Raw genomic sequence first — 57,671 nt, forward strand, 5'->3', positions numbered from 1 at the left:
CCCCGCGCGGGGGGCCGCGGGGGGGGCGGGGCCGGGGGGGTGGGCCGCCGCCCCCCCCCCCCCCCCCCCCCCCCCCCGGGGGGCGGGCCCCCGGGCGCCCCCCCCCCCGCCGCCGTCGTTCCAGGCCCTGCTCCATGGCATCCAGCCCGCTGCAAGCGCTCTGTTCCAGCTGGCGATCTTGACCTCGTTCATGGGTCCCTAGGCAGCCACTAGGACCCCCTAGGAGCGGCTAAGGCAGTGCCCCGGTTGGGGATAGGGAGGAGTTCTGATGTGCGGGGCTACCTCAGACGAGCAGATTTACAGGTGTCAGCAAGGAGCTGGCATCCGAAGACGGAGGACGACATGTACTCGAACGAATCGGTCAAGGCAGAGGTTGCTTACCGCAGGGAGCGTCTCAGCCGTGACTTCCGGCAGCACCGGAGCACCGGGGCCCGCCGGACCATCAGCCACCTGTTCGGCCGGAAAGCCTGAAGGGAGGGAAACCATGTTCAACACTCCACTGAGTCAAGACACGATCAAGGCGGAGACGGCGTACCGGTTGGAGCGGACCAAGCGTGACTTCGGGTCCGTGAGCCGCAAGCAGCGCCCGGCGAAGGCCTCGCAGCCCGAGCCGCGGCACTCGCGCCGCGCCCTCCGACCCACCACGGCCCGATGACCGCCCCAGCCGCCGTCCCTGATCAGACGATCAGGGACGGCGTTCTTTTTCCCGCGAAGTCCTCGGCTGACAGCAGAACCGGGGCTCAGCGGACGGGATGCCGTCGATTTGTGTCGGCTCCAGGGGCGAAGATGGACGACGTGCCCTGGAATTCGACACCCCTCGTCGGCCGCTCGACCGAGATGGCCGCCCTGCTGAGCGCCGTCGACGACGCCAAAACGCGTCGCGCCGGCGCCGTACTGCTGTCCGGTGACGCCGGCGTCGGCAAGACCCGCATGCTCGACGAGGTGGCAACCGGCGCGCACGAGCGCGGTTTCGGCGTACTGGTCGGGCATTGCACCGACTTCGGCGATGCCGGCCTGCCGTACCAGCCGTTCTCCGAGATCTTCGGCCGCCTGGCGGGCGACCGCCCCGACCTCGTCGAGAGCGTGCTGACCAACTTCCCCGCGATCAGCCGCCTGCTCCCCGCTCACCGCCTGCTCAGCGCCCAGCCCGCGCCGCAGGAGGGCCAGCTCGACCGCGCCGCGCTGTTCGACGCCGTGCTCGGTGCGTTCACCGCGCTGTCGACCAGCGAGCCGATCCTGGTGATCATCGAGGACGCCCACTGGGCCGACGACTCGACCCGGGACCTGATCGGTTTCCTGATCACCCGGCTGACCTCGCAGCGCCTCGCCCTGGTCGTCTCGTACCGCAGCGACGACCTGCACCGCCGCCACCCGCTGCGCCGGCCGATCGCCGAGTGGTCCCGCAACCCTCGGGTACGCCGGGTCAACCTGCCCCCGCTCGACGCCGACGAGTCCCGCACCCTGCTCAACTCGCTGCTCGCCGAACCGCTGTCACCGATCGAGGAGCGTCGCATCCTCGAGCGGGCCGGCGGCAACGCGTTCTTCACCGAGGAGTTGGCCGCCGCAGCCTCGATGGGTGACGGCGATACTGTGCCGCCGGACCTCGCCGACCTGCTCCTGGTCCGCCTCGACCCGGTGTCGGACGACGCCCGGCAGGTCGCCCGCGTGATCGCCGTGGCCGGCCGCCGCGTCCCGCACGATCTCCTCACCGCGGTCGCCAAGCTGCCGGATCGCGAGCTCGACGACGCGCTGCGCGAGCTGATCGACGCGCACATCATCGACGTACCGACCAACGATCGGTACTACTTCCGCCATGCCCTGCTGGCCGAAGCGGTGTACGACGATCTCCTGCCAGGCGAGCGCGTCCGCGAGCACGCGGCATACGTGCAAGCCCTGGAAGACAAGACTGTCGCCGGTACGGCGGCCGAACTGGCCGGACACGCCACGAGGTCGCACGATCTGGCTACTGCGTTCGAGGCGCGCGTCCGAGCCGGCCAGGAGGCGCTGTCGGTCGCCGCGCCGCAGGAGGCGCTGAAGCACTACGAGATGGCCCTCGAGCTCTTCCCGAACGCAGCGCCGACGAGCAAGGTCGACAAGACCTGGCTGATCGTCGACACCGCGACGGCCGCAACGCTGTCCTCACAGCATCTGCGCGCGCTCAAACTCCTCCGGAAGGCGCTGGCCGAGCTGCCGCCCGACGCACCGAAGCTGCAGCGGGCCGAGCTGCTTCTGCCGCTGGCCGATATCGCGCTGATCATCGACCAGGACAAGGAGGCCAGCGAGGCGATCTCGCAGGCGCTCAAACTGGTTCACGACGAGCCGTCCAGTGTGTTCAAGGCTCAGGTCGCCTCGCTGTACGCGCGGGTGTCCGACGCGCTGGGCCGGCCGATGGAAGCCGAGCGCTGGGCGCACCGGGCGCTCGAGATCGCCCGCGAGGCGGGTCAGGAGTCCGCGGCGAGCGACGCCGGCATCACGCTCGCCCAGCTCCGGCGACGGGCCGGCGATCCGGAGACGGCCGCGAAGCAGCTGGAGGAGGCCGCCGTACGGGCGCAGCTCACCGGCGATCCCGCCGCCGAGGTACGGAGCCGGTTCCTGCTCGGGTCGACGCACTATGAGCAGGGCGACCTGCTGAACGCTAAGGCTGCCTTGTCGTTCGCGGCGAAACGGGCCGGTGAGCTCGGGCGGCAATGGGCGGCGTACGGCTTCGACGCGCGGCGGATGCTCGCGCTGACGCAGTTCATGCTCGGCGAGTGGGACGACGCGACCGCAACCGCCCGCACCGACTCGATGACGCCCGCGGCGGCCGCGGCGGCGCTGCGGGCGGTGGAGTTCTCGGTGCGGAGCGGGCGGGGCGACACCGCGGTCGCCGAGGAATTCGAGCTGTCCCGGAAGTGGTGGGATCTCGACATCATGCTGCCGCTCATCGGGCTGCAGCCGGCCGTCGAGGCGTACCTGCAGCTGGATCAGCCGGCCGAGGCGGAGAAGCTGATCGCCGACGTGTCCGCGCTGTGCGCCGACCTGTTCCAGACGGAGTGGTTCTTCGCCCGGATCCGGTTCTCGGCCCTGGGCCTGCAGCTGCTCTGCCACCGTGCGGTCGGCGAGCCGTCAGCGGCCGCGGAGTTGGTGTCGCGCGGTGCCGAGCTGGTTGCCCTCGGGCAGGCGACGGCCGAGAAGGGTCTGCCGCCCGGGCGATTGATGGGCGTTGAGGGACTCGCGTGGCTGGCGCGGCTGGAGTCGGAGTGGGACCGGCTGCGGTGGCTGGCCGGGGTCGACGCGCCGACGCCGCAGGAGCTCGTCTCTGCCTGGGAGCGGACCACGGACGCCTTCGGGTACGGGTACGTCCACGAGCAGGCGTGGTCGCGGGTCCGGTTGTCGGCTGCGCTGCGGGCCGCGGGCCGGGTCGCGGAGGCCAATGAGCAGACCGCGCTGGCTGCCGAGGTCGGTCGTGAGCTGCGGGCGAAGCCGCTGATCAACGAGACCGGTGGCGAGACCGCCGGCGCGAGTGCGTTGACGTCGCGGGAGACCGAAGTACTGCGGTTGCTGGCCGAGGGGCGCACCAACCGGCAGTTGGCGCGTGAGCTGTACATCAGCGAGAAGACCGTCAGCGTGCACGTGTCGAACATCCTGGCGAAGCTCGGTGTTCGCTCGCGGACCGAGGCCGCGGCGGTGGCCCGTCGCGACGGGCTGCTCGACGCCGATTAGGGTGCGTCTCCCGAGAGACACGCTCTAGCCGTGTTTGCGGTGGCGATCGGGCTCGGGGTGGGCATGGCGTGCGCGGGCCCGGGCCAGGTCGTCGGCTGTGACGGCCGGCGTCAGGCGGATCGGGCGGTTCAGATCGGTGATGTCGTCGAAGACTTTACGGGCGTGCCGCATTCGCGTTGCCGCCAACAGCACCAGCCCGGCAGCAGCGACTGCAAGCACTACCCACAGTTGCCACGACATAGCCTCACCACCAAGTGTTCGCCCCGTTCCCCCGGGTAATCACGATAGCCCTGAACTGACCACTTGGCGACAGTCTGTACGCATACCGTTAAGCCGTGTGATTGAAACTCGTGTTTGTTGCCCAGCGCAATCACAATTGGTGACCAGGCAACGAGCCTTGACGACTGGTCAGAGATTACCGTCAGTAGTCAGAATGCGGGTCAGATTCTCGCCGAGGATTTTGCGAATTGTTGCTTCCGGCAAGCCTCGGCGGAGCAGCGCGTCGGTGACCAGCGGCATGCCGGCGGGGCCCTCGAGGCCGGGAACGTAGAGCTCCGCGTCAAGACCCTGGATGATCACCGGGCGGTCGCAGGCGGGGATCTTCTCGCCGAAGACCTCGGCGACGAAGTCACTGCCCAGGCCCACGTGGTCCTCGCCGGCGATGTCGAGGATGTGCAGGATGTGGTCGGCGAGGTGGTCGACCGTCGGCTTCTCGGCGGTGGTGAGGAAGCCGGCGAAGAAGTTCACGCACACCACACCGCCGGTCGCGGCGATCCCGCGGAGCTGCTCGTCGGTCAGGTTGCGGTGGTGGTCGCGCAGCGCGAACGCGCTCGAATGCGACGCGACGACGGGCTTGGTCGCCAGTTCGAGGATGTGCTCGACCCCGGCGCGGCCGACGTGCGAGACATCGATGAGTACGCCGAGCTCCTCGAGCAACCCGACCGCCTCGACGCCGGCATGCGTCAAGCGGCCGCCGGTCGCGTCCTCGCCGGAGCCGTCACCCAGCGCGCTGCGACCGAAGTGGGTGAACGAGGCCATTCGTACGCCGAGCCGCTGCAGCGTCTGCAGGAGCTCGACGTCGGTGTCGATCTGCGGGCAGCCCTCGAGTGCGAGCACCAGCGCGATCTTGCCCGCGGCGGTCGCGGTCTCGATCTCGCCAGGCGCCGTACACAGCGCGACCTCGTCGGAGTTCGCCTCCGCGATCCGGTGTGCGGCCTCGATCATCCGCAGGGTCTCGCGGAGCGCGCCTTCGGGCAGGAACTCCGAATCGATGAACACCGGCAGCACCTGGACGTCGATCCCGCCCTCGCGCAGCTGCGGGATCCACCGCTCCCGGAAGTACGCCGCCCAGACGTCCTTGGGCCGCCGCGCCACGAGCATCAGCAGGTCGTTGTGCCCGTCCGCGACCAGAGCGTCCCGGTGTAGATCCATGCGGCCTCCTCGAAGTCCGGACCAGAATATGCTCGGGCCGGTGAAGGTGCTTTCTGCTGAGGATGTTCGCCGGCTGGTGCCGATGAGTACGGCGGTCGACGCGGTCCGGGACGCGTTCCGCGAGCTCGCGGCGGGGAACTTCGTGCTGCCGCCGCGGCAGATCTTCGGCGACGGGGCGGTGCTCGTGATGTCGGCGTACCACACGCCGACCGGGACCGCGGTGGTGAAGAAGATCGGGATCGCGCTCGACCAGGTCCCGGCGATCCGCGCGACCGTGATCTGGACCGGCAACGGCGAACAACTCGTCGCCGACGGCAGCTCGATCACCACCTTGCGCACCGGCGCCGTCGTCGGTGTCGCGACGGATCTGCTGGCTCAAGTCGACGCCACCCGCCTCACGCTGATCGGGACCGGCGCCCAAGCTGCAGACCAGGTCCGCGCCGTCCTCGCCGTACGGCCCATCACCCACGTCACCATCACCGGCCGATCGGCGGACCGGGCGACCGCCCTCGCAGACCAACTGGCGACCGAATTCCCCGAGGCTAAGTTCACCCCGAGCACCAGCATCGACGAGGCGATCGCCGACACCGACATCATCTGCTGCGCCACCTCCTCGGCGACCCCGCTCTTCGACGCCGACGCCCTCCCCGCCGCCGTCCACGTCAACGCCATCGGCGCCTTCCGCCCCACCATGCGAGAGCTCCCCCGCAACCTCCTCGCCACCGCCTCCACAGTCCTTGTCGACCAACGCGAAGCCGCCCTCGAGGAATCCGGCGAAGTAATCGACGCCATCAACTCAGGCACCCTCCAGGAGCCAGACCTGGTCGAACTGGGCCCCGCTCTCTCCACCCCACCACCCCGACAAGGCCGCACAGTCTTCAAGTCCGTCGGAGTAGGCGCCCAGGACTGGGCCATCGCCGCAGCCCTCGCCCGCGACTAGCGGACCCGCGCCACTGACCGACTGCGGGCTGCTGGTGCGGCGGACGCTGAGGTGTCGGCCGAAAGCGGCCGGCGGGGCGGTTTGGTCAGTGACGCAGGTCCGTCTGCCGCGCTCAGGTCCAGCGGAGGACGCCCTTGCGGTAGGCGTAGAGGAGGCCGACGGCCACGAAGGCCAGGAAGATGAACATCTCGATCAGGGTGGCGTAGCCGAGGGTGGTGAAGATGGTGGCCCAGGGGAAGAGGTAGATCGCGTCAACGGCGAAGATGACGTAGAGGTACGCGAACAGGTAGTACCTGATGTGGACCTGGGCCCAGCCTTCGCCGACCGGGTCGACGCCTGACTCGTAGGTCTTGAGCTTGCCCTCGGTCGGATACGTGACGGTGAGTGCCTTGTTCAGCGCGAACGCGCCGATCAGCCCGACCAGGCCGAGCGCGACCACCGCGGCGACGACGCCATAGCTGTCCGACACAGGAGCAGCTTAGTTCGTACAGAGCAGCAGTGAGTCGATCGAAACGTACGGCCCGTATCCGGACCGGATGTCCGCGACCTGCAGCCGGAGCCGGGTCACGCCGGAGATGTCGTAGTTCAGCCAGGTCTCGGTCTCCTGCTGCATCCGGATCGACGTCATCGCCGTCGTGCCGTTGTGCAGCGAGACCCGCACCAGCCCGTCGGTCAGGTTGCCGAGCCAGTTCCGCACGTAGCGGCAACCAGTCGAGTCCACCTCGCCCCAGACATACCCGCCCTGGTTGGCCAGCAGATCAGCCTCGGCCCGCCGCGGTCCTTCGTTCGGCGGTACGACGGTGAACTGCGGCTGGCCCGCCCCGCCCGCGGCGACCAGGCCCTTCTTGAACATCCCGCGCCACACGTAGTGCTTGAAGCTGATCACCGGCGAGACTGCCGCGGCGTACGGCGCTTGTGCGCCCACCGCGATCCGGTACGTCCGGACCGACCCGGGCTGCACCGTGGTGATCGTCACGCTGCTGCCGGACGAGTACCCGTGCGCGACCTCCTGCCACCGCTTCAACGACGGGATCCACTGATGCAGCGGGATCCGCGTGCCGGCTGCGGGCGCCGGGGTCAAGGTCCCGACCACGGTGATCACGCCCTTGGTCGCGTCCGTCGTCCGGATGCTCGCGATCCTCGCGGTCCGCGTCGGCGCCGCAACAGCCGCAACCGCCCCAACAGCCGCGGACGCCGCGGACGCAGTACTGCCGAGACTCAGCGCGCTGTCCGCCGGAGCGATCGGCGCCGCGCAACCGGCGACCAGCAACGTCAGCAGTCCGGCCAGCACACGACGCATGAAGCAACTCCTCGAAGTCACAGCTTGATGACGACACCCTGCCGGTTCTCACTTCGGATCGCAAGCGAGCCGCTGCGGAGTGTGACACTGGAAGATTTCGCCTCTACCTGACCCAACGACCCGTTAACACCGCGTCCCAGGCTGTGGACCACCGGGGCTTCCGCATGGTTCTGTTCTAAGGGCGAACTAATATTGGGGTTATCGCCCTGACGGGGGGATCGGCCTGTTGCCCACAAGGCGGCCGGACGACCCAAGCTTCGACTTGGAGATGAAAAGAACAGTGACCATCGAGGTCAAGCAGCTCGACCGCGTGGTGATCCGCTTCGCAGGCGATTCCGGTGACGGGATGCAGCTCACGGGGGACAGGTTCACAGCGGAGACGGCATCGTTCGGCAATGACCTGTCGACGTTGCCCAACTTCCCAGCCGAGATCCGCGCACCAGCCGGAACCCTGCCAGGAGTGTCGTCCTTCCAGCTCCACTTCGCCGACCACGACATCCTCACGCCGGGCGACGCGCCCGACGTGCTGATCGCGATGAACCCGGCGGCCCTGAAGGCGAACCTCAAGGACGTGCCCCGCGGCGCGACGCTGATCGTCGACACCGCGGACTTCACCGCCCGCAACCTGAAGCGGATCGGGTACGACGAGAACCCGCTGGAGACCGGCGAGCTCGACGCGTACCACCTGATCCCGCTCAACCTGACCGGTATGACGGTGGAGTCGGTCAAGGAGTTCGGGCTGACCCGCAAGGACGCGTCCCGGGCGAAGAACATGTACGCGCTCGGTCTGGTGTCCTGGCTGTTCCAGCGGCCGGTCGAGTCGACGATCACGTTCCTCGAGACGAAGTTCGCCGGCAAGCCGGACATCCGCGACGCGAACATCGCGGCCTTCCGCGCGGGCTACAACTTCGGCGAGACCGCCGAGGAGTTCTCAGTCCGGTACGAAGTGAAGCCGGCCAGCATGGCCGCCGGCACCTACCGGAACATCTCCGGCAACCTCGCGCTGGCGTACGGCCTGGTGGCAGGCGCCCAGCGGGCCGGGCTGCCGCTGGTCCTCGGTGCGTACCCGATCACCCCGGCGTCCGACGTACTGCACGAGTTGTCGAAGCTCAAGCGGTTCAACGTCACCACGGTCCAGGCCGAGGACGAGATCGCCGGCATCGGCGCGGCCCTCGGTGCGTCGTTCGGCGGCGCGCTCGGCGTGACCACATCCTCCGGGCCGGGTATCAGCCTGAAGTCCGAGACGATCGGCCTCGGCGTGATGCTCGAGCTGCCGCTGGTCATCTGCGACATCCAGCGCGCCGGTCCGTCGACCGGTATGCCGACCAAGACCGAGCAGGCCGACCTGCTGCAGGTGATGTTCGGCCGTAACGGCGAGGCGCCGCTGCCCGTCCTCGCGGCCCAGTCCCCCGCGGACTGCTTCGCGATCGCGGTCGAGGCGGCCCGGATCGCGATCACCTACCGCACGCCGGTGATCGTGCTGTCGGACGGCTACCTGGCCAACGGTTCCGAGCCGTGGCAGATCCCGGTGGTCGCGGACCTGCCGGCGATCGACCCGAACTTCACCCTCGAGCCGAACGCGACCAACGACAAGGGCGAGCCGACATACCTCCCCTACCTGCGCGATCCGGAGACCCTGGCCCGTGCCTGGGCCGTCCCGGGTACTGCGGGTCTGGACCACCGGATCGGTGGTCTGGAGAAGGAGGACAAGACCGGCAACATCTCGTACGACCCGGCCAACCACGACCTGATGATCCGCACCCGTCAGGCCAAGGTGGACGGCGTCGACGTCCCGCCGATCGAGGTCGACGACCCCGACGGTACGGCGAAGGTCCTGGTGCTCGGCTGGGGTTCGACGTACGGCCCGATCGGCGCCGGTGTCCGCCGGGTCCGCACGGTCGGCGGCAAGATCGCGCATGCGCACCTGCGGCACCTGAACCCGTTCCCGGAGAACCTCGGCGACGTCCTGCGCAGCTACGACAAGGTCCTGGTCCCGGAGATGAACCTGGGCCAGCTCGCGATGCTGCTGCGGGCGAAGTACCTGGTCGACGTCGTCTCCTACGCGCAGGTCCGCGGTATGCCGCTGGGCGCGGCGGAGCTGGCAGAGGTGATCGGCAACCTGGTCGAGGAGACCGAGGGCATCGACGACGACGCCCGGCACATGGGCGAGGCCGCGGCCAGCCTGACCCACGGCGAGGCGCTGCACACCCAGCCGAACGGCCGCACCAATGGCCACACGAATGGCCAACTGCACCACCCGGAGGGAGCACGATGAGCACGGTCGACCTCGGCCTGCCGAGTCTGCCCGGCGGCCTGCGCGGCGTACCGGCCGCGACCGAGCCGCAGAACCGCAAGGAATACGTGTCGGACCAGGAGGTCCGCTGGTGTCCCGGCTGCGGTGACTACGCCGTACTCGCGGCCTTCCAGGGGTTCCTGCCCGAGCTCGGGATCAAGCGCGAGAACGTCGCGATGGTCTCCGGGATCGGCTGCTCGTCGCGGTTCCCTTACTACCTGTCGACGTACGGCATGCACTCGATCCACGGGCGTGCGCCGGCGATCGCGACCGGGCTCGCGGTGGCGCGGCCCGACCTGAGCGTGTGGGTGGTGACCGGTGACGGCGACGCGCTGTCGATCGGCGGCAACCACCTGATCCACACGCTGCGGCGCAACGTGAACCTGAAGATCCTGCTGTTCAACAACCGGATCTACGGCCTGACCAAGGGTCAGTACTCGCCGACGTCAGAGCCTGGCAAAGTGACGAAGTCGACGCCGATGGGTTCGGTCGACAACCCGTTCAACCCGGTCTCGCTGGCGCTCGGCGCGGAGGCGACGTTCGTGGCCCGGACGGTCGACTCCGACCGCAAGCACCTGACCTCGGTCCTGCGGGCCGCCGCCGAGCACCGCGGTACGGCGTTCGTCGAGATCTACCAGAACTGCCCGATCTTCAACGACAACGCGTTCGAGGCGTTCAAGGACCCGGAGACCCGGGACGACGCGATCATCCCGCTCGTCCACGGCGAGCCGATCCGCTTCGGCACGGACGGACACCTCGGCGTGGTGCGCGACGGGTTCGCGTCCCTCGCCGTCCGGGAGGTCGCGGAGCTGCCCGGCGGCGAGGCCGACCTCGTCGTCCACGACGCGCACACGGAGGACCCGGCGTACGCGTTCGCGCTGTCGCGGCTGACCGACGCGGGCGTCCTGCACCGGGCCCCGATCGGCGTGTTCCGGTCGGTCGAGCGCCCGGCGTACGACGACCTGGTCCGTCAGCAGATCACCACCGCCCAGGAGACCCAGGGCACCGGCGACCTGCAGGCCCTCGTCACCGGCGCCGACACCTGGACGATCAACTAATCGAGGAATTCCCGGACGACTTTCCGGAAGCCGTCCGGGTCCTCCACCCACGGGTAGTGCCCGACACCGTCGAGCACTACCCGTTCTGCGTCGGGCAGCGCCGCGAGCAGGCTGTCGGTGACGTACGGCGGCCGCAGATCCTCCGCGCCCTGCACCAGCAACGTCGGTACGACGACCTTCACGCAAGCGCCCGCCCGATCCGGCAGCGCGGCCAACTCCGCTCGTAGCGCGTCCGCACAGACCGGGTTGGGCTCGAACGACGGCGTGTTCAGCTTCCGAGCCTGCTCCAGGGCCGTCGCCCGATCGGCAAGATTCACCGAGATCTGCGCGATCCACGGATCGGCTTCCGCAGTACCGGCGAGACGCTCGGCGACCCGCGCGCGGTAGTCAGCCGGCGGGCCGTCGAGCCCGACCGACGAAACCAGCACCAGCCGGGACACGGCGTCCGGATGTGCTTGGGCAAACTCCAATGCGAGCGAGGCTCCCCAGGAATGTCCGATGACGATGCACGGCTCGGGGCCGCAGATGGTGGCGAGGTCGGCGACGTAGCGAGCGAGGGTGTACGGGCCGCAGCGGTCCGAGCGGCCGCAGCCTCGTTGGTCCCACCTGTGCAGCGTGAACCCGGGCAGCGACAGGTCGTGGAAGACGTCCCACCAACCAGGACCGCCGTGGACCAGGACGATGCGCGGGCCGTGCCCGGTCACCTGGGTCCACAGACGGCAGCCGTCGTCGGTCATCACCTGCGTCATGAGTTCGTCACGCTCTCGTAGTGTTCACTTCAGAGAGTCAAGCCTCTGTCGCAGAGATTACACGAGCCGGAGCAGGTCCGGCAGAGTCTGGCCCGTGGTGCGATCCAGGTGCCTCGCGGACAGGCCGGCTGCCTGTGCGCCGAGCACATCCAGTTCGAGGTTGTCGCCGATCATCAGGACGTCCGACGGATCGGCTCCCAACGCCTCGCAGGTGCGCAGGTAGGCCTCCGGAGCTGGTTTGCTGAAACCGAGTGCCTCCGAGGTGCAGACCACGTCGACCAGGTCGGCGAGGCCGATCGCGGCCAGCTTGGCGTTCTGCTGCACCGTGTTCCCGTTGGTCAGCACGCCGATCCGCAAACCGTTGCCCCGAGCAACTTCTAGCGCGGGACGCGCGTCCGGGAAAGCGATCCAGTTGTTCCGGTACTGCGTCAGGTAGCCCTCGAACACCTTGTCCAACCCGGCCTCCGTCGCCGGGACCGGGCGGTCGAGCAGGGGGAGGAAGGCACGGAGCCGAGCGCGGCGCTGGCCCTGATGGGTGAGCTCCCCGGACAGCCAGCGCGGGTACTGCTCGTCCTCGATCACGAACCATTGCGCAACCAGCTCGTCCGTCGGCGTGAGCCCGAGAGCGGTCACCCAGCTGCGCAGCGACCGTTCGGCGGAGCCGGTGTGGTCGAACAGGGTGTTGTCAAGGTCGAAGATGACTGCCTTCACGCGCGGACCACCGAGTCGCGGTTGAGCTCGCGGTGATTCGCGTGCCCGGACAACGCCAGCGTCAGGTCGAGCTCGGCCAGGAAGCACCGCAGTACATGCTCGACGCCGGCCTGCCCAGCCAGGGCGAGGCCGTACAGCAATGGGCGACCCAGCAGGACGGCCTTGGCGCCCAGGGCAAGCGCCTTCGCCGCGTCCGAGCCGGTGCGTACGCCGGAGTCGAACAGGACTGTCAGTTGCTCGCCGACCGCGTCCGCAATCGCGGGCAGCGCATCCAGCGACGCGACCGCGCCGTCGACCTGGCGGCCGCCGTGGTTCGAGACGACGATGCCGTCGACGCCGTGCTCGGCTGCGAGTTTGGCGTCCTCGACCGCGGTGATGCCCTTCAGGACGATCGGGCCGTCCCAGTTATCGCGCAGGAACGACAGGTCGTCCCAGGCCAGCCCCACGTTCGGGAAGATCTGTGCCCAGAGCATCACCGCCGCGCCGGGATCCTCCTCGATCGGCTTGGCCAGCTTGGACTGGAAGACCGGGTCGCTGAAGTAGTTCGCGAGCCCCTCCCCCTTCAGGAACGGGAGGAACCCGCGATCCAGATCGGCCGGCCGCCACCCGATCGTCCCGGTGTCCAGCGTGACGACGAGTACGCCGTACCCGGCGGCCTTGGCGCGCTGCAGGAAGCTGAGGCAGACGTCGCGGTCGGTCGGGTAGTACAGCTGGAACCACTTGTTGCTCGCCTCGATCTGCTCGATCGCGTGGCTCGCCTGGGTCGAGTGTGTGTAGGTCAGACCGAGGGTGTCGGCGGCTCGTGCCGTGGCCAGTTCGCCGTCGGGGTGTGCGAGGGTCTGGACCCCGATCGGTGCGATCAGGACCGGCGCGGGCATCGCCGTACCGAGGATGGTGCAGGACAGGTCACGTTCGGTGCTGCCGCGGAGCATCCGGGGCGCCAGCCGCCAGCGGTCGAACGCCGCTTGGTTGGCCCGCGCGGTCGCTCCGCCGCCCGCGCTCGGCACGATGTACCCCATCGCCTCCAGCGGGAGCTTCCCGGCCGCCTGCGACTCCAGCCGGGCCAGGTCGGTCGTGATCTCCGGCTTCGTCCCCTGCAACATCCCCTGCAGGTAGATCTGCAACTGGTAGTCCCCGAAGTTGGCCATGCCGGATGTTTTCACGCCCGCCGCGGGACCTCAACAACAGCAGCCCGGCCAGCGCCACCAGGGCGCACAACCAGGCGAACCAGTCACCCCAGGCGGTGTAGAGCGTGTGATCGCGACCCGGTCGGAGTTCGCCGATCAGGACGGCCGGTGCGTTGGCGGGGGCGGTGGTTTCGGCGACGATACGGCCGTTCGCGTCGGTCAGGGTGAGGCGGCCCTGGCTGCCGTCGCGGGCGATCGGGATGCCGTTCTCGATACCGCGCAGCAGCGCCATCCGGCTGTGCAGCCAGCCGTCGTTGATGAAGTCGAGCGCGGGGACGAGCAGGAGCGAGGTGTCGAGCTCGCCGTACTGCCGAGCCAGCGCCGGGAAGTCCAGGTCCTTGCAGATCATCAGTCCCCAGGTGTCGTACGTCGCGAGTCGGTCGCCCGGCGTATACGGCTCGATGCCCGGGATCAGGTGGTGCTTGTCGTACGACGTGGGCGCGGCGCCGTCGGGGTGGAACATCAGAGCGCGGTTGTGGTCCCCTTCGCCGAGCACCATGAGCCCGACGACAAGCTCGATCTTGTTGCTCGTGGCAAGCGTTTGGAATTGCTGGGAGAGCTGCGGCAGGTCCGTTGTCCGGACGTCGACGATCTTCTCCGGCAGCAGGACGATCTTCGCGCCGGGCCGGGCGGCGTCGGTGATCATCGGGCGGTAGCGGTCGATGATCTGCGGTCCGGCAGCGTTCGGCCATCCCGCGTTGTCTGCTCCTTGTGCGGAGAGTACGGCGATCTTCACGGGCTCGCTCTGTGGTGTGCCCTGTAGACGGACCACGCCGTACGCACAGGTGCCGGCGGCAACAATCGCGAGCAAACCGACCAGGGCGAGCCTGCGCGAGGCAATCACCGCAGCTGGGAACAACAGCAGAAAGCTGAGCCCCCACGGTCCGGTCAACGACACGATCTGGTTGATGGGGACAACTTCAACCTGGGTATACGCCAGACTCGTAAACGCACCGTGCGGCGAGAACGAAGCAATCAAGTAATCAAGCCCAGCCCACAACGCCGGCGCCGCAAACGCCGCCACCACCGGATGCCCCCGCACCACAAGTCCCCTGAAAACCAACACAGTCCCAGCAAACACACCCGCCAACGCCACCAGAAACCCCAAGGCCACCACCGGCAACCCGAGATCACTCAACAGATAACCCACAAGATTCGAAAGCCCCAGAACCCACCCCACAAAAGCAGCCACCCCCGCAACACCAGCCCGAACCCGAACCGCCACCAGAAACACCGGAATCGGCGCAAGCCAGGTAAGCGCCGGGACGGCATGCAGTCCAGACCCCAGGTACAACAACGCCCCAGTAGCAACAGCCGCCAGCGCACCAACCACCCCACCCCGCACTCCACCCCGCACTCCACCCAACCCACCCCGCACACCCGCCATCCCGGCGCTGCCCACGCCCCGCCCTCCCGTCGATCCGGCGCTGCCCGCGCCCTGCGCTCCCGCCGATTCGGCGCTGTCTATGCCTGCTAGCCGGCTCGAGCCGGCCGGGGGCCGGCGAGGGCCGGCGGGGTGTTCAGGTTCGTAGTTCATTGATCATCCTTTCGCCCAGGCGTAGGCAGAGGGCTCGGAAGGCTTGTTCCGGCATGCCGATGCGGTCGCCGTGGTGGAGTTGGATCAGGCCGTGGAGTAGGGCGGCGAACATCAGGCTGGTTTCCCAGATGTCTGTGTCGGCGCGGAAGAGCTCCTGGTCGACGCCAGCGATGATCGCGTCGGCGACGAGGTTGAGCGTGGGCGACTTGCGGGCGCGGAAGTCCGCGGGGAACTTGCGCGCCTGGTCGCGGCGCTCGGTGAACATGTAGTCGTAGAGCCGGGGATGCTCGAGCGCGAAGTCGACGTGGTCGATCAGCATCTCCCGCAGCAAGTCGTCCGCCTGCGAAGGACGCTCCGCCGACTCCCAGCGGCGTACCAGCTCGACGAACGCCGCGTCCGCGATCGCGTTCAGCAGCGTCTCCCGATCCGGGAAGTACTGGTAGATCGCCATCGGCGTGATCCCGACCGCGGCCGCCACCTTCCGCATCGAGACGCCGGCCGCGCCGTGCTTGGTCAGCAGGTAGGTCGCCGCGGCGGTGATGCGGTCCTTCGTCGTCACGTCGCTCATGACGACCATTAAATACACATTCCCTATACGCCGTATAGGCAGAATTACCCTGACTGAACCCTGAGCCATGACATCCGTCAGGCCAAGGGCCGGACGTCCGTCAGCACAGGATTCGGACGGATCGCATCCACCCGATCGCCTCGCGACCACGACAGTTGTGGACATGACGAACACGAACGTGGTGACCGCGCCCCAGCACAGCGGCGTGAGGCGAAGCCTGCCCGCCCTCGGCCTGTTCTTCTTGTCGCCCCTGGTCGCGGAGTTCCTGCTCGGGAACATCCCGATCAGCGCGTTCTACGCGATCCTGACCCTGGCTCCGCTGTACGGCGGCGGCGCGGTCCTGATCCGCGAGCTGGTCCGTCGGCAGGGCTGGGGCTACCCCAGCGTGATCGTCCTCGCCCTCGCGTACGGCGTGATCGAGGAAGGCATCACCACCCAGTCGCTGTTCAACCCGAACTACGCCGACCTGCGCCTGCTCGACCCCGGCCACATCTCCGCACTGGGCATGGGCGCGCCGTGGACCGTGTTCGTCCTCGGCCTGCACACGGTGTGGAGCATCACCGTCCCGATCGTCCTGATGGAGTCGGTCTCCCGCCGTCCCCGCGAGCCGTGGCTCGGCAAGATCGGCCTGTGGGTGTACGGCATGCTCTTCCTCGCCGGCATCGCCGCGACAACCGCGTTCGGCTACACCAAGGACTCGTTCCGTGCGTCGACCGGCCAGAACATCGGAGTCGGCATCGCGATCGTCGTCCTGGTCGCCCTGGCCGTGTGGATCGGCCGCCGGACACATGGCCGTACGGCGGGAAGCGTTCCGACGGCGGGAAGCGTTCCGTCCGCGTGGATCATCGGGGTGGTCACCCTGGTGCTCGGCTCCGGTTGGATGGTCGTCAACGACCAGATCAAGAACGGCTGGCTCGAGGCGATCCTGCTGCTGGCGATCGAGGTACTCACGGTCTTCGTCATCGTCACCGGGTCCCGACGGACCGGCTGGACCCGGCTGCACACGCTGGCCGCCGCGGGCGGCGCGCTGCTCACCTACGCGTGGCACGCGTTCCCGGAGACGCCGGTCTTCGACGCCCCGCGCAGCACCGACCTGATCGGGAACGCGGTCTTCGCCCTGTTGGCGGTGGCCCTGCTGATCTCTGCGACAATCACGTGTGACAAGTTCGGTGACTCCTGACACACGCCGTAGCACGCGGCACGTCAGCCTGGCGTTGTTCGCGCTGGCGACCGGTGGTTTCGCGATCGGGACCACCGAGTTCGTCACGATGGGGCTGCTGCCACAGATCGCGGACGGCGTACACATCTCGATCCCGACGGCCGGCCATGTCATCTCGGCGTACGCGCTGGGGGTCGTGGTCGGCGCTCCGCTGATCGCGGCGTTCGGCGCGCGGACCGGGCGGAAGCGGTTGCTGCTCGGGCTGGTCGCGGTGTTCGTGCTCGGCAACGTGCTGTCGGCCGTTGCCTCGAGCTACGAGTTCCTGATGGCGGCCCGGTTCCTGTCCGGCGTACCGCACGGAGCGTTCTTCGGGATCGGCGCGGTCGTCGGCGCATCGATGGTGGCGCCTGAGCGGCGTGCACGGGCGGTGTCGATGACGATGGTCGGGTTGCCGGTCGCGAACATCATCGGCGTACCGCTGACGACGTTGCTCGGTCAGCGGCTCGGATGGCAGGTGCCGTTCCTCGCGGTCGGCGTACTAGGGACGCTGACACTAGTTGCAGTGTGGCTATGGGTGCCGGCGCAACCGGTCGGCAGCGACGTGAACGTCCGGAGCGAGCTCAGCGCGCTGGCCCGACCGCAGGTGTGGATGGCCCTGCTGGTCGGCATGGTCGGCTTCGGCGGCATGTTCGCGACGTACTCGTACATCACCCCGACGATGACGGAACTGGCCGGCTTCTCGGAGTCCGCGGTGACGATCGTGCTGGCCGTGTACGGCGTGGGCATGACGGTCGGGACTGTCGTCGGCGGGCGGCTCGCGGACCGGTCACTGATGGGCAGTGTGTACGGCGGACTGGCCGCGGTGGCCGTCGTACTCGGAACGTTCGGCTGGCTAGCGCAGACGCGACCCGGCGCGCTGATCGCGGTGTTCGCGATGGGGTGCTCGGCGAGCATCCTCGTACCGGCACTGCAGACCCGCCTGATGGACGTCGCGCACGAGGGCCAGTCATTGGCCGCGTCGCTCAACCACTCCACGTTGAACATCGCCAAACGCACTCGGCGCCTGGCTCGGCGGCGTCGTCCTCGCGGCCGGCTACGGCTACGAATGGCCGAGCCGGCTGGGTGCCGCACTCGCTGTCGCGGGCCTGCTGCTCGCCTTGATTTCCGGTCTGATGGAACGTCGAGGGACAAATCAGGTGCTTGCCTGACCTGCTGATCACCGCCCACTTGGTTGAATCGGGGTATGGCGACGATGACCCTGAGCGCGGCCGATCAGGTACGGCGGCGTGGGCTGCGGCGGATGCGGTCCGTGGCGTTGGCGCTGCTGCTGCTCGCGGCGGTGATCTATGTGGCGACGCTTCACCTCAGCGGCGGCTGGGCGTACCTGAACGCGGCATCCGAGGCGGCGATGGTGGGTGCGCTGGCGGACTGGTTCGCGGTCACTGCGCTGTTCCGGCACCCGCTCGGCCTACCGATTCCGCACACCGCGATCGTGCCGACCCGGAAGAACAGCCTGGCCGAGAGCCTCGAGCAGTTCGTCACCGAGAACTTCCTGTCCGAGGAAGTCGTCGCGGAGAAGATGCGTACGGCGCAGGTGAGCCGCCGCGTCGGTGAATGGCTCGCGGACGGCACACACGCCGAGCGGATCGTGGCGGAAGGTGCGCGGACGATCGGGGCGGCGCTGCCGCAGATCGGCGACGAGGATGTGTCGGCGTTCGTGCGAGGGACGTTGCTGCCGCGGTTCGTGAAGGAACCGTTGAGCCCGATCGCGGGCCATTTCGTCCAGTCCGTGGTCGAGGACGGCGCGCATCACGCACTGTTCGACCTGCTGATGGTCGAGGCGTACGACTGGCTGGCGAGCAACCGGGAGCTGGTCGCGGACGTGGTCGGGCCGCGGGCGCCGCGCTGGTCGCCGCAGTGGGTGGACCGGCTGGTGATCGACCGGATCCACCGCGAGGCGCTGGCGTGGCTGGCCGACGTACGCGACAACCAGGCGCATCCGGCGCGACGGGCTGTCGACCGGCTGCTCGCGCAGTTGGCCGACGATCTGCAGCACGACCCCGACACGATGGAACGGTTCGAGACGTGGAAGACGCGGATGCTGACGCATCCCGACATGGCCTCGAGCCTGACTGCGGTCTGGGACGCGATGCGTACGGCGCTCATCGACTCGATCAACGACCCGGACAGCACGCTGCGGACGCGCGCGATCAAGGCAATCCGTGATCTGGGCAGCCGGCTCCAGGACGACGAAACGCTCCGCACCCGCGTCGACGCCCGCGCCGTCGAGGCCGTCGGGTACGTCGTACGCACGTACGGCGCCGAGATCGTGTCCGTCATCTCCGACACGATCGAACGCTGGGACGGCCGCGAGGCGTCCGCGCGGATCGAGCTCCACGTCGGGCGCGACCTCCAGTTCATCCGCATCAACGGCACCGTGGTCGGCGCGCTCGTCGGCCTCCTCATCCACACCCTGAGCCAGCTGCTGTGAAGCCGACGTACATCCGCAAACGCAAACGGCCTTCTGGGTCAGGGCTCTGGTCGGCGTACCCGCTGGCCACGGACGAGTTCGGCACGTGGTTCTACACCCCGGCACACTCGCACTACCGCGCCGACAACGGCGAGATCTGCGAGGTGGCCCAACTCGGTCCCGGTGGTCCGGGCGAGCATTGCGTCCAGCTCTCACCGCACGACGGCTGGTGGTTCGCCTACTTCCGACAGAGCGGACTACTGCACGTCGACGTGAGCACCCAACCGACCCTCATCGGATCGGAGTGGACCTTCGACGACCTCGAGCTGGATCCCTTCCGCAAGCCCGACGGCACCATCGGCACCGAGGACTGGGACGAACTGGCCGCCGCCCACGCAACCGGCCTGATCACCGACGCCGAACGCAAGGCAACCGAAAACGCTGCCCACACGCTGGAGCATCATTTCGAGGCAGCCGTAGAGCCCTTCGGCCGAGTCGGCTGGGATCGCTTGGCAGCGGCGATAGAACTAAAGCTACCGCCGCTCACCGACTTCGGAGATCGCCCCCTGGACTAGATGCCGCAGTTGGGCGCACTCCACGAGTTCGTCGTACGGATGTCTACGTGGGTGTGGTCGTTGTGGTCGGGGTAGCCGGGGCCGAAGATGCCGCCGAAGCCGTGGTTGCGGGCTTCCTTCGCCATCGTGCAGAAGGAGTGGACGCCGGTGAGATCGGCGGAGCGGCCGTACAGGTGCTGGCTGTTGCTCGCTCCGCCGACCGAGTTGTTGCACGGGATGCTGCGGAAGCCGCTCGAGATGTTGAGCGGCTGGTCGCCTAGCGCGTGCCGAAGCGCTTCCAGTTGCCACATCGTCTGCAGCGCGTTGGCCTTGGTCGCCGCCTCCGACAGCGGACCGCCGTCGTACCCGGATCCGCCACAGCCGTCGTCCAACTCGGCGTACGTGAAGTGGATCGGCGTGCAGTCATCGTCCTGCAGCGCATAGATCTTGCTGAACGTCGCCGGCCCGGCAACCCCATCGGCACCCAGCCCGTACGCCGACTGGAAGCGCTGCACCGCGGCCTTCGTGGCCGGCCCGAAATCGCCGTCGGTTGCGAGATGACCGCCGTACCCGGGATAGCCGGCGACGCGGATCTGCAACTGCCGCACATCCTCGCCGTTCATCCCCTGGCTGAGCGTGCGACCCCAGGTATAGCAACCGTCGGCGTGCGCGACCGTCGTGGCGACGACCTGCGACGCGGTGAGGGTTGCCGCAAACAGCATCAGTACGGCGAGCAGTCGCGGGAACGTGATGGACATCGGACACCTCCGGGGCGGTGAAGGAACCTGTCGCACCCCAGCATTCCGGCACAATCCACCGATTGGCCAGTGCTCAGCGAAACTTTCCGACCATTCGCCGGGGCAACCATTCGGGTGGGCCGACTGGTCCATCGACATGTGAGCATTGACGATGGCGTAGTCACAACGGGGGTGACGCGGGTGCGGGCCGACGACGGTGCCGGGGGCTTCGACGTCTTCGTGGCGGGGCGCTCGCAGAGCTTGTTGCGGACCGCCTACCTGTTGACTCGGGACCACGCGCTGGCCGAGGACCTCGTCCAGACCGCGCTGGCCAAGGCCTGGTTCCACTGGTCGCGGATCCGCGAGGACAACCCCGAGCCGTACGTCCGGCGGATCCTCGTCACGACGTACTCCTCCTGGTGGCGCCGCCGCTGGAACGGCGAGATCCCGACCGAGGAGCTGCCCGAATCCCCCACACCGCATGACGAGGACGGGCTCGACCTCTGGGACGCGATCGGCCGTCTCCCACGCCGCCAACGCGCCGTCGTGGTCCTGCGCTTCTACGAGGACCTCACCGAAGCCGAGACCGCCCGCCTGATGGGCAGCACGGTCGGCACCGTGAAGTCCCAGACCTCCAAAGCCCTCGCCAAACTCCGCGTCGACCCCGCGCTGACCGCCGGTACGACGGCAGACCGGGAGACCCCGCGATGAACCTCCAAGACCTGCGCGACGAGCTCGCGACCCGCGCCACCATCGCCGACGAGCACCCGGCCGACCTGCTCCCGGGCGTCAAGAACAAGATCCGTGCCACCCGTCGCCGCCGTACGTTCACCGCGCTCGGCGTCGCCGCCGTCGTCGCAGCGATCGGCGCCGGCCTCGTCCCCAGCCTGCGGTCCACGCCGCCCGACCCGGCTGACGACACCCCGCACGACTACTCCAGGAATGGCATGACGGTCCCCGGCACGGTCGGCGACGACAAGTTGCTCAAGGCATGGATCGGCGACCGCGGCCAGGACGAATTGTCGTTCACCTGGACCCCGCAGACGACGTCGGTCACGCTCCGCGCCGACTGCAGCGCCGTCGGCGGCATGTACGGGGTCCGCTTCAAGATCAACGGCTGGTACGTCGGCGATGCCGGCTGCGACGGCGGCCCGGGTACCTGGAACCTGGGCGCCAGCGCCGAGATCCGGCCGGACGACGCCCTCTGGTTGACCTCACCAGTCGGCAAACCGGCGCAGGTCACGGCCGAGGTGATCGACCTGCAGACCCGCCGGCCGGACGCGAAGAACGCCCAGCTGGCGGTGGGCATCTACTCCACCGGGACGAAGCCTTCCGAAGGTCCCCCGACCCGGACGGTCCCGGCCGACCCCGACGCCTATAGCAGGTACGGGGTGGTCTACCGGTCGAGGATCGGCGGCGACACCCTGGCCGCGGCGCAGGTCGCCGACCCGGGGCGGACCGAGGTGCGGTTCAGCTTCACCGCGACCGGCAACCGCCTGGTCCTGCACGACTTCTGTACGGCGAACGCGGGCTACGATTCCGCCGACCGGCCGTATTCGGTCTCGATCCGGGTCGGGCCGGGCGCGCCGTACAGCTCGACCTGCGAGGCGAGCTCGACCGATGCCGGGACCGGCAGCAGCATGACGATCGCTTCACCGGTGCCGGCCGGGCAGCGCGTCGACGTGGTCGCGCAGATCGTCCCGTCGCATCAAGGGGGTCCGGCAGCACCCCCGGATGCCCGGTTGGGGTTAGGCGTCTACTTCGAGGGCAACCAGCACCTGGTCGACGGGGTCTTCCTGCCCGAGCGGATCGAGAGCGGCGGGTACGACTATAAGCTCGCCGACGTCCGCACAGCCCCAGGGCCGAGCAAGACGATGTCGATGGTCACCCCCGCAGACACGCCGTACGTGATCGCCTACGGCAGTCCGCCGCTGGGCGTATCCGGTCAGATCGAGGGCATCCTGCGGGTCGGCAAGTCGGAGAGCGGGATCGGTGCCGCCGCGGGCTCGGGCGGGTCACTGGGAATCGCCCGTGATCCGCGCCCGGCCGGCCCGGCGGGCACCGCCAGCCTTACCGTCACCGGCGGCGTACCGACGAAGGGCAAGCTGATCCTCGCGATCTACCTGCCCGTCTAGACCCAGCTGTGGAGGTCGGCGGCGTCCTTGGAGAATTGTTCTGGGGAGTCGTCGGCGACGAACTCGAGGAGGGCGTTGATCTCGCGGGGTTCGGCGGCGAGGCGGTCGAGGACCGGGCGCCAGAGGGACTCGCGGGCCGCGAGGGGCAGCCGGTTGTTGGACGGCCACCAGGAGAAGACGTGGACCGTGCTCAGCCACGGCATCAGTGCCTCCAGTTGCTGGAGGCACTGGGCGTCGTCCAGATCGACCGGCGGCTGCCAGTACGTCTTGAGGTTCGGAGCGCCGACGTCGAGCAGCAGCGTGATCGTCGAGTCGACCTCGTCGGTGAGCGTGTTCCGGTGGAACTCCATCGCGATCTCGATGCCCGCACCGGCGGCCATGTCGGCCAGTTCGCCCAGTCCGCGGGTCACGGCCATCCGGTCGCCGACGCCCGCATCCGCCGTACCGACGTTGCCGGCCCAGACCCGGATCCGGGGTGCGCCGAGCGCCTCGGCGGTGGCGACCGCGGAGCGCATCTCCTCCCGGTCCACGTTGCCGGCCCGGAGATAGGAGCCGTACGCCGCGACCTGCAGGCCGTGGACCTCGGTCAGGTTCCGCACCCGCTTGGCGTTGACGAGGTTGCCGAGCGGGACATGCACGTCACCGCCCCACTCGATCGCCGCGAGCCCGGACTTCGCCGCTACCTCCACCACCTGGTCGACCGGCAACTGCCGGAACGTCACCGAGACCAGACCGGTCCTCACACCCACGCGCGCCTCCTGGTGTTCACCCCACCATCCAACCCCATCGCACCAGCCCGACCACGCCCCGCATCACCCGATGGACGGTCCACGCCGGTGCGGCTGACCTGATCTGGTCCCCGCCGCTCCCGCTTTGGCGACGGCAGCCGTGGCAGCGACCGGACCAGCAGCAGCACCAGCCGCGGCGGCAGCACCGGCGGCAGCACCGGCCGCGGCACCGACGCCGGCAGCCGGCACCTGGGACGGGCCGCCGGGCACCTTCTTCGCCGCCGCCTCCGCGGCAACAGTGACCTCGTGCGCGATGTAGTCCTCGGCACGCTGGGTCAGCAACGGATGGAAGCCGCTCGACCGGTCGTCGGACGCCACCAGGTCAGCAGCCAGCTTCCCGGCCGGCGTGTCCCGGAGGGCAGGATCAGGGCCGCCCTGTTCCCGGTGCCTAGAGTCCATGTGCGCGCCGAACCGATCCGCCTCGGGCCCATGACTGTCACCGTGCGTCATAGCCAGTACGTCGTGATGCGCGCGCACCGCCGTCTGCTCGATGGCCTGCTGAATCCGTTGCCGGGCCAGAACGCGATCCTCCGGACCCAGGCCCGCCGATCGGAGCGTGGTTCGCGTCACGTCGTCGACCAGCGCGTCGAGCAGTTCACGTCGGGACGGCATCGGTTACCTCCTGTGGTTGTGGCAGGTCGCCGGACAGACTAGCGGCCGGGCGTCTCACGTCATGAGCAAAGTAGTTGGATGCGGCTGTCGGACGGGCTTACGCTGACGCCGTGCCGGAACAGCGAAGAGGATTCACCTACGGGTTCACCGCCTACCTGATCTGGGGCCTCTTCCCGCTGTACTGGAAGCTTCTCGACCACTCCGGCGCGGTCGAGCTGCTCGCTCACCGCATCGTCTGGTCGCTGATCACGATCGCGATCCTGGTCGCCGTACTGCGGAAGTTCGGCCGGGTGAAGGCGCTACTCGCGGAACCACGCCGGCGCTGGCCGTTGATCGCCGCGGCGTTCCTGATCTCGGTGAACTGGGGCACCTACATCTGGGCCGTCGGCCACGGGCATGTCGTGGAGACCTCGCTCGGGTACTTCATCACCCCGCTGTTCACCGTCCTGCTCGGCGTCTTCGTCCTGAAGGAACGACTGCGGCCGATGCAGTGGACCGCGCTGGGGATCGCCTTCGTGGCCGTCCTCGGGCTTGCGATCGAGAACGGGAAGCCGCCGTGGGTGGCGATCATCCTGACCCTCTCGTTCGGGTGCTACGGCCTGGCGAAGAAGCAGGCCGACGCCGGCGCGATCGAGGGCATGGCCGTCGAGTCCGGCACAGTCGCACCCCTGGCGCTCGCGGCCATCGTCGTCCTCGGACTGCAAGGCCACGCGACGGTCACGCACCACGGCACGGCGTACCTCGTCCTCGTCCTGCTCACCGGCCCGATCACCGCCGTACCCCTGCTGCTCTTCGGCGCCGCGGCCACCCGCGTCTCGATGACGACCCTCGGGTTGCTGAACTACATCGCCCCGATCATGCAGTTCATCTGCGGCCTGCTGATCTTCCACGAACAGATGACACCGATGCGCTGGGCAGGCTTCGGCCTGGTCTGGGTAGCCCTGGCCCTGTTCACCTTCGACAGCATGCACACACGCCGCCGCACCCTCGCCCTCGAACGCGCCGCACTCACCGCCTCCGCCGTCTGACGGGCACCCCGAACCTGCTTGACGCCCTGTATTCAGGACATTTAGTATCCAGGTTATGAAGATGAACGAGGGGGTCGAATGGGCGATGCACAGCTGTGTGAATCTCAGCTGGGCGGCCGGTGAGGCGGTGACCGCCAAGCGGCTCGCGGCGTTCTACAACCTGCCCACGGCGTACCTGAACAAGCAGCTCCAGGCGCTCACCCGGGCCGGCATCCTCACCTCGGTCTCGGGTCCGAAGGGCGGCTTCCAGCTGGCCCGCGACCCGCGCAACATCAGCCTGCTCGACATCGTCGTCGCGATTGACGGACCAGACGACGCGTTCCGCTGCACGGAGATCCTCAAGGAGGGTCCAGGCGCCGATGCGCGAGCCGACTACACCAAGATCTGCGTGATCTCACAGGCCATGCGCGGCGCCGAGCTGACCTATCGCCGCGAGCTGGCGAGCAGGTCGATCGCGGACATCGCCGACGAGGTCGTCCGCCGCACCCCGGCCGCTCCCGACGACACCCGGAACCGGTTCGCGAACCTCAAATCCTGACGTCGTCCGCCGCACTTCCGCAGAAGCTAATTCTGGACGTCAAATGTCCTCAACCAAACGTGCCCTCAGCAACTAAAAGGAGAACCTGTCATGACTGTTCTGATCCGCGCCGAGGAAGCCGAAGTCCTGTCCGCGAGCGGTGTCACGCTGCTGGCCGACGTGCCCGACACCAGCGGCCACCTGACCAGCCACCGCTCGATCTTCCAGCCAGGCAAGGAAGGCGCTCCCCCGCACCTGCACCGCGAGGCCGCCGAGCTGTTCTTCGTACTGAAGGGCTCGCTCCGCGTTCTCACCGGCGACAACCTGGACGTCCTCGACCAGGGCGACTTCCTGCTCGTCCCGCCGAACACCCCGCACGCCTTCGAGGCCGCCGGCGACGAGCCGGCCGAGGTCCTCTTCGTCCTCACCCAGGCCAAGCCCCGCTTCGGCTACTACCGGCTGCTCGAAGGCGCCTACCGGGGAGAGACGAGTTGGACGGAGGTCGCGGAGACCAGCGACCTGTACGACAACCACTACGTGGAGAGCCCGGCCTGGCAGGCGCGTCAGTCCTGAGCTGATGGGCACAGGGAACCATGGCGCATGACTGGTTCCTGACGGCGGCCGAGCGTGGAAACCCGGGGACAGACATCGACTCCGACGGTGCCTGGTCCGAAGGGAACCTCGTCCGGCCGCTGGTCCACGGGGCGACGTACTTCCGACGCCTGTACGACGAGCTGTGCAAGCTGCAGCCCGGCGATCGCGTCTACTTCACCGACTGGCGCGGCGATCCCGACGAGAAGCTGTACGACGACGGTCCGACGATCGGCGAAGTACTGTGCGATCTCGCCAGCTCCGGAGTGGAGGTCCGTGCGCTGCTGTGGCGCTCGCACTCCGACCACCTCAGCTTCAACGCCCAGGAGAACCAGCACCTCGGCGCCGAGCTCAACGAGGCCGGCGGTGAGGTGCTGCTGGACCAACGGGTACGCCGGCTCGCGTCGCACCACCAGAAGCTCTTCGTGATCCGGCATCGCGACGATCCGGCCGCCGACATCGCATTCGTCGGCGGTATCGACTTGTGCCACGGCCGGCGCGATGACGAACGCCACCTGGGTGACCCGCAGACAGCGCCGATGGATCCGCGGTACGGCGACCGGGCACCCTGGCACGATCTGACCCTCGAGATCCGTGGGCCCGTGGTCGGGGATCTGCTGCGTACCTTCGTCGAGCGCTGGGACGATCCGCATCCGCTGGACCGGCGAACGCCGTACCGGATGGTGGTGCAGCGGCTGGCCCGGATGCCGCGCCACCCTGGCGACCTGCCCGAGGCGTTCCCGGATCCGCCGCCGGCCGGACCGCATGCCGTCCAGGTGCTGCGGACGTACGCACACAAGCACCCCGGGTTCCCGTTCGCTCCACACGGTGAATACAGCATCGCGCGCGCCTATCGGAAGGCGTTCAGCCGGGCACAGCGGCTGATCTACATCGAGGACCAGTACCTCTGGTCGGCGGCGGTGACCGAGAGCCTGCACGCAGCACTGGAACGCTCGCCGGACCTGCACATCATCGCGGTCGTCCCGCGGTACCCGGACCAGGACGGCCGCGTCAGCGGGCCACCCGCACGGCACGCCCAACTGGAGGCGCTCCGCCGGCTGGACTCCGACCGGGTCGCCGTCTACGACCTGGAGAACGAGAACGGCGTACCGATCTACGTCCACGCGAAGGTCTGCATCGTCGACGACGCCTGGATGACCTGCGGATCGGACAACTTCAACCGGCGGTCGTGGACCAACGACAGCGAACTGACGTGCGCGATCGACTCACCTGAACTCGCCGGCTCGCTGCGGCACCAGCTCTGGTCCGAGCACCTCGGCACCGCTTCGCCCGAGCTCGACCCACACTCCGGTTTCAAGCAGTGGCAGGCCACCGCCGCGGCCCTCGACGGATGGTACGCCGACGGTCGCCGTGGGCCACGGCCCGCCGGACGGATCCGCGCCCACCACCCGCAGCCCCTCGGCCGGTTCGAGTCGCTGTGGGCCGGCTGGCTCGCCGACCACCTCTACGATCCCGACGGCCGCCCGCGCGCGGCCCGCCGCCGGAACACCTTCTAGCGCCATGTGAGGTCTGACACTCGGCGTCACAATCTCGGTCGCTGCGGGGTCGTATGTATGACCGAGGAGGGCCGAATCGTGCCGGGTCCCGTGAACAATCTGCGCAATCTGCGCAACCTGCGAGCGAGAGTGTTCCCTGATCACTGGTCGCTGCTCTTCGCCCAGATCGCCTTCTACAGCTTCGTTGTGGTGACGCTGACCGGCCTTGTGCTGATGGTCCCGTACCAGCCGTCGGTCCAACACGTTGTGTACGACGGTCCCTACGCACCGCTCCACGGCGTACAGATGTCGCGGGCGCTGGACTCGACGATGGCGATCAGCTTCGAGATGCGTGGCGGCCTGCTGATCCGCCAGATGCACCATTGGGGCGCACTGATCATGGTGGCGGCGATCCTGCTGCACCTGTTGCGGCTGTTCTTCACCGCGGCGTTCCGCCGGCCGCGGCGGCTGAACTGGCTGGTCGTCTTCGGACTGCTGATCATCACGCTGGGCGCCTGCCTCACCGGTACGTCGCTCCCGGACGACATGGCGTCCGGCACGAGTCTCGCCGTACTGGACGGGGTGCTGCAGGCGACTCCGTTCGTGGGGACGCAACTGTCGGCGCTGCTGTTCGGAGGGGACTTCCCGGGCGATGTGATCGCACGGTTCTACCCGCTGCACATCATCGTGCTACCTGCACTTCTCGTTGTGCTCTTCGTCGTCAGCGGGATCCTCTCGCTGAAGAACAAGCCGGCGCAGTTCGCCGGCCCCGGGCGTACCGAGGACAACGTGGTCGGAAGTCCGGCGAAGGTCGCCGTGGTCAAGGGCGCGGGCCTGTTCTGCTTCGTGGTCGGAGTACTGACCCTGATGGCCTCGCTGGCCACCATCAACCCTGTCTGGCTGTTCGGTCCAGCCGATCCGGCGAACACCTCGGCCGGAGTCGGTCCGGCGTGGTACCTCGCCTTCCTCGACGGCGCGCTGCGGCTGGCGCCTGGGTGGGAGGCCGTCTGGTGGGGCAAGACCATCAGCTTCGCGATCCTGCTCCCGGTCGCGATCTGCACGCTGTTCCTCGCGCTCGTCGGCATCTACCCGTTCATCGAGGAGCGTGTGACCCGCGACCGGCGGGAGCACAACCTCCTCGAACGACCCCGCAGCAACCCGATCCGCACCGGTATCGGCGTGGCCGGAGTCGTCTTCTACGGCACCCTCTGGGCCGCGGCCGGCGCGGACACGATGGCCGTCCAGTTCCACCTCTCGGTGAATGCGCTGATCCACCTCTTCCAGGCACTACTGATCCTCGGCCCACCGATCGCCTTCAGCATCACCCGCCGCCTCTGCCTCGGCCTGCAGCTGCACGATGCCGAGGTCGCGGCGAACGGTATCGAGACCGGCCGGGTCCTCCGGCTTCCCAGCGGCGGGTACGTCGAAGAGCACGGTCCGGCCAAGCCTCAGCTCACGTCATCCGAGGGCAGCCGCGTGGATGCGACCGGTGGTCGTTGACAGCGGCCGGGCGCTGGCGGCGCTGCGCTTCGCGATGATCTCGGCAGCGATCGAGATCGCCGTCTCCTCGGGAGTGCGCGCGCCGAGATCGAGCCCGGTCGGCGACAACAACCGGGCCAACTCGTCCTCGGTCAGACCCGCGGCCCGCAACCGGGACAGGCGATCCTCGTGGGTACGCCGCGAGCCCATCGCGCCGACGTAGCCGGCGTCCGTGCGTAGAGCCAACTCCAGCAGCGGCACGTCGAACTTCGGATCATGCGTCAGCACGCAGATTGCCGTCCGGCTGTCGATGGCGTCGAGTTGACCGGCGAGGAACCGGTGCGGCCAATCGACCACGACCTCGTCCGCGTCGGGGAACCGCAGCCGCGTCGCGAACACGCCGCGGGCATCGCACACCGTCACGTGATAGCCGAGGAACTTGCCGACCCGGGCGACCGCGGCCGCGAAGTCGATCGCGCCGAACACGAACATCCGTGGCGGTGGCGCAAGAGCCTGCACGAACACCGCCACGTCCGTACGCCGGCATTGACCCTGAGCGCCGTACTCGCGGATCGCACTCGAGCCGGTGTCGAGCATGGCTACCGCATCCTCGGTCACGGCCGCGTCCAGGCCAGGATCGCCCAGGCTGCCGCTGACCGAGTCCGCCTCGACGACGATGCGCCGCCCCAGGCCTTCTCCCGGCGTGACGACGGTCGCGACCGCTACCGGTCGCCCCGAGCCGACCGCGTCGGCCACCGTCGCGAAGTCTGCGAACGTCACCGCGTCGACGGGCTCGACCAGAACCTCGACGACACCGCCACACGTCAGACCGATCGCGAAGACGTCGTCGTCGGACACGCCGTACCGGCGTACCTCGGGCCGGCCTGTCCGGATGACTTCCTGTGCCACCGCGTAGACGTCCGACTCGACACAGCCGCCGGAGACGCTGCCGACCGCCACGCCGCCGCTGGACACGGCCATCGCCGCGCCCGGCTGGCGAGGTGCCGATCGGAACGTGTCGATCACCGTCGCGAGTGCGAACCGCTCACCCTCGGCGTACCAGCGGCGCACCTGGGGCAGGACGTCACGCACCCATGTCCTCCGCGCCGGCCTTGACCGCCTCGCGAATCCGGGAGTACGTGCCGCAGCGGCAGATATTGCGCAGCTCGTCGAGATCGGCGTCGGTGATGTCGCGGCCCTCCTTCCGGGCCTGCTTGACCTTCGCGACCGCGGCCATGATCTGCCCGGGCTGGCAGTACCCGCACTGCGCCACGTCGTACTTCAGCCAGGCCTCCTGCATCGGGTGCAGATCCTTGCCGACGGTCGCCGGCAGCCCTTCGATCGTGGTGACTTCGTCGGTCGGCCCGATGTCCTTCACCTGGACCGAGCACGTGTTGAACGCCTTGCCGTTGATGTGCGAGGTGCACGACTTGCAGACCTCGAGCGCGCAGCCGTACTTCGGGCCGGTGACGCCGAGCAGGTCGCGCAGGACCCACAGCAGCCGGACGTTGTCCTCGGCGTCGACGCTGATCTGCTTGCCGTTGAGCTTGAACGTGTGCGTTGGCATGGATTCCTCAGAACGTGTGGTCGAGGCCGTCGGTCGGCGACTGCGGGGTGGACGGCTGCACCGGCAGCGGCTTGAAGCCGAGCGTGCCGTGGTTGATCGGGAAGTACGTCGGCATCGTGCCGGTCGCCCGCGCATAGGCACACGCGACGGCCGCGAAGGCCGGAGCCACCGCGAGCTCACCGGCACCGCTGGGACTGTCGCTCGTGTTCGGCATGATCACCACCTCGACGTCCAGCGGCGTGTTCCACTCGCGGGTGTAGAAGTAGTTGTCCCAGCTGCCCTCGAGCGGGATGCCGTCCTTGATGTGCAGGCTCGACGTCAGCGCCAGCGCGATCGCGTCCTGCAGCCCGCCGATCATCTGGGCCTCCAGACCCCGCGGGTTGATGCAGAACCCGGGATCGACGACGATCACCGCCTTGGTGACCCGCGGACCGGTCACGGCCTCGCCTTCGACCGGCCGGCCGACCGTCTCCGGCCGGCAGTCGATCTCGACCAGCGTCGCGACCGCGGCCCGGTACTCCGAGTGCACGCCGACGCCCTGCGCCGTACCCTTCGGCATCGCCTTGCCCCACTGGCCGACCTCGGCCGCCTTGTTCAGCACGGCGAGCAGCCGCTTGTCCTTGAGGAAGTTCCGCCGGAACCGGACCGGGTCCTGCCCCATCTTCGCGGCGAGCCGATCGACCACCAGTTCCTCGGCGCAGACCACGTTCGGCGAGTAGATGTTGCGCATGCTGCCGGTGTTGAACTTCAGCGGGACCTCGTTGAGCAGCTGGGTCGTGACGCCGAAGTTGTACGGCGACGACTGGGTCAGCTCGAAGATCGTCTCCGCGAACGACAGGTTGCCGCCCACCGGCAGATCCGCGGCGAAGGCCGTGATCATCTCGCCGAGGCCGTGCCCGAAGTCGGTCTGCACGCTGGTGTGCCGCTGCTCGTAGCTGAGCACGTTGCCGGCCAGGTAGTTCACCCGGACCCTGGACGTGCTCATCGGGTGCGTGCGGCCCTGGCGGAAGTTGTCCGTCCGCGACCAGGACAGCTTGACCGGCTTGCCCATCTTCTGCGAGATCTCCGCCGCCTCGGCCGCGACGTCGTGGAACAGGTGCCGGCCGAACGAGCCGCCGCCCTGGACCACGTGCACCTTCACCGCGTCGATCGGCAGACCGAGCTGTTTGGCGATGTCCTCCTGGGCCACGATCGGCACCTTGAGGCTGGACCAGATCTCGGCGCTGTCCGGCCGGACGTCCGCGATCGCGCAGTCCGGTTCGAGCGGGCTGTTGCTGGCGAACGCGAAGACGAACTCGGCGTCGATCGTCTGCGACAGCACCGGCGGCACGGCCATCGGCAACTGGGCCGCGCGCAGCTTCGCCAGCACGGTGGCGTCGGACTCGTCGTCCACCGTGCCCGGTCCCCAGGTCGCGTCGACCTTCTGGATGGCGTCGATGCACTGGCCGAACGTGTCGCCCCTGATCGCGACACCGTGGGTGATGCCAACGACATCGGAGATGCCCGGCATCGCCCGCAGCGCGGCGAGGTTGTTGATCGACTTCAGCGTCCCGTTGATCGTCGGCGGCCGGGCCACCATGGTCGGCTTCGCGCCGGGGACCTGCAGGTCCATCGCGAACTGCTTGCGACCGGTGACGATGTCGTGGCCGTCGACGCGGTTGCGCGGCCGGCCGAGAACGCTGAACTCCGACGGAGACTTCAGCTCCGCGGACACCGTGATCGTCGTGGCGCTCGCGGCCGCCTCGGCCAACGATCCGTACGTCGCCGTACGGCCGCCCGGACCGCTGAGCACGCCGGCCTTCGTCGTCACCTTGCCGGCAGCGACGCCCCAGTGCGCCGCGGCCGTGTCCACCAGGCGCTGCCGAGCGATCGCGGCGGCGGTCCGGACCGGGAGGTACATGCTGCGCATCGAGTTCGACCCGCCGGTCAGCTGGTTCATCAGCAGCTCCGGCCGCGCGTCCGCCAGGCCGATCTCGACCTTGTCCATCGGCAGGTCCAGCTCTTCGGCGACCATCATCGCGAACGCGGTGGTGATGCCCTGCCCGACCTCGGCCCGCGGCACCGCGAAGAACGCCGTGCCGTCGGTCTTCAGCTCGACCGTGATCAGGCCGGAGGTCGGCGCGGCCGCGAGGTTCTGCAGGTCACCGAGGTCGAAGATGTCGACCGGCTGCGGCAGCGACGGTACGGCGGCATCGGCCGGGCGCGGGTCGGATTCGTTGGCGATCCAGCTCACGCCGACCGCGAGCGTGGGCGCGGCGATCAGGTACCCGAGGACGCGACGGCGGCCCAGCAGTCCGCGTCCGCCGGTCGGCTGATCGGTTGGTCGGTCCAACGAACGACGATGTTCGGCCATGGGGGGTCCTCTGCGCTCGAGCAATGCTGGGAACGCAGTCTGGCACCGCCGATCACCCGGCGGCATGGCCGCGATGCCCATGTTTTACACGGTTTCACTGTGCACAACGCACAGGCCGCGGTTCGGTCACGGGGAGGGCGGAAACAGTCTGAAGGCACGCAGGGCGAGTCCGAGCTCCAACTGGAAGCCGTCGTCGGTGAGGTTACGCCCGGTGATCTGGTGGATCCGGTGCAGCCGGTTGATCACCGTGTTCCGGTGACAGTGCGCGAGCTCGGCGGTACGGCGGACCGAGCCGGCCGCCGCTACCCAATTGTCCAAGGTGCGGAGCAGCAGTTCACGTTCGGCCGCGGGCACCGTCATCAGCGGCACCAGCCAGGTCTGCACGAGTTGCTCGGCCAACTCCGGTGCGCTGAGCAACAACGCCTCAGGGAGCCGCTCGACCAGCGCCGCGACCTCGATCTGGCCGGCGGGCAGGGTCCGGCGGGCCATCATCGCCTGCCGATAGGCGACGTCGACCTCGGCCAGGCCGGAGACGATGCCGGACAAGCCGGCGGGCGCGTCCACGACCTCGCGCAGAATGCCGAGCACCTTGCCGGACGATTCTGTGCCCAGGGCAAGCAGGCCGACGACGGTCTGCGGCCGCACCTGCCAGGCGGAACAGACGCGGATACCGGCGAGGCGGCGCCCGAACGAGGTCGTCGTACAGTCGTCGTCGATCAGGTTGTCGATCGCGACCACCAGGTAGGGACCGTCGACCGGAAGGTCGAGGACCGCCGCTGCCTCCTGGACGAACGCCCGATTCGCCCGGCCCTCCAGCAGACCCTCCCAGAGCGTCGATCTGCGTTGCTCGTCGGCGCGGACGAGGTACCGCTCGGCGGCGTGGTACGCGGCCGCGACCTGCGACGACGTACGGTCGACGACCTCCCACACCTTGCCGGCGACGTCCAGCAGGACCTCGGACTCGGCCATTCCCTGGGCGCGCGCCTCGTCGATCAGCGCCTCCCAGACCAGCCGGCCACCGAGGCGGAAGGACTTGAGGACGTCGTCCAACGGCATCCGCTGCTCGGCCCGTCGTCGCCCGGTCGCGAGCGCGGCGTCGAAGTAGTGAACGCCCGGGTTGTCGCCCGCGGCAATCATCTGCACGACCCGGGCAACGTTGTCATGACACGAACGCCACAGATCCTGCCGCGGTACCGACCCCATCTCGAGGTACGCCGGATTCTGCTCGTGAATGGTCTCGACCAGCGCATCGGTCAACGCCGGCAGATGAAGCAGCACGCTCTCGGCGAGCGCCTCCACAGTCAGCGTCGCCACCGGCAGCACGACGTCCTGACCCGTAGTCCTACTCATAGTCGGCACAGCATTGCACAGAGTCGCCGTGCCGCACAGACCTCAGATCAGACGGAGCGGGTGGCTACCAGGTCGCAGAGGGTGTCGAGGGCTTCCCGGCCGGGGCCTTCGGGCAGGGTGCTGAGGAGCTTGCGGGCGTCGGCGGCGCGGCGGCGTACGTCGTCCTCGGCTTGCCGGAAGGACGGGTGGGAGCGGAGGAGGTCCAGCGTCTCGGACAACCGTGCGTCGTCGGAGAGGTCGGAGTCCAGCAGCTCCAGCAGACGGGCGTCCGTGGGATCGGTGGGATCTGCCTGGGCGCGGAAGATCAGCACCGGAAGCGTCGGCACGCCTTCGCGCAGATCCGTGCCAGGTGTCTTGCCGGACTGGTCGGACTCCGACGCGATGTCGAGCAGATCGTCGGCGAGCTGGAAGGCGACGCCGATCTCCTCACCGAACGCCCGTAGCGACTCCTGCACGTCCTCCGACGCGCCGGAGTACCGGGCGCCGAACAGGACGGAGGTCGCGATCAGCGAACCGGTCTTGTCAGCGACCACCGACAGGTAGTGCTTCAACGGGTCCTGGCCTTCGCCGACCCCCATCGTCTCGCGGATCTGGCCCTCGACCAGCCGGCCGAAGGTCCGGGCCTGGATCCGGACCGCTTCCGGCCCGAGGTCCGCGACCAGGTCCGACGCGCGCGCGAACAGCCAGTCCCCGGAAAGGATCGCGACCGAGTTGTCCCAGCGGGCGTTCGCAGTGGACGAGCCGCGCCGCAGCGCCGCCTCGTCCATCACGTCGTCGTGGTGCAGCGTCGCGACGTGCGTGAGCTCGACGACGACCGCCGCCTTCACCACCTCGTCCGACGCGACGTCAGCGCCGAACTCGGCCCCGAGCAGCACCAGCAGCGGGCGGAATCGCTTGCCGCCGGCAACCATCACGTGCTGCGCGGCCGCAGTGACGAACGGCGCCTCGGACTGGGTCGCATCGAGCAATGCCTGCTCGACCCGTTCCAGGCCGGCACGAACCCGGGACTCGAGGGCCGCGTCGGCGAACTCGAATCCCAGGCTCTCGGCCGGCAGCGGGGTCGGACTCAACGGATGAACTCACCAGCTCGGGCCGCCAGGTCGAGCACCGGTCCGGGAACCAGACCGAGCACCACCGTGGCAGCAAGACCCAGCGCGACCGCCGAGGTGGTCTGCCAACCGGGCAGCGCCACGTCCGGCGCGTCGGCCGGCAGGTCGGAGAAGAACATCAGCACGATCACGCGGACGTAGAAGAACGCCGCGACCAGGCTCGACAGTACGGCGACGACGACCAGCGGCCACGCGCCACCCGTCCACGCCGCGCTGAAGACCGCCCACTTGCCGGTGAAGCCCGCGGTCAGCGGGATACCGGCGAACGACAGCAGGAAGAAGGCGAAGATGCCCGCCAGCAGCGGCGACTTCTTCCCCAGCCCCGCCCAGCGGGACAGGTGGGTCGCCTCACCGCCGGCGTCGCGCACCAGCGTGACGACGGCGAACGCGCCGATGGTCGGGAAGCCGTACGCGACCAGGTAGAACAGCACCGCCTGGGTCGAGGTGATCCCGTTGTGTACGCCGCTGCCGACCTGCGCGAGGCCGACGAACGCGGTCAGCAGGAAGCCTGCGTGCGCGATCGACGAGTACGCGAGCATCCGCTTCACGTCGGTCTGCGTGATCGCGACGATCGAACCGACCACCATGGTGAGGATCGCGACGATCCACATCATCGGCGCCCAGTCCCAGCGCGTCCCGCCGAGGGCGACGTAGAAGACCCGCATCAGACCGACGAACGCGGCGATCTTGGTGCAGGCCGCCATGAAGCCGGTGACCGGCGTCGGGGCGCCCTGGTACACGTCCGGCGTCCACGAGTGGAACGGCACGGCGCCGACCTTGAACAGCAGACCGACCCCCAGCAGGCCGGTGCCGGCCAGCAGGATCGTGTCGCCACCGGTCTGGGTCGACAGCGAGTCCGAGATCCCGCCGAGCGACATCGTGCCGGCGTATCCGTACAGCAGAGCGATGCCGAACAGCAGGAACGCCGACGAGAACGCACCGAGCAGGAAGTACTTCATCGCCGCTTCCTGCGAGATCAGCCGGCGACGACGCGCCAGGCCGCAGAGCAGGTACAGCGGCAGCGAGAAGACCTCGAGCGCGACGAACAGCACCAGCAGGTCGTTCGACGCGGCGAACAGCATCATGCCGCCGACCGCGAACAGGGTCAGCGGGAAGATCTCGGTGTGCTCGATCCGGGCCGCCGTACCCTCCCGCTCGGCCTCGGAGCCCGGTACGGCGGCCGCCTGGCCGGCGAACGCGGACAGGCCGCCGTCGATCGACCGCTCGGCGAACAGCAGCACGCTGATCAGCGTCAGCGCCAGCAGGATGAGCCAGGTGAACAGCGCGGGGCCGTCGACCGAGATCGCACCCTGCGCCGCGATCAGTTCCTTGTTGTCGTTCATCAGGATGCCGGTCAGGACCCCGGACACGACCACGGCGACCACCGTGATCGCCAGCTGCACCAGGTGCCGCAAGGGCCGCGGCAGGAACGCCTCGACCAGGACGCCGACGCACGCCGCACCGAAGACGACGAGCAGCGGAGCCAGCTCGTTGTACTCGATCTTCGGCGCCGTGAAGTCCGCCAGCGGCAGCAACAACGCGCTCACTTCTGTCCCTCCGTCGCGGGGATCTCCGGGGCCGGGTCGGTCACGCCCACATGCTGCATGGTCGCCTCGACCGCAGGCTTGATGATGTCGACGATCGGCTTCGGGTAGATACCCAGGCCGATGATCAGGATCACGAGCGGCGCGATCGCGAGCAGCTCACGCGGGTTCAGGTCTTTCAGTTTCCCGATCCCGTCGCGGACCGGTCCGGTCATCGTGCGCTGGTACATCAGCAGGATGTACAGCGCGGCCAGCACGATACCGACCACCGCGATCACCGCGATCGCCCGGTGCCTGCTGAAGGTGCCGGCCAGCACCATGAACTCGGAGATGAACGGCGACAGGCCGGGCAGCGCCAGGCTGGACAGGCCGGCGAACAGGAACGTTCCGGCCAGCACCGGCGCGACCTTCTCCACCCCGCCGTAGTCGGCGATCCGGGCGGACCCGCGTCTGTGCACGAGGTACCCGGCGACCAGGAAGAGTGCCGCGGTCGAGAGACCGTGGTTGAACATGTACAGCGTCGACCCGGTCAGGCCCTGGGACGTCAGCGCGAAGATACCCATCACGATGAAGCCGAAGTGCGAGATCGAGGTGTACGCGATCAGCCGCTTGATGTCGGTCTGGCCGATCGCCAGCAGCGCGCCGTACAGGACCGAGATCAGCGCCAGCACCAGGACGACCGGGGTGGCCCACTGGGACGCGTTCGGGAACAGGCCCAGGCAGTACCGGATCATCCCGAAGGTGCCGATTTTGTCCAGGATGCCGACCAGCAGGACCGACGTACCCGGCGTCGCCTCACCGGCCGCGTCCGGAAGCCAGGTGTGGAACGGCACCATCGGCGCCTTCACCGCGAACGCGAACATGAAGCCGAGGAACAACCAGCGCTCGGTGTTCTGGCTCATGTCCAGCTTCATCATGTCGCTCAGCAGGTACGACGGGGTGCCCTGCTTGGCCGAGACGACGTACAGACCGACGACCGACGCCAGCATCAGCAGACCGCCGAGCAGCGAGTACAGCAGGAACTTCACCGCGGCGTACGAGCGCTGCGGACCGCCGAAGCCGCCGATCAGGAAGTACATCGGGATCAGCGTGGCCTCGAACAGCACATAGAAGAGGAACACGTCGGTGGCGGCGAACACGCCGATCGACAGTGCCTCCAGGCCCAGGATCCAGGCGAAGAACGACTTCTCCGACCAGCGGCCGTTCTGTGCGTCGTTCCAGGACGCGATGATCACGACCGGCGACAGCAGCGCGGTCAGCACCAGCAGTACGACGCTGACACCGTCGAGGCCGAGCGCGTAGTGCGCGCCGAAGGCCTTGATCCAGGTGTACGTCTCGGCGTAGTCCTCGGCGCCGTTGCGGTGGTAGCCGATCGCGACGATCGCGGTCAGCACCAGCGTGACGAGCGAGAACCCGAGCGCGATCTGCTTGGCCAGCAGGCCTTTCGCCTTGGGCACCAGCATCGTCGCGATGGCCCCGACGAACGGCAGCAGGAGTAACAGGGTCAGCCAACCGATGTTCACGACAACCTCACCGCGAGGAGGGCGACGACCACGAATGCGGCGCCGAAAACCATGCTGAGTGCGTACGAACGGACGAAGCCCGTCTGGACGCGGCGGAGCCGGCCGGACAGTCCGCCGAACAGTGCGGCCAGGCCGTTGACCAGGCCGTCGATGCCCCGGTTGTCGAACCAGACCAGGGTCCGGGTCAGGTACTGGCCCGGGCGCATGAACAGAGCCTCGTTCAGCGCGTCGCCGTACAGGTCACGCCGCGCGAACGTGGTGATCGGCGATCCGGCCGGCGCCTCGCGCGGGATGTCCCGGCGGTACATCAGCACCGCGATCGCGATGCCGGCGGCAACGACCGCGAGCGTGATCACGGTCATCACCGTGGCGCTCAGCGGAGTGTGCTCCTCCTCGCGACCGACGATCGGGCCGAGCCAGCCGACGATCCAGTGGCCGGCGAAGTACAGCGTGCCGCCGGCGAGGGAGAGCGCGGCCAGGATGATCAGCGGCCACGTCATCACCTTGGGCGACTCGTGCGGGTGCACGTCGTCGTCCCAGCGCTTCTGGCCGAAGAACGTCATCATCATCACCCGCGTCATGTAGAACGCGGTGATACCGGCGCCGAGCAGCGCGCACAGACCGATCACGACGTTGTGCCCGAACGCGGCCTCGATGATCTTGTCCTTGCTGAAGAAGCCGGCGAACGGCGGGACGCCGAGGATCGCGAGGTAACCGAAGCCGAACGTCACGAAGGTGATCTTCATCGCCGTCCGCAGGCCGCCGTAGTGGCGCATGTTCACGTCGTCGTTCATGCCGTGCATGACCGATCCAGCGCCGAGGAACATGTTGGCCTTGAAGAAGCCGTGCGTGAGCAGGTGGAAGATCGCGAACACGTACCCGACCGGGCCGAGGCCGGCGGCCAGCATCATGTAGCCGATCTGGCTCATCGTCGAACCGGCCAGCGCCTTCTTGATGTCGTCCTTGGCGCAACCGATGATCGCACCCGCGAGCGCCGTCACCGCACCGACGATCACCACGGCGGTGGACGCCGCGTCGGACTGCTCGAAGATCGCGTGCGAGCGGACCACCAGGTAGACGCCCGCGGTGACCATGGTCGCCGCGTGGATCAGCGCCGACACCGGGGTCGGGCCTTCCATCGCGTCCAGCAGCCAGGACTGCAGCGGCACCTGCGCGGACTTACCGCAGGCGGCCAGCAGCAGCATCAGGCCGAGCAGCGTGGCCCAGGTCTTCGACAGGTGCTCGGCGCCGGCGTTCACGGTGGCGAAGGCGGACGAGCCGAACAGCGCCCACATGCTCATCACCGCGAGCGAGAGGCCGATGTCACCGACCCGGTTCACCACGAAGGCCTTCTTCGCGGCGACCGCTGCCGACGTCTTGTACTGCCAGAAGCCGATCAGCAGGTACGACGCCAGACCGACGCCCTCCCAGCCGACGAAGAGCAGCAGGTAGTCGGCCGCCAGCACCAGCAGCAGCATCGCGGCGATGAACAGGTTCAGGTACCCGAAGAACCGCCGCCGGCGCTCGTCGTGCTCCATGTAGCCGATCGAGTAGATGTGGATCAGCGAACCCACACCGGTGATCAGCAGCACGAACAGGATCGACAGCGGGTCGATCAGCAGCGTGAAGTCGACCGTGATGTGGCCGACCGAGAACCACTCGAACAGCTGGACCGTTTCGGACCGCTCGCCGACGGCCCTGCCGCGCATCTGGAAGAACAGCACGACGCCGAAGGCGAAGGAGATCAGCGGCGCCAGGGTGCCCAGCAGGTGACCCCACGCGTTGGTGGCCTTGCCACCGAGCAGCAGGATCGCCGCGGACACCGCCGGTACCGCGATCAGCAGCCACGTCAGCTCATGACTCATCGGTGCTTACCTCAGTACTTGAGCAGGTTGGCGTCGTCGACCGAGGCCGAGCGACGGGTGCGGAAGATGGCCATGATGATCGCCAGTCCGATCACGACCTCGGCCGCGGCCACCACCATCACGAAGAAGGCGGCGATCTGACCGTCGAGGTTGCCGTGCAGGCGGGCGAAGCTGACGAACGCGAGGTTGGTCGCGTTCAGCATCAGTTCGACGCACATGAAGACGACGATCGCGTTCCGGCGTACCAGCACGCCGAGCGCGCCGATACTGAACAGGATCGCCGCGAGCACGATGTACGGCTCGGTGCTCATTTCTGGTCCTCCTGCCGGAAGGTCGTGTCGGTGCTCTCCGCCTCGGGCGGGTACAGCTCGCCCTGGTCGAGCTTGCGGACCTCGTCGATGTCCGCGCGCTCCTCGGTTTCGGGGAACACGGTGCCACGTGCCTGCAGCACGCGCGAAACCGAGGTCGGTGCGATCGACCCGTCCGGCAGCAGCGCCGGCGTGTCGACGGCGTTGTGCCGGGCCAGCACACCGGGGGTCGGCAGCGGACCCGGGTGGATGCCCTGCTCGGCGTACTTGCGGATCCGCTCCTCGGCGTGGTCGCGCTGGGTGCGCTTCTTGGTCAGCCGCTCGCGGTGGGCCAGCATCATCGCGCCCATCGCCGCGGTGATCAGCAGCGCGGAGGTGACCTCGAACGCCCAGACGTACTTGCCGAACAGCAGCGCGGCGATCGCCTTCGGGTTCCCGTCCGGCTGCGCGTCGGCCAGCCCGGTCGGGTGCCCGAACGTCGCGTTGCCGATCGCGGCGAGCAGCAGCACGCCGAACGCGATGAACGCGATCGAGGCCAGCAGCCGCTGGCCGCGGATCGTCTCCACCAGCGAGTCGGACGCGTCGACGCCGACCAGCATCAGCACGAACAGGAACAGCATCAGGATCGCGCCGGTGTAGACGATGATCTGTACTGCGAACAGGAACGGCGCGTCCTGGGCGGCGTACTGCACCGCGAGGCAGACCATCACGGTCGCCAGCAGCAGCGCGGAGTGCACCGCCTTGCGGACCAGCACCATGCCGATCGCGGCCAGGATCATCACCGGAGCCAGCAGCCAGAACGCGACCTGCGGTCCGGTAACCAGGGTGATCACTTCGCGTCACTCCCCTCGGCCGGTACGGCGGCACCGGTCAGACCGAGGTAGTAGTCCTTCTCGGTCGCGCCGAGCTGCATCTCGTGCGGCGGCTCCTGCATCCCCGGGAGCAGCGGCGCCAGCAGGTCCTTCTTCTCGTAGATGAGGGACTCGCGGCTGGTGTCGGCCAGCTCGTACTCGTTGGTCATCGTGAGCGCCCGGGTCGGGCAGGCCTCGATGCACAGACCGCAGAGGATGCAGCGCAGGTAGTTGATCTGGTAGACGCGCCCGTACCGCTCACCCGGCGACATCCGGCCGCCCTCGGTGTTGTCGGCGCCCTCGACGTAGATCGCGTCCGCGGGGCAGGCCCAGGCGCACAGCTCACAGCCGATGCACTTCTCCAGCCCGTCCGGCCAGCGGTTCAGCTGGTGCCGGCCGTGGAAGCGCGGTGCGGTCGGCTTCTTCTCGAACGGGTACTGCTCGGTGAACACCTTCCGGAACATCGTCCGGAAGGTGACCCCGAACCCGGCTACCGGGTCCCAGAGGGACTCTTTGACACTAGCCACGGCTGCCTTCCTTGCTCCGGGTATCAGTCTCGCTTCGGCCCGCCGTGCCGGCGAGCGGTGGGGGGACCGGGAAGCCACCGGCGAAGGCGTCGAACTCCTTGCCGTCGGCAACCTCAGGCGGGTTGTCGTCCTTCGGCTTCTGCGGGACGAACATGCTGACGATCGCGATCACCAGCACCACTGCGGCCGCGACCAGCAGCGTCGTCCGGCTGAAGTTGGTCTCCCGGCCGACCGCGCGAACGGTGGCGACCAGCAGGATCCAGGCCAGCGAGATCGGGATCAGGATCTTCCAGCCGAGCTTCATGAACTGGTCGTAGCGCAGCCGCGGCAGCGTTCCGCGCAGCCAGATGTAGAAGAAGATGAAGCCCATCAGCTTGCCCATGAACCACAGCACCGGCCAGTAGCCGGAGTTCGCGCCGTCCCAGATCGAGATCGGCCACGGCGCCCGCCAGCCGCCCAGGAACAGCGTGGTGGCCAGCGCGGACACGGTCGCCATGTTGATGTACTCCGCCAGGAAGAACATCGCGTACTTGATCGAGGAGTACTCGGTCAGGAAGCCGGCCACCAGCTCGCCCTCGGCCTCGGGCAGGTCGAACGGCGCCCGGTTGGTCTCGCCGACCATCGAGATCACGTAGATCACGAACGACGGGAACAACAGGAACGCGTACCACCCGGGCAGCGGGATCGCCGCCCCGAACCAGTGCACGGTCTGGTGCGACTGCGCCGCCACGATCTCCGAGGTGGACATCGAGCCGGCGAACAGGAACACGGTCACCAGGGCCAGGCCCATGCCGACCTCGTACGAGATCATCTGCGCGCTGGAGCGCAGGCCGCCGAGCAGCGAGTACGTCGAGTTCGACGACCAGCCGCCGAGCACGATGCCGTAGATGCCGATCGAGGCGACCGCCATCACGTACAGCACCGAGACCGGCAGGTCGGTCAGCTGCAGCCGGGTGTAGGTGTCGGTCCAGGGGATCCGCACCGTCGGCCCGAACGGAATCACCGCGAAGGTGAGGAAGGCGGGGATGGCGACGATCGCCGGCGCCAGGATGAAGACCAGCCGGTCGACGCCCTTCGGCATCAGGTCTTCCTTGAGCATCAGCTTCACGCCGTCGGCCAGCGACTGCAGCAGACCGAAGGGTCCGTGCACGTTCGGCCCGATCCGGTGCTGCATCCGGGCCACGACCCGGCGCTCCCACCAGATGTTGAACAGCGTCAGCACAACCAGGAAGACGAAGATGAAGAGGACCTTGATGAGGATGACCCACCAAGGATCGTGCCCGACCCCCGCATCCGGCACGGCAAGTGGGATTGTCATGCGTTCCCTCCGGCGATCGTCACGATCGAGCCATGGTCTGCGTGCAGTGACCGGCGGACGTGGGAGTCGGCCGAGTTGGTCGGCAGCCAGACCACGTTGTCGGTCATCGGGGTGATCACGACCGGCAGCCGGATGCTCCCGGCGTCGGTGCTGACCACCAGCTCGTCCCCGTCGGCGACACCGACCCGGTGTGCGGTGGTGAGCGAGATCCGCGCGACCGGCGTACGGGCGGTCGCGGTCAGGTGCGGCTCACCGTCGCAGGCCCGGCTGTCGTCGATCAGCATCCGCCAGGTCGCGAGCCGGGTGGAGTCGAACGCACCGAGCGCCGGAGCGGCCTGGTACGTCGGCTCCTGGGCGCGGTCGCCGTCCCAGCGGCCGAGCTCGTCGTACTCACGCTTCGCGCCTTCCGGCGTGCTGAAGCCGATCGAGCGGCCCATCTCCTGCGCCAGCGCGGCCAGCGCGCGGACGTCCGGCATCGCGGTCGGCACCTTGAGCACGACCGGGAACGACCGCTCGCGGCCCTCCCAGTTCACGAAGGTGCCGGACTTCTCCACCGGCGGTACGACGGGGAAGACCACGTCGGCGTACTCGGTCACCTGGGAGTTGCGGACCTCGAAGCTGACCACGAACGGCGCCGCCTCGAGCGCGGCCAGCGCCGCGGCCGGGTCGGGCAGGTCGTCGATCTCGACACCCGCGACCACCAGCGCCTGCAGCGATCCGGCCGCGGCGAGGATCTCGGTCAGGTCCTTGCCGGTCTCGGCCGGCAGGTGCTCCACGTCCCACGCGGCCTGCAGGTCGACCCGCGCCTGCGGGTCGCTCACCAGCCGGCCACCGGGCAGCAGACCCGGCAGGCAGCCGGCCTCGAGCGCACTCCGGTCACCCGCACGGCGCGGGATCCAGGCCAGCTGCGCACCCGTGTCGAGCGCCAGCCGCAGCGCGGCCGAGTACCCGCCCGGGACGCTCGCCAGCCGCTCGCCGACGACGATGATCGAGTCCGCGCCGAGCGCGGCCCGGGCCGCGGCCCCGGCCTCACCGGCGTTGCCGAGATCACCGAGTACGGCGGCCTCGGTGCCCGGCGACGTCAGCACCACGACGCCGTCGAGCTTCTCGATCCCGCGCGAGCGGTGCGCCGCGACCGTGAACACCTTGGTCCCGTGCGTCCGGACGCCCTTGCGGACCCGGAGGAAGACCGACGGTGCCTCTTCCTCGGGCTCGAACCCGGCGAACAGCACCGAGCCGGCGTTCTCCAGGTCGGTGAACGTCGTCCCCAGGCCGGTGCCGGCCACCGCGGCGGCGAGGAAGTCCGCCTCCTCCGCGGAGTGCGGACGGGCCCGGAAGTCGATGTCGTTGCTGCCCAGCGCGACCCGGGCGAACTTCGAGTACGCGTAGGCGTCCTCGAGGGTCAGCCGGCCACCGGTCAGCACCGCCGCGTTGCCGCGGGCCGCGTTCAGCTTCTCGGCCGCGAAGCTCAGCGCCTCCGGCCAGGACGCGGGCCGCAACTGGCCGTCCTCGCGGATCATCGGGTGGGTCAACCGGTCGCCGGTGTACGCGTACTGGAACGCGAACCGGTCCTTGTCGGAGATCCACTCCTCGTTGACCTGCGGGTCGTCACCGGCCAGCCGGCGCATCACCTTGCCGCGCCGGTAGTCGATCCGGATCGCCGCACCGGACGAGTCGTGCTCGGCCACCGACGGCACCGACACCAGGTCGAACGGCCGCGAGCGGAAGCGGTACGCCGCACTCGTCAGCGCACCGACCGGGCAGATCTGGATCGTGTTGCCGGAGAAGTAGCTCTCGAAGGGCTCCTTCTCGTAGATGCCGACCTGCTGCAGCGCACCGCGCTCGACCAGCGCGATGAACGGGTCACCGGCGATCTGCTCGGAGAACCGGGTGCAGCGCGCACAGAGGATGCAGCGCTCGCGGTCCAGCAGCACCTCGGCGGAGATGTTGATCGGCTTCGGGTAGGTCCGCTTGACCTCGTGGAACCGGCTCTCGCCGCCACCGTTGCTCATCGCCTGGTTCTGCAGCGGGCACTCGCCGCCCTTGTCGCAGACCGGGCAGTCCAGCGGGTGGTTGATCAGCAGGAACTCCATGTTCCCGTGCTGCGCCTTGTCGGCCACCGGCGAGCTCACCTGGGTGCGGATCACCATGCCGTCGGCCACCGTCAGCGTGCAGGACGCCTGCGGCTTCGGCATACCGCGGCCGTTCCCCGCGTCGGTGACCTCGACCAGGCACTGCCGGCAGGCGCCGACCGGGTCGAGCAGCGGGTGGTCGCAGAACCGCGGGATCTGGATGCCGATCTGCTCGGCGGCCCGGATCGCCAGGCTGTTCTTCGGAACCTTGACCTCGATGTCGTCGATGGTCACGGTGACCAGGTCGGTCCGCTCCACCTCCGACCCGGCCGGCGGGTTCGCTTGGATCGTCATGCGCTAGCTCCAGCGGTCGCGAAGACAGTGCTTGCCATCGGGTCGAACGGGCAGCCGCCGTTCTCGAAGTGCGCCAGGTACTCGTCCTTGAAGTACTTGATCGAGCTGGTGATCGGGGCGGTCGCACCATCGGCCAGCGCGCAGAACGAGCGGCCGGTGATGTTCTCGCACAGGTCCAGCAGCGTGACCAGGTCCTCCTCGGTGCCCTTGCCCTGCTCCAGGCGCTCGAGGATCTGCACCAGCCACCACGTGCCTTCACGGCACGGCGTGCACTTGCCGCAGGACTCGTGCTTGTAGAACTCGGTCCACCGCAGTACGGCGCGGACCGCGCACACCGAGTCGTCGAAGATCTGCAGGGCCTTGGTGCCGAGCATCGACCCGACCGACCCGACGCCCTCGTAGTCCAGCGGTACGTCGAGGTGCTCGGCGGTCAGCAGCGGCGTGGACGAACCGCCCGGCGTCCAGAACTTCAGCGTGTGGCCCTCGCGGACACCGCCGGCGAGGTCGATCAGCTCGCGCAGCGTGATACCCATCGGGGCCTCGTACTGCCCCGGGCGGGTGACGTGCCCGGACAGCGAGTACAGCGTCATGCCCTTGGACTTCTCGGTGCCCATCGAGCCGAACCAGTCCGCGCCGTTCTTGATGATCGCGGGAACCGACGCGATCGACTCGACGTTGTTGATAACAGTGGGGCAGCCGTACAAGCCCGCGACCGCGGGGAACGGAGGACGCAGACGGGGTTGACCGCGACGTCCTTCGAGCGAGTCCAGCAGCGCCGTCTCCTCGCCGCAGATGTAGGCGCCGGCGCCGGCGTGCACGACCACGTCGAGGTCGTAGCCGGTGCCGAGGATGTTCTGGCCGATGAAGCCCGCGTCCTTGGCCTCCTGCACCGCCTGCTGCAGTCGGCGGATCACGTGCAGCACTTCACCGCGCACGTAGATGAAGGCGACCGAGGCGCGGATCGCGTACGACGCGATGACGACGCCCTCGACCAGCGTGTGCGGCGAGGCCATCATCAGCGGGATGTCCTTGCAGGTGCCCGGCTCGGACTCGTCCGCGTTCACCACGAGGTACTTCGGCTTCGGGTTGTCCTGCGGGATGAAGGACCACTTCATCCCGGTCGGGAAGCCCGCGCCGCCACGGCCGCGCAGACCGGAGTCCTTGACAGCGGCAACGACATCGGCCGGCTGCATACCGAGCGCCGTCCGGAGGGCGTCGTACCCGCCGGTGCGCTGGTACGACGCCAGCTGCCAGGCGTTGATCTGGTCCCAGTTGTCGGACAACACCGGGGTCAGCGTGTCGGCCATGGTCAGCCCTCCTTCGGGGTGTCGGAGCCGTTCGGGGCGGTCCAGTTCCGCTCGCGGGCGAGCCGGAGACCGGCCAGCGAGGCCTTGCCGCCGGTCGGGCCCTCGTCGGCGCGACCGTCGGAGAAGCCGGCCAGCACGCGCTCGGCCTCGCGCCAGGTGCAGATCGTGGCGCCGCGCGGCGACTTGACCTCGGTGCCCTCGCGCAGGTCATCGACCAACTGGGTGGCCGACTCCGGCGTCATGTCGTCGAAGAACTCCCAGTTCACCGTCATCACCGGCGCATAGTCGCAGGCGGCGTTGCACTCGATGTGCTCGAGGGTGATCTTGCCGTCCTCGGTCGTCTCGTCGTTGCCGACGTCGAGGTGCTGCTTGAGCCGGTCGAAGATCAGGTCGCCGCCCATCACCGCGCACAGCGTGTTGGTGCAGACGCCGACGTGGTAGTCGCCGACCGGGCGGCGCTTGTACATCGTGTAGAAGGTCGCCACCGCCGACACCTCGGCGCCGGTCAGCCCGAGCAGCTCGGCGCAGACCTCGATGCCTTCCGGGGTGACCCGGCCCTCGACCGACTGCACCAGGTGCAGCATCGGCAGCAGCGCCGACTGGGCCTGCGGGTACCGCGCCATGATCTCGCGCATCTCCGCGATCGTGGCGTCGGTGATCTTCGAGTCGCCGGTGCTGTAGGGCACCGGCGTATCGGTAGCAGTCGTGTGGTTCTCGGCCATTTAGCGGTCCACTCCACCCATCACCGGGTCAAGGCTGGCGACGGCGACGATCACGTCGGCGACCTGGCCGCCCTCGCACATGATCGGCATCGCCTGCAGGTTTGCGAAGGACGGGTCACGGAAGTGCACCCGGTACGGCTTGGTGCCGCCGTCGGAGACGACGTGCGCGCCGAGCTCGCCGCGCGGCGACTCGATCGCCACGTAGGCCTGGCCGGCCGGGACCCGGAAGCCCTCGGTGACCAGCTTGAAGTGGTGGATCAGCGCTTCCATCGACTCGCCCATGATGTGCTTGATGTGGTCGAGCGAGTTGCCCATCCCGTCGGCGCCGACGGCCAGCTGGCTCGGCCAGCCGATCTTCTTGTCGGCCACCATCACCGGCTGGCCTTCCATCTTCTCCAGCCGGTCGGCGCACTGCTCGACGATCTTCAGCGACTCGTGCATCTCCTGCAGCCGGACGCGGAACCGGCCGTACGAGTCCGAGCTGTCCCAGGTCGGTACGTCGAAGTCGTAGGTCTCGTAACCGCAGTACGGCTGGCTCTTGCGCAGGTCCAGCGCGTAACCGGTCGAACGCACCGTCGGGCCCGAGATGCCGAGTGCCATGCAGCCGGCCAGGTCGAGGTAGCCGACGTTCTGCAGCCGCGCCTTGAAGATCGGGTTGGCGTTGCAGAGCTCGGCGTACTCCTTGAGGTGCTTGTTCATCCAGGTGATGTACTCACGGATCTTGTCCAGCGCACCCGGCGGCAGGTCCTGCGCGACACCGCCCGGCCGGATGAACGCGTGGTTCATCCGCAGGCCGGTGATCAGCTCGAACAGGTCCAGGGTCTTCTCACGCTCGCGGAAGCCGATCGTCATCACGGTCAGCGCGCCGATCTCCATACCGCCGGTGGCGATGCAGACCAGGTGGCTGCTGATCCGGTTGAGCTCCATCAGGAGCACCCGCATCACATTGGCCTTGTCCGGGATCTCGTCCTCGATCCCGAGCAGCTTCTCGACCGCGAGGCAGTAGGCGGCCTCGTTGTAGAACGGCGACAGGTAGTCCATCCGGGTGACGAACGTGACGCCCTGCACCCAGGAGCGGAACTCCATGTTCTTCTCGATACCGGTGTGCAGGTAGCCGATGCCGCAGCGGGCCTCGGTCACCGACTCGCCCTCGAGCTCGAGGATCAGCCGGAGCACGCCGTGCGTGGACGGGTGCTGCGGGCCCATGTTGACGACGACGTGCTCTTCCGGCTCGTCACCGAGACCGGACACGACCGAGTCCCAGTCCTGGCCGGTGACCGTGAAGACCTTGCCCTCGGTGGTGTCCCGGGTGGTCGCGTACGGGTCTGTTGTGGTCATTAGTTGTACGACCTCCGCGTGTCGGGCGGTGGGATGACAGCGCCCTTGTACTCGACATCGATACCGCCGAGCGGGTAGTCCTTGCGCTGCGGGTGACCCGGCCAGTCGTCGGGCATCTGGATCCGGGTCAGCGCCGGGTGTCCGTCGAAGACGATGCCGAAGAAGTCCCAGGTCTCCCGCTCGTGCCAGTCGTTGGCCGGGTAGACCGAGACGATCGACGGGACGTGCGGGTCCGCGTCCGGCACCGACACCTCCAGCCGGATCCGGCGGTTGTGGGTGATCGACAGGAAGTGGTAGACGGCGTGCAGCTCGCGGCCGGTCTCCTCGGGGTAGTGCACCCCGCTGACACCGGAGCAGAACTCGAACCGCAGTGCCTCGTCGTCGCGCAGGTGCCGGCAGACCTCGACCAGGTGCTCGCGCTTGATGTGCAGGGTCAGCTCGTTGCGGTCGACGACGACCTTCTCGATCGCGCCGTCACCGACCAGCCCTTCGAGGCGGTCGACGGCGCCGTCGAACCAGGAGCCGTACGGCTTCGGCGTACTGCCCGGCAACGCGATCTGGCGCTTCAGCCGGCCGAACCCCGAGGTGTCACCGGTACCGCGGACACCGAACATGCCCTCGCGCTGCTCGATGACCTCGGCCTGCGGCGTCTGCGCGTCGCTGGCGGCCGACGTCGCCGGCAGGTTCTCCGGTTGGGTGTCGCTCATCGGAGCAAGCCCTTCATCTCGATCGTCGGCGCGGCGACCAGGGCCGCGGCCTCCTGCTCGGTCTGCAGCGCCTTCTTGTGCGCGCCGAGCTTCATGTGCTGGATCTGGTCGTGGATCTTCAGGAACGCGTCCAGCAGCATCTCCGGCCGCGGCGGGCAGCCGGGCAGGTACATGTCGACCGGTACGACGTGGTCCACGCCCTGGACGACCGCGTAGTTGTTGAACATGCCGCCCGACGACGCGCACACGCCCATCGCCAGCACCCACTTCGGGCCGGGCATCTGGTCGTAGATCTGGCGCAGCACCGGGGCCATCTTCTGGCTCACCCGGCCGGCCACGATCATCAGGTCGGCCTGCCGCGGCGACGCCCGGAAGACCTCCATGCCGAACCGGGCGGCGTCGTACCGCGGCGCGCCGGTCGTCATCATCTCGATCGCGCAGCACGCCAGCCCGAAGGTTGCCGGCCACAACGACGCCTTGCGCATATAGCCCAGCAGGCCTTCGACCGTGCTCAGCAGTACGCCGGCAGGAAGCTGTTCTTCAAGACCCATGTCAGTCCCACTCCAGTCCGCCACGACGCCATACGTAGGAGTACGCGATGAAGACGGTGACGATGAAAATGACCATCTCGATCAGCCCGAACAGCGCCATCTGGTCGAAGGCGACGGCCCAGGGGTAGAGGAAGACGATCTCGATGTCGAAAACGATGAACAGCATCGCGGTGATGTAGTACTTCACCGGGAAGCGCCCACCGCCGACCGGCTGTGGGGTCGGCTCGATGCCGCACTCGTAGGAGTCCAGCTTGGCCCGGTTGTAGCGCTTCGGGCCGACCAGCGCGCTCACGGTGATGCTGCCTGCGACGAAGAGCGCCGCGAGCACACCAAGAGCGAGAATCGGTGTGTAGGGGTGCATCGCTGGGTGCTCCCTCCTTCAGCCGGTTGATTCAGTCGATCGGGTCAGCCCAGTTACCAGGACTGTGTTATCAGTACCGCTGTGGCTCGGCTCACTCGCCCCGCCGGTCAGGCTGCCGGGGCGAGCTTCGTGAGACCGTTGATGATCTTGTCCATCACGTCCCCGTCGCGCGGGTCGGTGAGGTTCGCGAGCAACTTCAAGGTGAACTTCATCAGCGTGGTGCGCGGCAGACCGTACTTCGTGCACAGCCGCATCACCTCCGGATTTCCGATCAGCTTCACGAAGATCCGGCCGAGCGTGTAGTAGCCGCCGTACTCCTGCTTCAGCGCCTTCGGGTACGCCGTCAGCGCGCGTTCGCGCTGATTCGGCTGCCGGCGCAGTGCCTGGGCGGCGACCTCGGCGGCGAACGCCCCGGACTCCATCGCGTACGGGATGCCCTCGCCGTTGAACGGGTTGACCATGCCGCCGGCGTCGCCGAGCAGCATCAGGCCGCGGGTGTAGTGCGGCTGCCGGTTGAAGCCCATCGGCAGCGCCGCGCCGCGGATCGGGATGGTCTGGAACTCGTCGCGGAACTGCCACTCGTCCGGCGTGACCTTCAGCCACTGCTTCAGCAGGTCGGCGTAGTCGACCTTGCCGAACGCCTCGGAGGTGTTCAGGATGCCGAGGCCGACGTTGACCGTGCCGTCGCCCATCCCGAAGATCCAGCCGTACCCGGGCAGCAGCACCCGGCCGCCGGGCTGCTTCGGGTCGTCGGCCCACAGCTCCAGCCAGGACTCGAGGTAGTCGTCGTCGGTCCGCGGGCTGGTGAAGTACGTCCGCACGGCGACACCCATTGGCCGGTCGTCGCGCTTGTGGATGCCCATCGCGATGCTCAGCCGGGACGAGTTGCCGTCGGCCGCCATCACCAGTGGCGCCCGGAACTCGATGTCGGCGCCGGCCCGGCGGCCGTTGTCGTCGACCGGCTTCGCGGTGACGCCGACGATGAAGCCGCGGTCGTCGAGGATCGGGGCCCCGACGTTGGTCCGCTCCCGCAGCCGCGCCCCGGCCTTCACGGCCTGCCGGGCCAGCATGTCGTCGAAGTCCATCCGGTTGCGGGTCAGGCCGTAGTTCGGGTGGCTGGACAGGTCCGGCCAGTCGAGCTGCAGCTGGTGCCCGGCGCCCTGGATCCGCAGACCGTAGTTGCGGATCCAGCCGGCCTCTTCGGAGATGTCGATGCCCATGTTGATCAGCTGCTTGGTGCCGCGCGGGGTGAGCCCGTCACCGCACACCTTCTCCCGCGGGAACGCGGTCTTCTCCAGCAGCAGTACGTCGAGTCCGGCGTTCGCCAGGTGGTACGCCGCCGCTGATCCGGCGGGCCCGGCTCCGACGACGATCACATCGGCGGTCTCCACCTGCTGCGCGCTCGGCACGCTCTGGCTCATCTCGATTCCTGGCCTGGCTGAGGGGGCTGGTGCGCTCGTGAATCGCTTCACGAGCACTCGTCACTTGACAGTCTAGGACTGCCTGACGCGGACACGAAACTCGCCCCAACCCCCTTGCAGGCAAGCAAATTACGCTTAAGTTCCGTTGCGTAATTAAACGGCCGTGCTTTTGCTCCGGGACGGCTTCACTCCGCGATGGATGGCGACCAGGCCGCCGGTCAGGTTGCGCCACTGGACGTGGGTCCAGCCCGCCTCCTGGATGGTCCGGGCCAGGGGTTCCTGCGGGAGCCACGCGCGGGTGGACTCGGCCAGGTACTCGTACGCCTCGGGGTTGCTCGAGACCACCTTCGCGACGGCCGGTACGGCGCGCATCATGTACTCGAGGTACACGACCCGGAACGGCTTCCAGGTCGGATGTGACTGCTCGAGTACGACCAGTCGCCCGCCGGGGCGGGTCACCCGGAGCATCTCCTTCAGCGCGACCGTGACGTCGTTCACGTTCCGCAGCGCCCACGAGATCGTCACCACGTCGAAGGTGTCGTCGGTGAACGGGAGGCGGAGCGCGTCACCGGCGATCAAGTCGAGTTCGGGGTGCCGGCGCTTGCCCACCCGGAGCATGCCGACCGAGAAGTCGCACGACACCACCTCGGCGCCGGCCTCGCGGAGGTTGATGCTCGACGCACCGGTCCCGGCGGCCAGGTCGAGGATCTTCATCCCCTTCCGCGGTGCGATCTCCTTGAAGGTCTCCGGTCGCCAGTAGTGCTTCTCCAGACCCATCGTCGCGACCGCGTTGGTCCGGTCGTACCCCTCGGCCACGTTGTCGAACATGGCCGCCACGGCATGCGGTTCTTTACTCAGGTCTGCCTTCGTCACCTGTCTAGTTCATCACGGGTGAGGCGGTCCGCCGGTGGGCAGGCATACGCTTGCATCTCGTGAGTACATCTCTTGGGAGCCGTCCGGCCGCCGCACCCCGGGGCCGCAGCGCGTGCGAGGAGTGGTCCCGTGAGTTTGTCTGAGCCGGTTCGCCACCAGGCTCCGCGCCTGGTGGTCCGCAGCCAGGTGGTCGACGATGTGTCCGCGCACCTGCTGGACCATCTGCCCGCCGAAGGGGGACTCGCCTGGGTCCGGCGGGGCGACGGCCACGTCGGCTGGGGCGTTGCCGCCCGGCTTGATGTTGCCGGTGGCAACCGCTTCCAGGACGCGATGCGCTGGTGGCAGGAGCTCACGTCGGCGGCGGTGGTGCGCGACGACGTCGGCGTACCGGGGTCCGGACTGGTCTGCTTCGGATCGTTCGGCTTCACCGACCAGGACCCGAGCATTCTGGTCGTCCCCGAAATCATCGTCGGCCGTCGCGCCGGCACCACCTGGGTGACCACGGTCTCGCCGGCCAGCTCACTGGCCGCAGCACCCGAGCTGGTCACCCACAAGCCGTCCCCGGTGTACGACGTGACGTTCGCGGACGGCGCCCGGACCGGAACCGACTGGTCGAGCATCGTCGCGGAGGCCGTACGCCGGATCACCGGCGGCGAGCTCGACAAGGTGGTGCTCGCCCGCGACCTGATCGCGATCGCGGCGCAGCCGATCGATCTGCGCTGGCCGCTGCACCGGCTCGCCACGTCGTACCCGAACTGCTGGACGTTCTCCGTCGACGGCCTCATCGGCGCGACGCCGGAGCTGCTCGTACGCCGGGAGAAGGGCCTGATCACGTCGCGCGTGCTCGCCGGCACGATCCGCCGTACCGGGGACGACGCGCACGACCTGGCACTGGCCGCGTCGTTGGCCCGGTCGTCCAAGGACCTCGAAGAGCACGAGTACGCCGTCCGGTCGGTCGCCGACGCGCTCGAGCCGCACTGCAAGTCGATGAACGTGCCCGAGACGCCGTTCGTCCTCCACCTGCCGAACGTGATGCACCTCGCGACTGACGTCGCCGGCGTCGCGAACAACGGCGCGTCCGCTCTGGGTCTGGCTGCAGCGCTGCACCCTTCCGCGGCGATCTGCGGTACGCCTACGCCTGTCGCGCGCGACCTGATCGGTGAGATCGAGGGCATGCAACGCGGACGCTTCAGCGGGCCGGTCGGATGGATGGACGCTGCCGGTGACGGCGAGTGGTGCATCGCGCTTCGATGTGGCCAGGCCGACCCGGAGAACCCGCGCCGCATGCGCTTGTTCGCCGGGGCCGGGATCGTCGCCGGCTCCAACCCGGACGCCGAACTGGCCGAAACGAACGCCAAGCTGGTACCGATGAGAGACGCGCTAGGAGATTGAGTTGAAGCTCACCAAGTTCACCCATGCTTGTGTTCGGTTGGAGAAGGACGGCAAGGTTCTGCTGATCGATCCCGGATCGTTCAGTGAGGACGCCGCCTTCGAGAAGGCGGACGCGATCCTCGTCACGCACGAGCACCAGGATCACCTGGACGTCGACCGGGTCGCGGCGCTCGACGTACCCGTTTACACGAACGCCGGCGTCGCCGCGCAACTGACTGCGCTGGGCGAGCGCGTCCATGTGGTCGAGGGCGGGCAGTCGTTCGAGGCCGCGGGTTTCTCGGTGAGTGCCTATGGCAAGGACCACGCGGTGATCCTGCCCGAGTGGGGCGTGCCGTGCGAGAACATCGGCTTCCTCGTCGACGACGCCGTGTACCACCCGGGCGACTCGTTCACGCAGCCCGATCGCGCCGTACACACCAACCTCGTGCCGATCTCCGGCCCGTGGTTCGCGCTCCCGCCGGCCGTCGAGTACGCCCGCTCGATCAAGTCCCAGCAGACCGTCGGCATCCACGACGCCCTGCTCAGCCCGATCGGCCAGAGCATGTTCTCCCGCTTCCTCAACGCCGACGACCGGCCCTACCTCGGCCTTGCCCCGGGCGAGTCCACCGAGATCGACTGAAAGGGCCAGCGGCGCCCGATCGCCACGTGCAGGATGATGGAGACCGCGAGGGCGTTGAGGGTGGCGTGGCCGACCCAGTCGTCCGCGGCGCTGTGCGTCAGATGCATCGCGCCGGCGGTCGCCTGCAAGGCCACCGCTGATACGGCCGTCAGCGTCAGTGTGATCACCAACAGGGCCGCGCGATTGCTGAGCCAACCCTCGAACAGCATGCCGATCAACAGGCCGGCGGCGATGAAGCAGCCACTGAGCGCGGCGATGCGCGAAGGAGTCAGCTCCAGCAGTTGACGCAGTACGAGGTAGCTGACGATCCCGCCGCCGATGACCGTCACATGGGCGATCGTGAGGCGAACCGCCCGACTCGCGACGGTCGCGAACGGCCACCCGCGCCAGACGACGAAACAGAGCACCTGCCAGGCGCCGATCAGGACAAGCACCGCGCCGAGTACGGCGCCTGGCACCGGCCCGTCCCGCGCGATCACATCCGAACCAGCCGGCGGCTCGACTTGTACGACGGTCAGATAGCCGGTAATCGCAATGGCCCACGCGATCAGGACCACGATCGGACCGGCGACCAGCGGGTGCAGGCGCCGGAACGGCCAGCCCTCACCGACGAGCGTGATCTCCAGCGTGGCAACGAAGGCCAGCCCGGCGAGCGGCATGGTCGCGGGGAACGTGGGTACGTGGCCTGGACCGGGCGAAGGATCGAACAGGGCCACGGGATCGAGACGGCCGGCCAGAGTCTGACCGACGGCCGTCAGGGCGATCGCACCCGCAACGATGAGCACCGTATCGGCCCAGCCGGACCAACTGCTGCGTAGCTGGGTGCCCGGCCAATCCTCCCACCAGAAGGCGATCATCACGACGAGTGGCAGGGAGAACGTCACCAGCGGTGCGAGGAGGCGGGTCGAACCGTTGCCCCCAGCACCGATCGCCAGCAGCACCGCGATCGGGACGACGAGCAACAGGCCGAGCAGGCCGAGCGCGGGCTGCCGGGACGACCGCGAACCAGTAGTGCGTGGTTGCGAGAGGGGTGGTCGTTCCGGCAGCCGGGACCGGCCGGCGGGCACCGCGGAGCCCGTCGGCCCACTGTCGCTCATTGCCCGTCGGCGGCGGGATCCATCACCAACTCCGGCGCCATCGGCAGACTGCGGATCCGCCGGCCGGTCGCGTGGAACACCGCGTTCGCGATGGCGGCCGCGACACCGACCTGACCGATCTCGCCCACACCCTTGGCGCCGAGCGGACCGACCAGTTCGTCGTCCACGTCAACGAAGTCGACCCTGACCTCGGGCGCGTCGGCATTGACCGGCACCAGGTACTCGGCCAGGTTCGTCTCCGCCCACCGGCCGTAGCGGGGATCCATGTGATTGCCTTCGAGGAGCGCCTGGCTCATCCCCCACAACATGCCGCCCATCAACTGGCTGTGGGCCAGCAGCGGGTTGAGCACGCGCCCCGGCGCGAACGCGCCGTTCAGCCGGCGCACGCGAACCAGGCCCAGCTCGGGATCGACCGCGACCTCGGCGAACTGGGCGCCGAACGTGAGCAGCCCGTGCGGTGTGTCCAGGGGCGGTGGCCGCCAGGTGCCGAGCGCCTCGGCGTCGGACATGTGGTTGCGCGACAGCAGCTCCCGATAGGTGTCGACCGCGCCAGGACGTTCGGCGGACGTCAGGTGCCCGTCGGCCACCTTCACCGAAGCTGGTGCGGCTCCGTGCAGGGCAGATTGTTCATCGCCGACGGCCAACGCGATCAGCTGCTCGCGCAGCGCCGTGCCGGCCGCGTGGACCGCGGAGCTGACCATGCCGGCACCGGCCGAGCCGACGGCCGCCGTACTGTTCGGCAGGTCGCTGTCGCCGGCCTGGAACTCCATATCGCGCAGGGCGACGCCGAGGGCGTCGGCGCCGACCTGCGTGGCCATCGTGAGCACGCCGGTGCCGAACTCCTGGGTCGAGGTCTGCACGATCGCGCTGCCGTCGGCGAAGATCCGGGCCCGCGCACGCTGCGGCGGCATGAAGAACGCGATCGGGTACGCCGCAGCCGCCACGCCGGTGCCGATCAACCACTCGCCGTCACGCGTCGTCCGTGGGGCAGGGTTCCGGTCGGACCACCCGAACCGCTCGGCGCCGAGGCGAAGGCACTCCACCAGCCCGTCACTGGACCAGGGATGGCCGAACGGGTCGACCGGCGTGTGGTTGCGCAGCCTCAGCTCGACCGGGTCGATGGCCAGGTGAGAGGCGAGCTCGTCCATCGCGGTCTCGAGCGTGAAGACGCCGAGCGACTCGCCCGGGCCGCGGGTGAACGTCGGCGTCATCGTGTTGCCCTTGATCAGCCGGTGGATACCGAGATAGTTCTCGCAGCCGTAGAGCTGGGACGAGACGCCGGTCGCCGGTTCGGCCCAGTCGTCGAACGGCGAGGTGATCGACAGCTTCTCGTGCCGGATCGCGGTCAGCTGCCCGTCCCGCGTGGCACCGATCGCGATCCGCTGCTCCTGTTCCTCACGGTGCCCGTTGGAGGTGAACATCTGTGGCCGGGTGAGCATCAGCTTCACCGGCCGGCCGACGTACCGCGACGCCATCGCGGTCAGCGTCACATTCGGCCAC

Annotated in this window: 53 protein-coding genes (1 of these 53 running past the window's edge); 18 read left to right on the plus strand and 35 right to left on the minus strand. The window is 68.5% G+C overall.

The window, feature by feature from the left end; all coding sequences use genetic code 11:
* The first annotated feature begins 484 nt into the window (after positions 1-484).
* Complete coding sequence (locus EV653_RS41430) at positions 485-655, plus strand: hypothetical protein (RefSeq protein ID WP_166679667.1); 171 nt, start codon at positions 485-487, stop codon at positions 653-655.
* Between the two features lie 131 nt (positions 656-786).
* Positions 787-3,702, plus strand: a complete 2,916-nt coding sequence (locus EV653_RS34390) for a helix-turn-helix transcriptional regulator (protein ID WP_134109490.1) — start codon at positions 787-789, stop codon at positions 3,700-3,702.
* Between the two features lie 24 nt (positions 3,703-3,726).
* Here the strand turns inward: EV653_RS34390 and EV653_RS34395 are convergent, their stop codons facing one another.
* Both EV653_RS34395 and EV653_RS34400 read right to left on the minus strand, forming a co-directional pair.
* The gene (locus EV653_RS34395; RefSeq protein WP_134109492.1) at positions 3,727-3,942 is read right to left on the minus strand and encodes a hypothetical protein; all 216 of its coding nucleotides are present in this window, start codon (positions 3,940-3,942) and stop codon (positions 3,727-3,729) included.
* A 168-nt stretch (positions 3,943-4,110) separates the two neighbouring features.
* Complete coding sequence (locus EV653_RS34400; RefSeq protein ID WP_134109494.1) at positions 4,111-5,133, minus strand: dipeptidase; 1,023 nt, start codon at positions 5,131-5,133, stop codon at positions 4,111-4,113.
* A gap of 40 nt (positions 5,134-5,173) precedes the next feature.
* On the opposite strand from EV653_RS34400, the gene EV653_RS34405 reads away from it, so the two are divergent.
* Complete coding sequence (locus tag EV653_RS34405) at positions 5,174-6,073, plus strand: ornithine cyclodeaminase family protein (RefSeq protein ID WP_134109496.1); 900 nt, start codon at positions 5,174-5,176, stop codon at positions 6,071-6,073.
* A 112-nt stretch (positions 6,074-6,185) separates the two neighbouring features.
* Here EV653_RS34405 and EV653_RS34410 read toward each other — a convergent pair whose 3' ends face one another.
* Together EV653_RS34410 and EV653_RS34415 are read right to left on the minus strand one after the other, a co-directional pair.
* The gene (locus EV653_RS34410) at positions 6,186-6,542 is read right to left on the minus strand and encodes an NADH-quinone oxidoreductase subunit A (protein ID WP_134109498.1); all 357 of its coding nucleotides are present in this window, start codon (positions 6,540-6,542) and stop codon (positions 6,186-6,188) included.
* A gap of 9 nt (positions 6,543-6,551) precedes the next feature.
* The gene (locus tag EV653_RS34415; protein ID WP_134109500.1) at positions 6,552-7,373 is read right to left on the minus strand and encodes a hypothetical protein; all 822 of its coding nucleotides are present in this window, start codon (positions 7,371-7,373) and stop codon (positions 6,552-6,554) included.
* A 268-nt stretch (positions 7,374-7,641) separates the two neighbouring features.
* Between EV653_RS34415 and EV653_RS34420 the strand changes: the two genes are divergently transcribed.
* Positions 7,642-9,648: a 2-oxoacid:acceptor oxidoreductase subunit alpha gene (locus tag EV653_RS34420; RefSeq protein WP_238160650.1), complete on the plus strand. Its 2,007-nt coding sequence runs from the start codon at positions 7,642-7,644 to the stop codon at positions 9,646-9,648.
* Positions 9,645-10,724 (plus strand): 2-oxoacid:ferredoxin oxidoreductase subunit beta, encoded by a 1,080-nt coding sequence (locus tag EV653_RS34425; protein ID WP_134109502.1) that lies wholly within the window; start codon positions 9,645-9,647, stop codon positions 10,722-10,724. Before EV653_RS34420 ends, EV653_RS34425 begins: the two co-directional genes overlap by 4 nt.
* Here EV653_RS34425 and EV653_RS34430 read toward each other — a convergent pair.
* The 5 genes from EV653_RS34430 to EV653_RS34450 are packed head-to-tail and all read right to left on the minus strand — an operon-like array spanning position 10,721 to position 15,476.
* Complete coding sequence (locus EV653_RS34430) at positions 10,721-11,473, minus strand: alpha/beta fold hydrolase (protein WP_134109504.1); 753 nt, start codon at positions 11,471-11,473, stop codon at positions 10,721-10,723. The two genes, EV653_RS34425 and EV653_RS34430, sit on opposite strands and share 4 nt — an antisense overlap.
* A 57-nt stretch (positions 11,474-11,530) precedes the next feature.
* Entirely contained in the window at positions 11,531-12,184 is a 654-nt protein-coding gene (locus EV653_RS34435) for an HAD family hydrolase (RefSeq protein WP_134109506.1), read from the minus strand.
* Positions 12,181-13,203, minus strand: coding sequence for an alpha-hydroxy-acid oxidizing protein (locus EV653_RS34440; RefSeq protein WP_238160651.1), 1,023 nt, complete (start codon positions 13,201-13,203; stop codon positions 12,181-12,183). Before EV653_RS34440 ends, EV653_RS34435 begins: the two co-directional genes overlap by 4 nt.
* Complete coding sequence (locus EV653_RS42380) at positions 13,091-14,908, minus strand: nitrilase-related carbon-nitrogen hydrolase (protein ID WP_134109510.1); 1,818 nt, start codon at positions 14,906-14,908, stop codon at positions 13,091-13,093. The genes EV653_RS34440 and EV653_RS42380 overlap by 113 nt, the downstream gene beginning before the upstream one ends.
* A complete protein-coding gene (locus tag EV653_RS34450; RefSeq protein ID WP_166679668.1) occupies positions 14,892-15,476 on the minus strand; it encodes a TetR/AcrR family transcriptional regulator in 585 nt (194 codons plus the stop codon). The genes EV653_RS42380 and EV653_RS34450 overlap by 17 nt, the downstream gene beginning before the upstream one ends.
* Positions 15,477-15,639: 163 nt before the next feature.
* On the opposite strand from EV653_RS34450, the gene EV653_RS34455 reads away from it, so the two are divergent.
* The 4 genes from EV653_RS34455 to EV653_RS34470 are packed head-to-tail and all read left to right on the plus strand — an operon-like array spanning position 15,640 to position 19,680.
* Positions 15,640-16,656, plus strand: a complete 1,017-nt coding sequence (locus tag EV653_RS34455; protein ID WP_166679669.1) for a hypothetical protein — start codon at positions 15,640-15,642, stop codon at positions 16,654-16,656.
* On the plus strand, positions 16,646-17,851 hold the full coding sequence (locus EV653_RS34460; RefSeq protein WP_238160653.1) for an MFS transporter: 1,206 nt from the start codon (positions 16,646-16,648) through the stop codon (positions 17,849-17,851). Before EV653_RS34455 ends, EV653_RS34460 begins: the two co-directional genes overlap by 11 nt.
* A gap of 27 nt (positions 17,852-17,878) precedes the next feature.
* The gene (locus EV653_RS34465; RefSeq protein WP_134109516.1) at positions 17,879-19,126 is read left to right on the plus strand and encodes a DUF445 domain-containing protein; all 1,248 of its coding nucleotides are present in this window, start codon (positions 17,879-17,881) and stop codon (positions 19,124-19,126) included.
* Positions 19,123-19,680, plus strand: coding sequence for a DUF402 domain-containing protein (locus EV653_RS34470; RefSeq protein WP_134109518.1), 558 nt, complete (start codon positions 19,123-19,125; stop codon positions 19,678-19,680). The genes EV653_RS34465 and EV653_RS34470 overlap by 4 nt, the downstream gene beginning before the upstream one ends.
* Here the strand turns inward: EV653_RS34470 and EV653_RS34475 are convergent.
* A complete protein-coding gene (locus EV653_RS34475) occupies positions 19,677-20,417 on the minus strand; it encodes a D-Ala-D-Ala carboxypeptidase family metallohydrolase (protein ID WP_134109520.1) in 741 nt (246 codons plus the stop codon). The genes EV653_RS34470 and EV653_RS34475 overlap by 4 nt on opposite strands.
* A 138-nt stretch (positions 20,418-20,555) precedes the next feature.
* On the opposite strand from EV653_RS34475, the gene EV653_RS34480 reads away from it, so the two are divergent.
* Together EV653_RS34480 and EV653_RS34485 are read left to right on the plus strand one after the other, a co-directional pair.
* The gene (locus EV653_RS34480; RefSeq protein WP_238160654.1) at positions 20,556-21,107 is read left to right on the plus strand and encodes a SigE family RNA polymerase sigma factor; all 552 of its coding nucleotides are present in this window, start codon (positions 20,556-20,558) and stop codon (positions 21,105-21,107) included.
* Positions 21,104-22,531: a hypothetical protein gene (locus tag EV653_RS34485; protein WP_134109522.1), complete on the plus strand. Its 1,428-nt coding sequence runs from the start codon at positions 21,104-21,106 to the stop codon at positions 22,529-22,531. The genes EV653_RS34480 and EV653_RS34485 overlap by 4 nt, the downstream gene beginning before the upstream one ends.
* Here EV653_RS34485 and EV653_RS34490 read toward each other — a convergent pair.
* Positions 22,528-23,280, minus strand: a complete 753-nt coding sequence (locus EV653_RS34490) for a sugar phosphate isomerase/epimerase family protein (RefSeq protein ID WP_134109524.1) — start codon at positions 23,278-23,280, stop codon at positions 22,528-22,530. The genes EV653_RS34485 and EV653_RS34490 overlap by 4 nt on opposite strands.
* A 63-nt stretch (positions 23,281-23,343) precedes the next feature.
* Positions 23,344-23,931, minus strand: coding sequence for a hypothetical protein (locus EV653_RS41825; RefSeq protein ID WP_202871975.1), 588 nt, complete (start codon positions 23,929-23,931; stop codon positions 23,344-23,346).
* Between the two features lie 110 nt (positions 23,932-24,041).
* Here EV653_RS41825 and rarD point away from each other — a divergent pair, with 110 nt between their 5' ends.
* The 5 genes from rarD (at position 24,042) to qcrB (ending at position 29,063) form a co-directional block, all read left to right on the plus strand.
* On the plus strand, positions 24,042-24,959 hold the full coding sequence (gene rarD, locus EV653_RS34500; protein WP_134109526.1) for an EamA family transporter RarD: 918 nt from the start codon (positions 24,042-24,044) through the stop codon (positions 24,957-24,959).
* 55 nt (positions 24,960-25,014) lie between these two features.
* Complete coding sequence (locus EV653_RS34505) at positions 25,015-25,497, plus strand: RrF2 family transcriptional regulator (protein ID WP_134109528.1); 483 nt, start codon at positions 25,015-25,017, stop codon at positions 25,495-25,497.
* Positions 25,498-25,587: 90 nt separating this feature from the next.
* Complete coding sequence (locus EV653_RS34510; protein ID WP_134109530.1) at positions 25,588-26,049, plus strand: cupin domain-containing protein; 462 nt, start codon at positions 25,588-25,590, stop codon at positions 26,047-26,049.
* Positions 26,050-26,069: 20 nt separating this feature from the next.
* Positions 26,070-27,584 carry a phospholipase D-like domain-containing protein gene (locus EV653_RS34515; RefSeq protein WP_134109532.1) on the plus strand — a complete coding sequence of 505 codons (1,515 nt, stop codon included), beginning with the start codon at positions 26,070-26,072 and terminating at the stop codon, positions 27,582-27,584.
* 78 nt (positions 27,585-27,662) lie between these two features.
* The gene (gene qcrB / locus EV653_RS34520) at positions 27,663-29,063 is read left to right on the plus strand and encodes a cytochrome bc1 complex cytochrome b subunit (RefSeq protein WP_238160655.1); all 1,401 of its coding nucleotides are present in this window, start codon (positions 27,663-27,665) and stop codon (positions 29,061-29,063) included.
* On the opposite strand, the gene EV653_RS34525 is transcribed toward qcrB, so the two are convergent.
* The 21 genes from EV653_RS34525 to EV653_RS34625 all read right to left on the minus strand — a co-directional run bounded on the left by EV653_RS34525 (position 29,022) and on the right by EV653_RS34625 (position 53,063).
* Positions 29,022-30,134 (minus strand): XdhC family protein, encoded by a 1,113-nt coding sequence (locus EV653_RS34525; protein WP_134109536.1) that lies wholly within the window; start codon positions 30,132-30,134, stop codon positions 29,022-29,024. The genes qcrB and EV653_RS34525 overlap by 42 nt on opposite strands.
* Complete coding sequence (locus EV653_RS34530; RefSeq protein ID WP_134109538.1) at positions 30,127-30,609, minus strand: (2Fe-2S)-binding protein; 483 nt, start codon at positions 30,607-30,609, stop codon at positions 30,127-30,129. Before EV653_RS34530 ends, EV653_RS34525 begins: the two co-directional genes overlap by 8 nt.
* Positions 30,610-30,616: 7 nt before the next feature.
* On the minus strand, positions 30,617-32,941 hold the full coding sequence (locus EV653_RS34535) for a molybdopterin cofactor-binding domain-containing protein (RefSeq protein ID WP_238160656.1): 2,325 nt from the start codon (positions 32,939-32,941) through the stop codon (positions 30,617-30,619).
* Positions 32,942-33,088: 147 nt separating this feature from the next.
* The gene (locus tag EV653_RS34540) at positions 33,089-34,312 is read right to left on the minus strand and encodes a PucR family transcriptional regulator (protein WP_134109541.1); all 1,224 of its coding nucleotides are present in this window, start codon (positions 34,310-34,312) and stop codon (positions 33,089-33,091) included.
* 47 nt (positions 34,313-34,359) lie between these two features.
* The gene (locus tag EV653_RS34545) at positions 34,360-35,382 is read right to left on the minus strand and encodes a polyprenyl synthetase family protein (RefSeq protein WP_134109543.1); all 1,023 of its coding nucleotides are present in this window, start codon (positions 35,380-35,382) and stop codon (positions 34,360-34,362) included.
* Positions 35,379-36,968, minus strand: coding sequence for an NADH-quinone oxidoreductase subunit NuoN (nuoN, locus tag EV653_RS34550; RefSeq protein WP_134109545.1), 1,590 nt, complete (start codon positions 36,966-36,968; stop codon positions 35,379-35,381). The genes EV653_RS34545 and nuoN overlap by 4 nt, the downstream gene beginning before the upstream one ends.
* The gene (locus EV653_RS34555; protein WP_134109547.1) at positions 36,965-38,488 is read right to left on the minus strand and encodes an NADH-quinone oxidoreductase subunit M; all 1,524 of its coding nucleotides are present in this window, start codon (positions 38,486-38,488) and stop codon (positions 36,965-36,967) included. The genes nuoN and EV653_RS34555 overlap by 4 nt, the downstream gene beginning before the upstream one ends.
* A complete protein-coding gene (gene nuoL / locus EV653_RS34560) occupies positions 38,485-40,353 on the minus strand; it encodes an NADH-quinone oxidoreductase subunit L (protein ID WP_134109549.1) in 1,869 nt (622 codons plus the stop codon). Before nuoL ends, EV653_RS34555 begins: the two co-directional genes overlap by 4 nt.
* An 11-nt stretch (positions 40,354-40,364) precedes the next feature.
* Positions 40,365-40,664, minus strand: coding sequence for an NADH-quinone oxidoreductase subunit NuoK (gene nuoK, locus EV653_RS34565; RefSeq protein ID WP_134109551.1), 300 nt, complete (start codon positions 40,662-40,664; stop codon positions 40,365-40,367).
* Positions 40,661-41,494 carry an NADH-quinone oxidoreductase subunit J gene (locus tag EV653_RS34570; protein WP_134109553.1) on the minus strand — a complete coding sequence of 278 codons (834 nt, stop codon included), beginning with the start codon at positions 41,492-41,494 and terminating at the stop codon, positions 40,661-40,663. Before EV653_RS34570 ends, nuoK begins: the two co-directional genes overlap by 4 nt.
* On the minus strand, positions 41,491-42,039 hold the full coding sequence (gene nuoI, locus EV653_RS34575; RefSeq protein ID WP_134109555.1) for an NADH-quinone oxidoreductase subunit NuoI: 549 nt from the start codon (positions 42,037-42,039) through the stop codon (positions 41,491-41,493). The genes EV653_RS34570 and nuoI overlap by 4 nt, the downstream gene beginning before the upstream one ends.
* A complete protein-coding gene (nuoH, locus tag EV653_RS34580; RefSeq protein WP_134109557.1) occupies positions 42,032-43,357 on the minus strand; it encodes an NADH-quinone oxidoreductase subunit NuoH in 1,326 nt (441 codons plus the stop codon). Before nuoH ends, nuoI begins: the two co-directional genes overlap by 8 nt.
* A complete protein-coding gene (locus EV653_RS34585; RefSeq protein WP_134109559.1) occupies positions 43,354-45,783 on the minus strand; it encodes an NADH-quinone oxidoreductase subunit G in 2,430 nt (809 codons plus the stop codon). Before EV653_RS34585 ends, nuoH begins: the two co-directional genes overlap by 4 nt.
* A complete protein-coding gene (nuoF, locus tag EV653_RS34590) occupies positions 45,780-47,090 on the minus strand; it encodes an NADH-quinone oxidoreductase subunit NuoF (protein ID WP_134109561.1) in 1,311 nt (436 codons plus the stop codon). The genes EV653_RS34585 and nuoF overlap by 4 nt, the downstream gene beginning before the upstream one ends.
* Before the next feature lie 2 nt (positions 47,091-47,092).
* Positions 47,093-47,812, minus strand: a complete 720-nt coding sequence (nuoE, locus tag EV653_RS34595) for an NADH-quinone oxidoreductase subunit NuoE (protein WP_134109563.1) — start codon at positions 47,810-47,812, stop codon at positions 47,093-47,095.
* Positions 47,813-49,150 (minus strand): NADH-quinone oxidoreductase subunit D, encoded by a 1,338-nt coding sequence (locus tag EV653_RS34600; RefSeq protein WP_134109565.1) that lies wholly within the window; start codon positions 49,148-49,150, stop codon positions 47,813-47,815.
* On the minus strand, positions 49,150-49,857 hold the full coding sequence (locus tag EV653_RS34605) for an NADH-quinone oxidoreductase subunit C (RefSeq protein WP_134109567.1): 708 nt from the start codon (positions 49,855-49,857) through the stop codon (positions 49,150-49,152). The genes EV653_RS34600 and EV653_RS34605 overlap by 1 nt, the downstream gene beginning before the upstream one ends.
* The gene (locus EV653_RS34610; RefSeq protein WP_130441831.1) at positions 49,854-50,408 is read right to left on the minus strand and encodes a NuoB/complex I 20 kDa subunit family protein; all 555 of its coding nucleotides are present in this window, start codon (positions 50,406-50,408) and stop codon (positions 49,854-49,856) included. The genes EV653_RS34605 and EV653_RS34610 overlap by 4 nt, the downstream gene beginning before the upstream one ends.
* 1 nt (position 50,409) lies before the next feature.
* Positions 50,410-50,769, minus strand: a complete 360-nt coding sequence (locus EV653_RS34615; protein WP_130441833.1) for an NADH-quinone oxidoreductase subunit A — start codon at positions 50,767-50,769, stop codon at positions 50,410-50,412.
* Positions 50,770-50,876: 107 nt separating this feature from the next.
* Positions 50,877-52,190 carry a geranylgeranyl reductase family protein gene (locus tag EV653_RS34620; RefSeq protein ID WP_134109569.1) on the minus strand — a complete coding sequence of 438 codons (1,314 nt, stop codon included), beginning with the start codon at positions 52,188-52,190 and terminating at the stop codon, positions 50,877-50,879.
* A gap of 153 nt (positions 52,191-52,343) precedes the next feature.
* Complete coding sequence (locus EV653_RS34625) at positions 52,344-53,063, minus strand: demethylmenaquinone methyltransferase (protein ID WP_134109571.1); 720 nt, start codon at positions 53,061-53,063, stop codon at positions 52,344-52,346.
* Between the two features lie 129 nt (positions 53,064-53,192).
* Here EV653_RS34625 and EV653_RS34630 point away from each other — a divergent pair, with 129 nt between their 5' ends.
* Both EV653_RS34630 and EV653_RS34635 read left to right on the plus strand, forming a co-directional pair.
* Positions 53,193-54,455 carry an isochorismate synthase gene (locus tag EV653_RS34630; RefSeq protein ID WP_134109573.1) on the plus strand — a complete coding sequence of 421 codons (1,263 nt, stop codon included), beginning with the start codon at positions 53,193-53,195 and terminating at the stop codon, positions 54,453-54,455.
* Between the two features lies 1 nt (position 54,456).
* On the plus strand, positions 54,457-55,074 hold the full coding sequence (locus EV653_RS34635; RefSeq protein ID WP_134109575.1) for an MBL fold metallo-hydrolase: 618 nt from the start codon (positions 54,457-54,459) through the stop codon (positions 55,072-55,074).
* Here the strand turns inward: EV653_RS34635 and EV653_RS34640 are convergent.
* A complete protein-coding gene (locus EV653_RS34640; protein WP_134109577.1) occupies positions 55,032-56,171 on the minus strand; it encodes a hypothetical protein in 1,140 nt (379 codons plus the stop codon). The two genes, EV653_RS34635 and EV653_RS34640, sit on opposite strands and share 43 nt — an antisense overlap.
* Positions 56,168-57,671 carry the 3' portion of a xanthine dehydrogenase family protein molybdopterin-binding subunit gene (locus EV653_RS34645; RefSeq protein WP_134109579.1) on the minus strand. 746 nt of this gene lie beyond the right edge of the window, so the window shows 1,504 of its 2,250 coding nt (coding positions 747-2,250); its start codon lies off the right edge, out of view; its stop codon occupies positions 56,168-56,170. Before EV653_RS34645 ends, EV653_RS34640 begins: the two co-directional genes overlap by 4 nt.

Source organism: Kribbella pratensis (assembly GCF_004365355.1).
In the GTDB taxonomy this organism is placed as follows: Bacteria; Actinomycetota; Actinomycetes; order Propionibacteriales; family Kribbellaceae; genus Kribbella.

Coding starts and splice junctions, on each gene's coding strand:
- EV653_RS34515 (WP_134109532.1), top strand. CDS start 26,070: ATGGCGCATGACTGGTTCCTGACGGCGGCCGAGCGTGGAAACCCGGGG.
- EV653_RS41430 (WP_166679667.1), top strand. CDS start 485: ATGTTCAACACTCCACTGAGTCAAGACACGATCAAGGCGGAGACGGCG.
- nuoF (WP_134109561.1), bottom strand. CDS start 47,090: ATGGCCGACACGCTGACCCCGGTGTTGTCCGACAACTGGGACCAGATC.
- EV653_RS34420 (WP_238160650.1), top strand. CDS start 7,642: ATGAAAAGAACAGTGACCATCGAGGTCAAGCAGCTCGACCGCGTGGTG.
- EV653_RS34450 (WP_166679668.1), bottom strand. CDS start 15,476: ATGAGCGACGTGACGACGAAGGACCGCATCACCGCCGCGGCGACCTAC.
- nuoL (WP_134109549.1), bottom strand. CDS start 40,353: ATGAGTCATGAGCTGACGTGGCTGCTGATCGCGGTACCGGCGGTGTCC.
- EV653_RS34430 (WP_134109504.1), bottom strand. CDS start 11,473: ATGACGCAGGTGATGACCGACGACGGCTGCCGTCTGTGGACCCAGGTG.
- nuoH (WP_134109557.1), bottom strand. CDS start 43,357: ATGACAATCCCACTTGCCGTGCCGGATGCGGGGGTCGGGCACGATCCT.
- nuoE (WP_134109563.1), bottom strand. CDS start 47,812: ATGGCCGAGAACCACACGACTGCTACCGATACGCCGGTGCCCTACAGC.
- EV653_RS34400 (WP_134109494.1), bottom strand. CDS start 5,133: ATGGATCTACACCGGGACGCTCTGGTCGCGGACGGGCACAACGACCTG.
- EV653_RS34610 (WP_130441831.1), bottom strand. CDS start 50,408: ATGGGTCTTGAAGAACAGCTTCCTGCCGGCGTACTGCTGAGCACGGTC.
- EV653_RS34600 (WP_134109565.1), bottom strand. CDS start 49,150: ATGACCACAACAGACCCGTACGCGACCACCCGGGACACCACCGAGGGC.
- EV653_RS34440 (WP_238160651.1), bottom strand. CDS start 13,203: ATGGGGTACATCGTGCCGAGCGCGGGCGGCGGAGCGACCGCGCGGGCC.
- EV653_RS34640 (WP_134109577.1), bottom strand. CDS start 56,171: ATGAGCGACAGTGGGCCGACGGGCTCCGCGGTGCCCGCCGGCCGGTCC.
- EV653_RS34485 (WP_134109522.1), top strand. CDS start 21,104: ATGAACCTCCAAGACCTGCGCGACGAGCTCGCGACCCGCGCCACCATC.
- EV653_RS34585 (WP_134109559.1), bottom strand. CDS start 45,783: ATGACGATCCAAGCGAACCCGCCGGCCGGGTCGGAGGTGGAGCGGACC.
- EV653_RS34510 (WP_134109530.1), top strand. CDS start 25,588: ATGACTGTTCTGATCCGCGCCGAGGAAGCCGAAGTCCTGTCCGCGAGC.
- EV653_RS34475 (WP_134109520.1), bottom strand. CDS start 20,417: ATGTCCATCACGTTCCCGCGACTGCTCGCCGTACTGATGCTGTTTGCG.
- nuoK (WP_134109551.1), bottom strand. CDS start 40,664: ATGAGCACCGAGCCGTACATCGTGCTCGCGGCGATCCTGTTCAGTATC.
- EV653_RS42380 (WP_134109510.1), bottom strand. CDS start 14,908: ATGAACTACGAACCTGAACACCCCGCCGGCCCTCGCCGGCCCCCGGCC.
- EV653_RS34395 (WP_134109492.1), bottom strand. CDS start 3,942: ATGTCGTGGCAACTGTGGGTAGTGCTTGCAGTCGCTGCTGCCGGGCTG.
- EV653_RS34615 (WP_130441833.1), bottom strand. CDS start 50,769: ATGCACCCCTACACACCGATTCTCGCTCTTGGTGTGCTCGCGGCGCTC.
- EV653_RS34530 (WP_134109538.1), bottom strand. CDS start 30,609: ATGCCAACGCACACGTTCAAGCTCAACGGCAAGCAGATCAGCGTCGAC.
- EV653_RS34455 (WP_166679669.1), top strand. CDS start 15,640: ATGACGAACACGAACGTGGTGACCGCGCCCCAGCACAGCGGCGTGAGG.
- EV653_RS34505 (WP_134109528.1), top strand. CDS start 25,015: ATGAAGATGAACGAGGGGGTCGAATGGGCGATGCACAGCTGTGTGAAT.
- EV653_RS34415 (WP_134109500.1), bottom strand. CDS start 7,373: ATGCGTCGTGTGCTGGCCGGACTGCTGACGTTGCTGGTCGCCGGTTGC.
- EV653_RS34605 (WP_134109567.1), bottom strand. CDS start 49,857: ATGAGCGACACCCAACCGGAGAACCTGCCGGCGACGTCGGCCGCCAGC.
- EV653_RS34425 (WP_134109502.1), top strand. CDS start 9,645: ATGAGCACGGTCGACCTCGGCCTGCCGAGTCTGCCCGGCGGCCTGCGC.
- EV653_RS34390 (WP_134109490.1), top strand. CDS start 787: ATGGACGACGTGCCCTGGAATTCGACACCCCTCGTCGGCCGCTCGACC.
- EV653_RS41825 (WP_202871975.1), bottom strand. CDS start 23,931: ATGCCGTCCCGACGTGAACTGCTCGACGCGCTGGTCGACGACGTGACG.
- EV653_RS34620 (WP_134109569.1), bottom strand. CDS start 52,190: ATGAGCCAGAGCGTGCCGAGCGCGCAGCAGGTGGAGACCGCCGATGTG.
- EV653_RS34540 (WP_134109541.1), bottom strand. CDS start 34,312: ATGAGTAGGACTACGGGTCAGGACGTCGTGCTGCCGGTGGCGACGCTG.
- EV653_RS34465 (WP_134109516.1), top strand. CDS start 17,879: ATGGCGACGATGACCCTGAGCGCGGCCGATCAGGTACGGCGGCGTGGG.